Genomic DNA, 56,608 nt, shown 5'->3' with positions numbered 1-56,608 from the left:
TGCCCGTAGGAGATTGCGGCAACGATGCCGGCCAGCAGTAGAAGCAGTATCGCTGGCGTCACCCATTCCGGCGTGAGCGAGGCGAGTGTGTCCGCGCCCTGGGCCTCGATGTCGGTGTCGTCGAGCGAGGGTACGTACCAGACGACGTCGCCGGTCTGGCCGAGTAGGGCAAGCCCGAGGGCCGCATTGCCGTTTTCGGCAAGATACTCATTGCTGAACAGGCCGCTGCCCTCGATCAGCACGGTGCGGGTACCGTCACGATCGTCCACGAGTAGGCCCGCGTTGTGTTCGGCATCCGTGTAACAGCCAGTCACTCCCGCGGCAGGGGTGAAGAAACGTTCCGGGCGCACCGAGCCGACGTGTGCGAGCTCGGGCAGATCGCACGATGCGACTAGGTCGTCGGCGATCGTGGGCGCGTTCTCGCCCAGGTCGAGCAGGCGCAGCATGCGTGATGAGCTGGAGAGGATGACCGTGCGGTTCGCCGGCTCGATGAGCTGTCTCACCGCATCATCCGAGAGATTGAAGGGATCAGCCATTACCAGTGTCGTGTCGTCGCTGCTCGAGGCAATCGCCTCGGCGCGGGTGCGGACGACTGTGATCTCGACTCCCTGATCCCGCAGTATCTCCGAGAGGGCGAGCGCGCCGGAATCCTTGGCGCTGTCCGGATCGAGGGTTCCGCGCGAGTCGGGGCTGGTGACGCTCATGCTGCCGATGAAGAACGTGAACAGGATCACGGCGACGACGATCGCGATCCAGCCGAGCGCAGAGCGCAGCCGGCCCTTGGGCCGAACGGCTGTGCCGGGAAGGTCGACGGGTGCCGCGGCATCCCGTTCCGCAGTGAGACTCACGCCGGCACCGCCTCAGGCGGAGACTCTGTCTGCACGACGGCCGGATGCTCCGAGGCGAGCAGCTCATCGGTTGCGGCCAGCGCCAGATAACTCTCTTCGGATGCGGGGTGACGGAGGTACCGGACATCATCGAAGGCACCGGCTGCCGCCGTCACCGCGACATGGTGTGCATTGAAGACACGAGCGGCTTCGCGAGCGATTGCCTGGGCGGTGGCTCCGGGGGCCGGGTCGATGATGTCGCGTTCCAACAGGCCGCGAGCGAGCGCGCGAAAGCGCAACACTGTTGCCGCGTCCCAATCTCCGCCTCGGGCGCTGCGTTCAGCATCCGCGCGCAGCTGCGCAGCCGTGCGATCATCACGTTCACCGAGTAGTTCGATGCCTTGACGCTTCACGCGGCGCGACATGCGTGGTTTGCCCCAGAGGATCAGTACGGTGATGAGCGCCGCGACAATCACAACTGTGCCGATGATCAGTGCAGTATTGCCGAACTGCGAGCCGGTGTCAGTCGAGAAGAGACTGGCGATGAAGTCAGCCACATCTTCAGCCAGGTAGTCGAACCACGTCGGTTTGGCTTCGGCGTAGCGCGGATTCTGAAGCTCCTGCTCCGCCCAGCGGCGGGCTTCCTCGCCGTCTGGAACGAATGGATCGACATCGAATCGAATCATGCACTGCCTGACCCGGGAGGAGCCCACGGGCTCTCGCTGGACGGCGGAATCGGCTGTGCAGTCGGCTCGGGAGATGCCGGAGGTGCGGGAGGTGCCGGCGAAGCCGGTGGCGGAGGCGTCGCGCCACCATATGGCGGAGTCTGCTGCTGCGGATAAGGCGGGGCGGATGGATAAGGCTGCGCCGGGTAGGGCTGCTGAGCGTAGGGCTGCGGCGGGTAACCCTGCTGCGGGTACTGCGCCCAGCCGACCGGTGCCGCCGCATACGCGGGAGCCTGTTGCTGGGGCGGCGCGCTGCTCACGGCGCGGGCAGGATCGACAGCGAACGGGTCGCCCAGCTGCTCTGCAGTGGCCCCGCGGTCTCGGCGTTCCAGATAGCTGATGAGGCTGTGGTCCAGGCCCTCGTATCGCATCCGACAGTCCAGATAGATGAAGGCGGCCGCGGCGCACTGCACCACGATCGCAACCGCCTGGAGTACGTAGACCAGCAGCTGAGGAGCGATCACAGTCAGCAGATATGCGCCTATTTCTGAGGCGTCGTTGGGCCCGGTGGGGGCGATGATCGAGCCGAGCAGGGAACCAACGAGCGAGAGCGGAATGCTCACCAGGCTCACGGCAGTGTTCATGATCAGGCTGACGAGCAAGATCACCGCAAATGTGTTCCAAAACCGGCCCCGAGTCAGGCGCCACGAGCGCACAAGGGCCTCGCGGATGCTTGCGCCTTCCAGAACGAGCACAGACGGCACCAGCAGCAACTTCGTGTTCAGCCAGACACCAAGAGGAATCATGCCCAGCACGAGCAGAATCCCGATCACAACGGTCAGGCCGACGCCCTCTGCAGAGCCGCCGACGCCCGCTATGACTCCGAGGGCGATGACGCCACCGACGATGGCGATGAGCACGAGAGCGGCGAGCGCCTGCAAAAGGCTCCAACCGATGAGGCGCCAGAGCGCTGGACGCATCCGGCGCCAGAGGGTGCCCAGCGTCGGCTTCTCACCGAGCGCGGCATAGCCGATGTTCGCTGCGACGACGCCCTGCATGACAGCGGTGAATGCGACGCTGACCAGACTCATGGCGATCGCCACTATGGCGTTGATCGCGATCGATCCCCACAACACAGGGTAGAAATCCGGGCTGCTGGGGGAGAGTGACTCCAAGCGCAGGAACGTGCCGTACACGACCGCACCGACCACGGTGACGGTAATCGCCGCGACGATGAGTTGCACGACGATTGCGAAGCCGAACAGCACCTTTGGGTTGTGTCTCAGCGCCGCGAAGGGCTTTGCCAACAGGGCGCCGAATGTCAACGGGTGCAATGGAATGAGCCCCGGTTTCGGTGCTGGCGTCCAGTTCTGTGCGCTCATGACGCTCCCTCCGATGTGCAGAACCATCGTGTCATACTCGCCGCCTCCTCCGGAGAAACGTAGAGGGCGCTACCGTGATCCAAACGTTGTCATGAAGTACGCTGGGAAAAGTTGCGTCCGTTCTCGTCCGCAGGGCGGCGTACATGGGTAGAAAGATGAGGCTGGGACCAGATGACCTCACGGATCCTCGTGGTCGACGATGACACCGCGCTCGCCGAGATGATCGGGATCGTGTTGCGCACCGAGGGCTTTGAACCGGTGTTCTGCGCAGACGGCGCGAAAGCGGTCGAGCAGTGGCGCACACAGCGCCCTGACCTTGTGCTGCTCGACCTCATGCTCCCCGGCATGGACGGGATCGAGATCTGCACGCGCATCCGCGCGGAATCCGGCATTCCGATAATCATGCTCACCGCGCGCAGCGACACCGCCGATGTGGTGCGCGGGCTGGAAGTGGGGGCCGATGACTACATGGTCAAACCCTTCAACCCGAAGGAGCTCGTCGCTCGGATCCGCACGCGATTGCGCCCGCTGACGACGACGAGCAACGAGGTGCTGCGCATCGGCGATCTCGTCGTCGACGTTGATGCGCATGAGGTGCGCCGCGGCACCATGGCGATCCCGCTGACTCCGTTGGAATTCCAGCTGCTCGTCGCGTTGGCATCCAAGCCTCAGCAGGTGTTCTCACGCGAGATGCTGCTCGAGCAGGTCTGGGGCTATCACTACAAGGCAGATACTCGCCTGGTGAATGTGCACGTCCAGCGGCTGCGAGCGAAGGTCGAGCTCGACCCCGACGCGCCGAAGATCGTGATGACGGTTCGTGGCGTGGGCTACCGGGCCGGGAGCGTCGGCTAGGAGATCGAGTTGATCGCGACGATCACGTCGACGACGAACGTCGCGCTGTGGCGTGACTGGCGTGACTGGCCAGAGACGGTTGCGAACCTGTGGCGACGCTCGCTGCGCTTTCGCACGATCTCCGTCACGCTGCTGCTGACGTCATTCGCGATCTTCGTCACAAGCCTGACGATGGCGCTCGTCATCCAGAACAACCTCTTCGAGTCACGTCGAGACGACGTGCTCGCGGATGCACGCAGCGCGGTCGCCGCGGCGCAGAGAGACCTTGATTCCGTCGATGTGTCCGATGGTCCGTCGGCTCTGCGTGCGGCGTGGGGAGAGGTGCAGCAGACGATTCCCAACGCGGCAGCATCCACGCATATCGCGGTGTTCCCGATTGATGAGATTCCTGTCGGCAGCGGGGTGCGCGGCTTCACGTACGACCTCAGCGGTGACGTGCTCAGTTCAGCGCTTCGCCTGCAAGTGGTCTCCTTCGCAGACCGGCAGTCCTGGCAGTCTGTCGCTCTGCCGATGGCGGATGGCACGGTCGCGCCGGGAATCGTCGTCGGTCAGCAGCTGCTGCTGCCAGAAGTCGGTCCGTTCGAGGTCTACATCGCGTACGACCTGGCCGACTCCCAACAGACTCTCCGGTTCGTTCAGAGCACGCTGTGGGCGGCTGGGCTCATTCTCATCGCGATCGTCGCTGGAATCTCCTGGACCGTGCTGCGGCTGGTTTCCCGGCCCATCATCGAGGCATCCGAGACGAGCGCGAGACTCGCAGCCGGCGATCTCGGGGTGCGGCTGCCGGTATATGGCGAAGACGAACTGGCGACTCTGGCACGATCGTTCAACGCGATGGCAGACAGTATTGAATCGCAGATCAAGGAACTCGGTGAGCTCTCGCTCGTGCAGCAGCGCTTCGTGTCTGACGTCTCGCATGAATTGCGCACCCCGCTGACCACGATCAGGCTTGCCGCCGACATGCTCAACGACCAGCGCGACCAGTTTGACCCGACCATGAACCGGACCGCGGAGCTTCTGCACACTCAGGTGCAGCGCTTCGAGACGCTGCTTTCCGACCTGTTGGAGATCAGCAGGTATGACGCCGGATCCGTTCAGCTGGAGCTCGAAGCGACGAGTCTCGCCGAGTTGGCAGAAGACACCATCGACCAGATGCGCCCGCTCGCCGAGGAGCGCGGCTCAGAGCTGCGCCTGGTTGCGCCTGGGGGATATTCTCCCGTCGATATGGATCCACGTCGTGTGCGCCGAGTACTGCGAAATCTCATCGGCAACGCCATCGAACATGGTGAAGGACACCCGGTTGTCATCACGGTTGACAGCAATCAACATGCGGTTGCGGTCGGCGTGCGTGATTTCGGCCTCGGTATGGATCCGGGTGATGCGGAGCGCGTCTTCGACCGGTTCTGGCGCGCGGATCCTTCTCGCCAGCGAACGATCGGCGGAACAGGTCTGGGCCTGTCCATCGCGCTGGGGGACGCACGACTGCATGGCGGTACGCTCGCGGTTTGGTCGGAGCTTGCGGTTGGCACCAATTTCGTGCTGACGCTGCCACGCGCCCCTGGCGAACTGGATGGACCGTCTCCGGTCTCGGTCGAACCGCAGGAGATGCTCGCAGACGTCAGTCGTGCCACTCAGCCGATCCAACTCACCGAGCTGCGGGAACTTTACTTCACTGACTCCATCCCGACCGGTGAGGAGAAGAACTCATGATTCGCAGACGAGGCGTCATGGTTAGTCTGATTGCGGCTTTCGCCGTCGTCCTCACGGCGTGTTCGGGTCTGCCGACATCGGGTGATGTCACGCCAGGACTGACTCTGGGCGACACCGATCTGCCCCCTGACATCAGCTTGCTCGCGGCGGAGCCGCTTGTGGGGGCGAGTCCGGAGGAGATCGTCGAGGGCTTCATGGATGCCGCGCTCACACCGACCGACGGCTGGGCGACGGCGCGAAAATTCCTCAGCGCTGAACTTTCTGAAACGTGGAAGCCCAGCGTCGAGGTGACAATCGATTCCGGTGCCGCCAGCCGGGAGTTTACGGCTGATCTGGACGGTGAACCGGACTCAGCGCAGTCAGGTGTTGTGCGCGTTCTGTTGGATCAGGTTGCGCGCGTGGACGAGTCAGGTGCATACACCGAGCTCTCGGGTGAGGCTTCCGTGACATCCTTCGAGCTGGCACGAAACGATGCGGGCGAATGGCGTATTACGACGACGGCAAACGGCATCGTCTTGGATGCCGAGGCGTTCTCGCAGGTGTTCCGGCGGTACGCGTTGCAGTACTTCGACCAGAGCTGGACCCACTTGATTCCAGACATTCGGTGGTATCCGCGGCGTCCGCAGATCGCCACGACGCTCACCCAGGCGCTGCTTTCCGGTCCGCCCAGCGAATGGTTGGCATCCGCGGTACGCAGTGCGTTCCCGAGTGACGTCTCACTGGTTGGCGCTGCTGTGCCGGTGAGCCAAGACAAGGTTGCCACCGTCGAGCTGACTTCGACCGCGCTGTCGCTGGATGCCACCGAACTGTCACGCATGCGGACGCAGTTGGAGGAGACTCTGGGGCCTGCTGGTGTCAGCGAAGTGCGACTGATGGTGAACGGTCGTGACCTGAATGCGGGGAAGGCGACGATCGAAGTTCTGAGCCCTGAACCCGGGACTGTGGTGCTCACTGAAAGCGAGTTCGGTTCATACGTCGGCGACGAGATCACTCCCTACGAGGGCATCACTTCAGAGCTCGTCAGCATCGCACCATCCGTGACAGCTGTCGATGTCGCCGCGGACGGCACTCGTGCGGCTGTGCAACTGAATACCGGTGCGATATACACAATGGCGGGTGGCAGCGTAGATGAGCTTGATTCCAGGGAGGGACTCGTCGAGCCCTCGATGGACCCGTACGGATACACCTGGTCGGTGCAGTCAGGTGCTCCGCAGGGGCTGACGGCCTGGCGGGCAGATGTCACGCCATTCGCGGATTTGAACGCGTTCCCCGAAGCATCCTCGATTTCGCAGATCAGGGTTGGACCTGACGGCGTTCGTCTTGCTGCGATTGCCATGGTCGGTGGGCAGCGCTGGATCGCGCTCGCAGCGATCATCCGTGATGAGAACCAGGTTCCTGTGGAGCTCGGTCCGATGCATATGGTCGCCCAGCTTGACTCTGCAGCGCTTGGCCTGTCTTGGGTCGGTGAAGACACGCTCAGCGTGCTCCTTGATGTGGAGGGGAACCGTACGGTGCTCACTCAGGATGTCGGCGGGCCTGGCACATTCGGCGCAGCCCCGACGGGTGCCCATTCGGTCTCCGGCGGTCGCACGCTTGCTGCAGTGCGACTCCTCAGCGAAGACGGGGTGCTTTTCGCCCAGCGTGGTACGACCTGGCAGATCGGGCTGTCTGGTGTGCTGGTGCTCGGTACGCACGCCGGCCAGTAGCTCTGCTGATTTCAGTACTTCTGCACAGGCATGGTTGCCGGCGGGGTTTGTGCAGATGGTGTGTTTTCCCGGATGCCGACAACGCTCGCGAGAGCACAATCGGGTCATGCGGAACCGAAACTGGTGGACAGGACTCGCCGATGAACTCGCTGCCTTCCTCCTGTCCGGATGCTGTGCCGGTTGCGATGCGCCCGGCACACTGCTTTGTGAGCGCTGCACGCAGGAATTGATCGCCGATCCCGTGCACAGGCGGACGCCGGAGGGGATGCCAGTTGTCGCTGCGTTCACGTTCGAGTCGGTGCCAGCGCGCTGCATCCGTCGTGTGAAGGAAGACGGTGAGACGCTGCTGGCCCGCCCGTTGGGGGCTGCGCTCGCGGCTGCACTGGCCGAGATGCCTGCGGAGTTCCCTGCCTCGCTGATGGTTCCTGTGCCCACGGGACGAGCGGCTTTCCGGCGTCGCGGCTATCGCGTGCCAGAGCTACTGATGCAGTGCGCAGGGCTGCCGATCAGCCGGATTCTGGTGCAGACGCGGCGTACTGCGGATCAGCGCGACCTTGACGCCGCAGAACGTGAACGCAACGTGTCGATGAGCATGCGTGCGCGACACGCCCGGGCTTCTCAGGACGTGCTGATTATCGATGACGTGGTTACTACGGGGGCAACTCTCGACGAGGCCGCGCGCGCTCTGACAGCGGCGGGATTCCGCGTGTGCGGTGCGCTCGCGCTCGCCGCCACTCCGAAACATCAGCAACTCATTACGAACACTGTGTGAATGAGTGGTGACATCTAGGGAAACGGGGACTACCGTAGGGGGTCACAAGGCGACCACGGTCCGCCCTTGGCCGGGAGGACCGGGACAAGGAGGCAGCAATGGAAACAAGCATCGTTGGCGTCGGGGTAGGTATCACCGATCGCTTCCGAACCGTTGTCGAGGAAAAGATCGCCCGGGTTCAGCAGTTTGCGGCGAAGGCGCAACGGCTGGACGTGAAAGTCACGCATCGTGCCTATCGTGGCGGTCGTGTCCCGGATGAGACCGTTGAGCTCACACTCGTGGGAAAGGGCCCGGTGGTGCGGGCTGAGGCTGTCGACGGAGATAAGTTCGTCGCCCTCGATCTCGCGGTCGACAAGATGTCGGAGCAGTTGCGCCGCGCGAAGGAGAAGCGCGTCGACGGACGCCAGCATCCGCGTGGAGCGCACTACGAGAAGGGCAGCGGTTCTCTGGAAGGAATCGATGTGGAGCCCGCATCGGCAGACCTCCTGCACGCGGTCGCGACCGGCACCGTGCCCGTTCAACGTGAAGAGGAAGAAGCGTACTCGCCCGTCGTCATCCGCACCAAGAACTTCGATGCGGAATGGATGTCAGTGGAGGAAGCGGTCGACCGGATGGAGCTGGTCGGACACGACTTCTTCCTGTTCGTCGACGTCCGCACAGACCATCCCAGCGTCGTCTACCGTCGCAAGGGCTGGGATTACGGTGTGATCTCACTGACCGCCCAGGCTCCGCCGGAGCAGGCGCTCGCGTCCTGAGTTGAAAACGAAGTGGTCCGCTCCTCGGGGCGGGCCATTTTCGTGTCAGTCGAAGAGGCCGTCCAGGAGACTGCCGATGACAAGGCCACCCATGATGCCGGAAGCGAGGTTGCCGCCGCCGCCGCCACGTCCGCCGCCCCATCCGTCATTGTCCCAGCCCTGCTGCTGAGGGCGCGCGGAGTCGATGTCGCGCTGTGCCAGCTGTAGCGCCTCGGCCGCCAGTTGCGCGACGCGGCGAGAAGCCGCGAGAGCCTGCTCGCGTGTCTCCTCGGGTGAGACCAGCTCCGGGATGTCGATACGCAGGCGCTCCGCTTCAGCGAAGCGGGTGCGGGCATCTGCACCGATCCATCCGCGGTGCCCGGAGATGAGGCCGCGGGCGACACCGAGCTGGCGGTCTGCGTCATCGAGAGAATGCTGCACTTGAGCGATGCTCGGCAGCGGGTTCTGAGCGCGGTACTGCGCCTTCGCGATCGCCTCGTCGAGGGCCGTGTTCGCAGTGCGAAGCTGAGACAGCTCGGCGAAGGGATCGTTTCGGGAAGCGGCGGGGCTCAAGGCGCCAAGCGCCTTTTCGAGGTCCGTGATTGCGCCAGATACTGCGGGCACCTTCGGGGCGTTGCGCGCCGTGATGATGTCGCCGCGGGAATCCGCGACGACCTCTGCGAGCGTCGATTCTGCGCGGAGCGCTTCGATCTCGAAGTCCTCGACGGCGTCCAGCAGTGCGCCGGCGCGGCGGGTTGCTTCGGTCGACGTTTCCAGCGCGAGGTTGGCCTCTTCGTTCTGGCGGGCGGCGCGGCGACGTTCCGACACTTCAGCACCGTGCGTGGCGAAGGCGATGAGCTGCTCGGCTTCGTCTGCCGATGCCGAGATCTGGTGCATCGCTGAATCCGCGTAGCGCGTGGACAGACGCTCGATGGTGGTTCGAATCTGGGGGAGCCGTTCGCTGAGCGATTCGGCATCCTTGCGGACTTTTGCAATGACCTGCGGCGCCTGACGAACGCGTGAGATGGATTCGGCGAGAGTGGCCGTCTTCTCATCCAGGAGGTCTTCGGCCCACTCGCACAGCTGCACGATGCGGGCGTTGCGGGTGCGAAGTTCCTCGTCGGTGTCTGGGATCTCATCGTGATTGAGCTGATGCAGTTGGAAGGCCTCTCCCAAGTGCGTGCGGACGGCGCCCAGGGCTGTCTTCAGGTCTTTGGTGAGCGATGCGCCCAGCTCCGCTTCGGCGAAGGCAAGTTCATCGCCAGCAGTGCGGATGCGCTCGTCCGTCGCAACCAGGGCCTGTTCTGCCTTGCGTGCGAGGTCGGCATCCTGCGCCGCTCGAGCTGCTTCTTCTTCGCGCTTGCGCTTACCCCAGAATCCGGCCATGGCTTGATCCTACTTTCTACGGGCGATGTGCAGGCTGTGCGTCAGCTCCTGGCGAACTCCTGTTATCTGCCCAGAGGTCACGCGATCGCCGTACGGCGGGTGAGATCTGGGCGCCTGCTCGGCAACAGCCACGAGACCCCGGCGATGAGCAGTGGCAGTCCGATGGCCAGCAGCGCCAGCCACAGCCAGGGGGTGTCTGCCATCGTGGGCGCGCTGTCGTCGGTGAGGTTGCTCTGCATCGCAATACCGAACATGGGGATCACTCCGGCGATCGTGCCGGTCACCGAACCGATTCCTACGATGATGAGTGCCTGCCAGAATGCGATGCGACGTCGGATGCCTGGGCTTGCGCCGACCGCAGCGAGAGTCGCATCGTCCGGTCGACGCTCGACGCGTGCGAGTCCCAGGGCGACGCCGCCGGCGCCGAGCACGAGTACGCCGGCCCCAGCGAGTATCAGCCACAGGGCAGGGGCCGGTAGCGGCGGTCCGTTTTCGACTGAGTAGGTGAACCCGCCGGTTTCAGCCCACGGCTGTCCTGCTGCCAGCGCCAGACGATCCAGCGCCTGCTGTGAAGGCGGCGTTGAGTACACGCCGATGAGGCTCGCTGGAGAGGTTTCATATCCGAATTCCTCGGCGACGGCTGGGGAGAGGATTACCGGCCACGGCAGCGGATGCGGTGTGGAGATCTCCTGGGCCGGTACTCGCAGGGTGTCCAGCGGCTTCGGCAGTTCCGCTCCCTGAATCTGCTCCCAATGGTCGTTCGTCTCGGCGCGATCCCAGCGATTGAGCACGACATCGCCTCGATCGGTGAAGGACGCGCCGTCATCCAGCCACCAGGTCGTGTTGCTGAGTACGATCGCGCCACCGGCCGCGAACTCATCGCGCGTGCGTTCGCCGATCGACACTCCCAACACCGTCTCCAGATCCTCCGGCGCAATGACGACCGGAGAGTCCGTGCCGAACAGCGCCGAGCTGCGACTCGTGCAGCTACCTTCCTCTATCGTCGTGCAATCGACGTAGTCGAAGAGTTCCGGATACACGGAGTCTTCAGGCTCGTCGTCGGTTGCGCTCTGATAGCGGTCGATGCTCTCCTGAACGACGCCGATCGCGTCAGGTTCTGTCTGCTCCAATGCGGCGTTCGCCAGGTCGGGGATCATCTTCTCGCCGGCGCTGGTCCAGACGTTCACGACGACCGATCCGAGGGGAGCCCGGTACCCGTATGCGCGGCTCTGTGACGTCATGAAGACGCCGACGGAGGTCAGCGCGAACGACGCGATGAACACGCACGCGGCGATCACCGCGAAGGCGGGGACGATCCGCGCAGGATTGGCCGCGGCATCCCGTGCCGCGATGCGAGGAGCCAGTCCCATTCGGGACGCCCCGCGGGAGACGAGCGAGAGCAACCAATGCCCGGCGACGATGGCACCGATCTGGAACAGCAGGGGACCGGCCACGATCGCGATCACGCACACGGTGCGCAGTGGGTTGTTGTAATCGATGGCCCCTGCGGAGTTGAGGGCTGCGAGACCAAGACCCCCGGAGACCGTCAATGCGACCCCGACGATTCCAAGAAGCGTTCCCCAGAACGGACGATTCACGCGCACCCGCATGGGCTTTCGCGAGCCGCGCAGCGACGAGAGCACATCGCCACGTGTCGCGGCGCGCGCGGGCATAAGAGCAGATGCGGTGCCCACCGCTACGGCGAACAGCACGATCCCGGCGATGCCCCACCACGGCACGTGGATACCCCAGAAGCTGGATGCGGCGCCATCGTCGAAGATGCGTAGCACCGGGTAAGCCAGGGCGATTCCGATGCCCGCACCGAGGATGCCGCCGATGAGTCCGAGAACGCTGCCCTGCAGCAGCACGATGCGGAAGATCGATCCTCGGTCGGCGCCGACGCTGGCCGCGACTGCGAGTGAGCGCTCTTGTCTGCGGGCGCTGACGGCAAAGCCGGCTCCTGCGAGCAGGATGACGAGATATGCCGTGCAGGCGCCGATGATCAGAGTGACTGCGGCGATGGTCCACGCCGCCCCAGGGTCAACGTATTTCTGGGCACCCTCCGCGAAGACGAGGTCGTGCGCGTACGCGACCACACCCGCCTGGTTTAGCGCAGGAAGGTCCTCGGCGCCAGGCTGCCATTGCGGGGTGAACCACATTGTGTCGAGGGGTTCGTGATCATCGATCGGGATGACAGATGCCGCGATGAAGAGCGACTGCTCGGCATCCCGCGCAGTGGCCTCTTTCATCGCTCCCACGATGGTGAGCGTCGCCGCAGGCTCGGTGAGCGTTACCGTGTCGCCGATCTGCGCGTCCAGACGTTGCAGCGCACCGGGCGAGGCCGCGGCCTCCGAATCATTCCGCGGGCGCCGCCCGTCCAACAGTTCGTATCGTCCGTCCAAGGCGGGATCGACGGCGTCGCCGATGATTCCGGCAAGCAGGCCCACACCGCCTGGGGTCTCTGCCATGATCTGGGCACGAGATACTTCGAGCAGGGGCGTGTCGGGGATGAGGCCGGCGATGTCGGTGGGTGGCGGAAGCTCCGGATTCACCGGAATCCAGTCGTCGTCGCGCTCGACGTCATACCAGTTGGGATCCGAAGCCGATTGGCTACGCGTCGGGTCTTCACCTCCGACGACGAGGAACCATGCCTGCGTGCTGCCGAGCTCTGAGGTGATCAGCTGGCTCGGCGAGGCGACTCGACTGGTCATGAATGTCGCGGCACCGGCGAGCAGGGCCATGGGGATGGCGACCAGTGCGATCACGAGCACGCTCGTGGTCCATCCGCGTAGGGTTTGGCGGCTGGCGAGCCGCAGTTCGACACGTCTCCTGGGCCATGACCCGCCCCGGCGCGCTGCTGCGGCCGCTGCTCTGGGATGTTCCGCATTCTCCGGAGCGGGCCGCTCCAGGGTCGCGCTCATCGTCCGGAACCGGCCAGCAGCGATTCGGCGCCGACTGGGCGGGACTCGTCGACGAGCTTGCCGTCGCGCAGGAACACGATTCGATCAGCCCACGCGGCATGCCTGGCCTCATGGGTGACCAGGATCGCGGCGGCTCCGGCGTCCACTCTGGAGCGGAGCATCCGCAGCACGCTCTCGCCGGTTACCGAATCCAGCGCACCGGTCGGTTCGTCCGCGAGGATCAGCGAGCGTCCACCGACAACCGCCCTGGCGATCGCGACACGCTGTTGCTGGCCACCGGAGAGGTCGTCGGGGAAGGCATCCAATCGTTCGCCGAGGCCGACCGACTCGAGCGCATCCTGCCCAGCCCGACGAGCGACGCGCTGGCGGAAGCCGTCGAGCTCCAGCGGCAGCATCACGTTCTCGATAGCGGTGAGTGTGGGGATGAGATTGAAATCCTGGAAGACGAACCCCATCGATCGACGTCTCAGCTGTGCGACCTCTCTGGTGCTCATCCCGCCGACTCGGCGACCGTCGATGTAGACGCCGCCGGCCGCTGGTGCCTGCAGGCCGCCGGCGATCGACAGCAGCGTCGACTTTCCCGAGCCGGATGGGCCCATGATTGCAACGAGTTCGCGGCGATGCACAGACAGATTCACGTCCTGCAGAGCGCGCACCAGCAGGTCGCCTTCGCCATACTCCTGCGTCACGCCGTCGAGGCGCAGAACCGGTTCCTGAGCGTGCTGAAGGTCGGTCATGCTCGGCTGACCATCTCCGCGGCATCCGCCTTCGCAGGCCGCCCCCGTTTCGGACGTTCGGTCGCAAGCGCTAGCGTCATCGCGTGCTGCGGGTGCATGGCGAGGCGCTGCTCGGTGTGGTCGAGCCACCGCACTTCGGCCTCGGCGGCGAAAATCATCGAATCGACGACCAGTGACCACGCGAGTTCCTCTGGCCCGTCAGGATCGGCGCCAGCATACTTCGCGCGCTGAAGCGACTGCATCTGCTGGAGGGAGGCCATTCGTTGCGCCTGAATGACCGAGCTGACATCCACGCCGGGCAAGGTGGCGGCCACCGCAAGTTTGATCGCGAGCTCATCCCGCGTCGCCTGCCCGCGGATGACGGGGGAGGAGAGCCATTGCGCGACTTCGGCGGATCCGGCATCCGTGATCTCCCAGTACACGTGCCCCTGCTCGTCGGCCTCGCCCCGCTCGACCATGCCATCGCGTTCCAGCCGCTCGAGTGTGTTGTAGATCTGGCCGACATTCAACGGCCACGTGGATCCGGTGCGTCGGTCGAACTCGCTGCGCAGCTGGTAGCCGTAGCACGCGCCCTGATCCAGAATGGCAAGCAGACTCTGACGCACCGACATGGTGACCTCCTGGTCGATCAATAAGACAATACCGAGTATATACATACAGGGAAATGTGCGAACCCGTCTGACTCGCAGGCGACGCAAAGGTCACCGGCCGGTAACATAGCGAGGTATGCCCAGGACTGAAGCCCCAATCTGGGCGGCCGGGTTTTGACCCACAACAGGGAGAAGACATAAGTGGCGAATCCTCTTGAGAAGCTGCTGCGCGCAGGCGAAGGTCGCGTTATCCGCCGCCTGAACCAAGTAGTGAAGGCCGTCAACGCGCTCGAGGACGATTTCGAGAAGCTCACTGATGAAGAACTGGCGAACGAGACGACTGAGCTGCGCGCCCGGTTCGAAAACGGGGAGACCCTCGACCAGCTGATGCCGGAGGCATTCGCCGCAGTCCGTCAAGCTGCCAAGCGCACGCTGGGCATGCGCGCCTATGACGTGCAGCTAATGGGTGGCGTCGCCCTTCATCTCGGCAACATCGCCGAGATGAAGACGGGTGAAGGCAAGACCCTCGTCGCCACGTTCCCCGCGTATCTGAACGCGATCGCTGGCAAGGGTGTCCACGTCATCACGGTCAATGACTTCCTGGCGTCGTACCAGGCCGAGCTCATGGGCCGAATCTTCCGTGCGCTGGGAATGACGACGGGTATCATCGTGTCTGGTCAGACTCCGGCGGTGCGCCGCGAGCAGTACGCGGCCGACATCACTTACGGCACGAACAACGAGTTCGGCTTCGACTACCTGCGCGACAACATGGCGTGGCGCAAGGAAGACCTCGTTCAGCGTGACCACTTCTTCGCGGTAGTCGATGAGGTCGACTCGATCCTGATCGACGAGGCTCGCACGCCACTGATCATCTCTGGTCCGTCGTCAGGCGAAGCCAATCGATGGTTCACCGAGTTCGCGAAGATTGCACGCACCCTCGAGGCCGGCGTTGACTATGAAGTCGACGAGAAGAAGCGCACCGTGGGTGTGCTCGAGCCCGGTATCGAGAAGGTCGAAGACTATCTCGGCATCGAGAACCTCTACGAGTCGGCGAATACTCCACTCATCTCGTTCCTGAACAACTCGATCAAGGCCCTCGCGCTGTTCAAGAAGAACGCCGACTATGTCGTGATGAACGACGAGGTCATGATCGTCGACGAGCACACCGGCCGTATTCTGGTCGGACGCCGCTACAACGAAGGCATCCATCAGGCCATCGAGGCCAAGGAAGCCGTTCCGGTCAAGGCAGAGAACCAGACACTCGCCACAGTGACACTGCAGAACTATTTCCGCCTCTACGACAAGCTCGCCGGGATGACCGGTACGGCCGAGACCGAGGCCGCAGAGTTCATGTCGACCTACAAACTCGGCGTCGTGCAGATCCCCACGAACAGGCCGATGATCCGCAAGGACAACGCCGACCTCGTCTACAAGAACGAAACGGCGAAGTTCACGCAGGTTGTGGAAGACATCGTCGAACGCCACGCGGTCGGCCAGCCTGTGCTGGTCGGCACTGTGAGCGTCGAGAAGAGCGAGTACCTCTCGCGGCTCCTCGCCAAGAAGGGCATCAAGCACGAGGTCCTGAACGCGAAGAACCACGCACGTGAGGCCGAGATCGTCGCCCGCGCTGGTCGCCTCGGTGGCGTGACTGTTGCCACCAACATGGCCGGTCGAGGCACAGACATCATGCTCGGTGGAAACGCCGAGTTCCTCGCAGTGCAGGAGCTGAAAGCCAAGGGACTTGACCCGGCGGAGACGCCGGAAGAGTACGAGGCCGCCTGGGATGAGGCGTACGAATCCATGAAGGCGATCGTCGCCGAGGAGAGTACCAAGGTCACAGACGTCGGCGGTCTCTACGTGCTCGGCACCGAGCGTCACGAATCGCGTCGTATCGACAACCAGCTGCGCGGTCGCTCTGGCCGTCAGGGAGACCCCGGCGAGAGCCGCTTCTATCTGAGCCTCACCGACGATCTGATGCGTCTGTTCCAGTCGGGTGCCGCCGAAGCGATTCTTGCGCGCACCAACTTCCCGGATGACGTGCCGATCGAATCAGGTCTGGTTTCGCGCGCCATCCGCAGCGCACAGTCGCAGGTCGAGTCTCGCAACGCCGAGATGCGCAAGAACGTACTCAAGTACGACGATGTCCTCAATCGTCAGCGCGAGGCGATCTACACTGACCGCCGTCAGATTCTGCATGGCGATGATATTGCCGACCGTGTGCAGCACTTCATCGAGGATGCCATCACCGGCGTCGTCACGGATCACACCGGTGAAGGGCACAACGAAAGCTGGGACTTTGATGCCCTGTGGACTGAGCTGAAGACGCTTTACCCCGTCGGCGTGACAATCGACGAGGTTGTCGCCGAGGGAGGCGGACGCAAGGGCGGCATCACCGCCGAAGGACTCACCCGCGAACTGCTTTCGGATGCGAAGATCGCCTACGAAAAGCGTGAAGAGATGCTCGGCGAAGCGGCGACCCGCGAGCTCGAGCGGCGCGTCGTCCTGCAGGTTCTCGACCGTCGCTGGCGCGACCACCTCTACGAGATGGACTACCTCAAGGATGGCATCGGGCTTCGCGCGATGGCGCAGCGCGATCCGCTGATCGAGTATCAGCGCGAGGGCTTCGCAATGTTCCAGTCGATGATGGGGCAGATCAAGGAAGAGTCGGTCGGCTACCTCTACAACCTTGAGGTCGAGGTGCGCCGTGTCGGCGACGCGCAGACCACCGAGGTCGAGGCCAAGGGGCTTGCCACCGACGGTGGCGAGCAGCGACTTGAGTACTCCGCACCCAACGATGCCGGTGAGGTCGAGGTTCGAAATGACCGCGGTCAGGTGCAGCAGTCGGCCACCGATCGTCTTCAGCAGGCCGCCGCAGCGGCTGCAGCCACGGTCGCTGAGGGTGAAACTCCGGCGGCGCCTGAGCAGCGCGGAGCATTTGGCCAGCGCACCGACGCCGCGCCGCCCGCACAGAATAAGCCGCAGAATCGCGAGCAGCGTCGCGCTGCAGACAAAAAGAAGAAGTAGACGCGAACTGAGTTGAAAAAGCCTGCCGGCATAAGCCGGTAGGCTTTCTCAATGACCCCTACGCGCCACTTCGACCAATCGTCGAAGCTCAAGAACGTCCTGTACGAGATTCGCGGTAAAGCGCTCGTCGAGGCCGCGCGCCTGGAGGCCGAGGGTTACAACATCCTCAAGCTGCACACCGGCAACCCCGCGATTTTCGGGTTCGATGCACCGCACCAGATCGTGCACGACATGCTTGCGGCGCTGCCGACCTCGCACGGCTACAGCGACAGCCGAGGCATCATCTCCGCGCGACGGGCGGTGGTGAGTCGCTACGAGCAGATCGAAGGCTTCCCGCAGTTCGGTCCAGATGATGTCTATCTCGGCAACGGTGTCTCCGAGCTGATCACGATGACCATGCAGGCGCTCCTCGACGAAGGAGACGAGGTGCTCATCCCGGCCCCGGACTATCCGCTGTGGACAGCCATGACGAGTCTGGCCGGCGGCACCCCGGTGCACTACGTCTGTGATGAGCAGAGCGGTTGGGAGCCTGACCTGGAGGATATCCGGTCTAAGGTGACGCCGCAGACCAAGGCGATCGTCATCATCAACCCGAACAATCCGACCGGCGCGGTTTACTCGCGTGAGGTACTCGAGGGCATCGTGCAGATTGCCCGGGAACACCAGCTACTCCTGCTATCGGACGAGATCTACGATCGGATCCTGTTTGACGACGCGGTGCACATTCCCACAGCCACGCTTGCGCCCGACATGCTGTGCCTGACGTTCAATGGTCTGTCCAAGACGTATCGGGTTGCTGGATTCCGCTCCGGGTGGGTCGTTATTACAGGTCCGCAGCAGCGCGCGAAGGGTTTCCTGGAGGGAATCACGCTCCTTGCCTCGACCCGCCTCTGCCCGAACGTGCCCGGCCAGCACGCTGTGCAGGCAGCCCTCGGCGGCGTGCAGTCGATCAATGCCCTCATCGCTCCGAGCGGTCGCCTGCACGAACAACGTGACATCGCATGGCAGGCTCTGGAGTCGATTCCCGGCGTCTCATGTGTGAAGCCGCAGGGAGCGCTTTACGCCTTCCCGCGCTTGGATCCGAACGTCCACGCGATCCAAGATGACGAGAAGTTCATCTACGACCTGCTTATCTCTGAGCACATCCTTCTCGTACAGGGCACGGGTTTCAATTGGCCCACTCCGGATCATTTCCGTGTGGTGACGCTGCCAGAGCCACGCGTTCTGGGCGAAGCCATCGAGCGACTCGGGAACTTCCTCGCAAGCTATCGGCAGTGACCGTGGCACGGCGCGGTCGCGGTGGCTCCAGGCTTTCCGCGAGGCGGCGGATGGCACCAACCAGTGCTGATCGAGGGGTGACATCTGCCATCGGTCGAGCATGGAGCAGCGCGGCGTCAGCTGCACGTTGATCGAACGGCAAGAAAGTCACGTCGGTGATGCTCGCGAAGCGCTCAAGGGCGCGCCGGATCTGACCGCGCGCATCTATGCCGAGCGGCCCTGGGCGCACCTGATTGGCAACGACCGCGATCCGCGTGGTTGCACCGATGAGGCCGCGGAGCTCTGCATGATCGCGGAGGAACCGCGAGATCGACAGCGGATCGGCAGCAGTGACAGCAACGACCAGGTCTGCTTCGCGCAGGGCCGTCGACGTCGCGGCATGTCTTCTGGGACCGAGGAGATCATCCGAGATCTCCTCCTCCGCATCAAACGACGCGGAGACATCGATGATCGTCTCATCCACCCATTCTCGACAGAGTCCGATCGCCGTGCTCAGGCGAGCGGCGGAGAGCTCAGGCCAGCGAGACGGGCGGTTGAGTCCGCCAAGAACTTCGAGGCTGCCGGCGCTGGTCTCCACTTTGGTGGCGAGTCTGCTGAGCTCGGCAGCATCCAGCCCGCCCAGTTCTGCGCGTCGGCAGGCAGCCGCGATGCCAGGAGCATCGTCACCGAGCCCGAGCAACAGCGCCAACGCAGGCGCGACTGTATCGGCATCGATTAGCGCGCAACTGCGGCCGGAGCGGGTGAGTTCTACAGCCAACTGGATAGCGACGGTGGATCGTCCTGGGGCGCCATGCGGACCCCATACGGCGATGATTCGACGACGCGATGGTGGCACAGGTGGTGCAGTATCTGGCTCTTCCTCCGACAGCGCCTCGGCGATCTGCCAAGAGTCTGCGTCCTCAGGGAGGGCCTCGGGCAGTCCATACCGACTGAGCAAACGTGATTCGCCACCGCCGAGGGTCACGATCCGCACGCCTGCCCGGTCACAGGCGGCCACCAGCTCGTTTGTCAGGGCCGAACGGGTGGCAGGGAGGATGATCGCGTCTGCCCCGGACAGGAGCGCCATGTCGACGCGTGTGGGCGGCACGACGTCGACAACCAGGATTCCGTCACGTTCGAGTTCGGCGCCGAGCTCCGAGCCGCGCGGTTCATCCAGCGCGATCAGCACCGACGTCATGAGCCAGACCCAAGAGGAACAACAGACAACGCGGCCCCTCCGGTGATCGCGGCCAGTACCGCGGCGACGTCTGCGCGATCGATCACGAGCTCGACGGCTGCGTTGCGCTGCGCGAGCATGCCGTTCGCCTCTGGGACGGATGCGACCACGACGTCGGCCGCGAGAATCCTCGGGGCCTCGAAGCCATCATCCTCTACGAGGAGCGGTGAGTACCAGAGCTCGACCGGGGTTCCGACCCCGACGGTCTCGGGCAAGCCGACGCTGCTCTCGACGACGATGTTGGTAGTGCGGCTGCTGTGCGCCTCGGCAGCGGCTGCTGCTGGCAATAGTTCGCCGTCTGCCAATGTGCGCGAGGCAATCAGCCCCGCGACCAAGTCTTGTGGGGACAGGTAGCCCTCAACGATGCTGCCTAGGCTCACCTCCACCACACGGAAATCATCAGACACCAGCGCCTCGCCCTGAGTGATCGTGCGGTTCGCCTGTAGCACCGGGGTGGTTTGCCTCGCGGATGACACGATGAGCCAGACACCGACGATCGAGAGAATCACCAGAGCGATGCCGACGAGGAATCGGACGTCGCCCCAGAAGGCGCGTCGTGTGCGCGTTTGGGTCGTCATGCACTTATCGTCACAGAATCAGCAGCGTCGGGTGAGAAGTTATCCACAGGGCTTGAATGCCACTAGGGCGCAGGCCTGGGGCGCGCCAGAATGGATGCATGGACGATACGCCCGCATCTGTTCCTCGTTTCCTCGCGCCCGCGCAGGTTGCCGAGCTGCTCGGCGTTGAGGTCGATGAAGTCATCGCACTAGTCATTGCCGGTCGGCTTCGAGGTGCGCAACTTGGATCACCTGCGCGATGGCGAGTCGAAGAGCAGAGCATCTCCGACTACTTGGCAGAGCAGACGGAACAAGCGCGGCGCATGGCCTTGTGGCGCCAAGCTGATGAGGCGAGCTTCCCTGAAGTGTGGGGAACCCAGCGGCCATAGACGCTAGGAGTCATGGCGACTAGACCACCGCGCTGTCGGTGCGCGCCCAGACGAGCGCGTCGAACGGCACGATTCGAAATGTTCGCACAGCAGTGGCTCGTCTCGCCTCACCAGGATCATGCACTGCCAGATCGAGGTGGTCGCTACCGGCCCGATCGATGGTCCCGTGCAGCATCTCACCATCGCGGAGTGCCATGTGCAGGGGGATGCGACGGCGAGCGAGGTCGCGCAGGAGGAAGCCCAGTGTCATGCGCTCGCGCAGCCCGTCTGAGCGCGGCGGTGCGTCTTCCAGAGTCTCCAGGATCGCGCCGTGGTGCGTCTCAACGCTCGCCAAGGCCGCCAGCGGGACGATCATCGCGGTCGGGGCGTCCTGCGGTTGCACGGCAATCCAATCGGCGCCAACGGCGCGGAGCTGCACGGATCGACGCTCACCGTCGACCAACCGCAGCGTGAGCGGCGCCTCGCGCAACTCCAGCATGCGCAATCTCGTGCGGAGGCCGAGCTTCGCGATGCGCAGGCGCTCGGACTCGGCATCCAGCACGGCCCGCTCCGCCTCCCATTCGGCGGCGAGCTGACCTTCGAGGTCTTCGAACAGGCGATCCCAATGCACGCGACCGAGCGTAGGGGAGAAATCGCCGAGCGCGTACGAGTTATCCACATGTTGTGGTCCGAGGCCTGCGAGCGGCACGCGCCGCGTGTTCTACTGACTCGCATCAGAGACCGAGAGTGACAACGATGACGCTTCATGAGTACTTTGCCCCGCAGCCGACCGCTGCAACCGATCTGCCCAACCCCACGCAGCTGCTGCGGAGCCTGACTCAGGGAGTTCTTGAGGTTTTCGCCGGGGTGCGAGAGCTGGATCAGCTGGCGCGGTGGTTCAGCGAGGATGCGTATCGAAAGCTGGGGGCGCGGTCGAATCTCTCCGCCAGGGCGAGAAGTGCGCGAGGCACGTCGCCGGCGCGGCCAGTCTTCGAGATCCTGTCGATCCGTGAGACGACACCCGCCGATGGGGTGGTAGAAGCCGTGGTTATCGTCGCGGGGCCAGGGCGAACGAGGGCTGTCGCGATCCGTCTCGAAGGCTTGGACCATCGATGGCGAGCCACCTCTTTCGCGGTGCTCTGATCGCGGCCTGGTGCGCGGCTGCACCCGACGTGACGCGGCATTGCACGAGCGACGGCATCCGGGGTTCTAGGCTGGTCATGTGTCAACCCTCAGTGATCTCGTCCATGCCCAGGGCTGCCTGACCGACAATGATGTCGAATGGCTCCACCGTCTCGCCGGCGACGGCCAGCTGCTCGCTGACCTCGCATCTGCCGACATCGTCATGTGGGTGGCCACAAATGACGGCTCCTTCGTCGCAGTGGCGCACACACGCCCGAGCGGAGCGGCGACGCTGTTCTATCGCGACATCGTCGGCGATCGCGTCCGGCCGCAGTGGCGCACTCAAGTGCAGGGCGCCTTCGATTCGGGCGAGATCGTCGATTCTTCGTCGCCCGACTGGTTCGAGGAGATCCCGACCAGGGTGCGCTCCGTGCCGATCGTGCGCGAGCGCGGCAAAGCAGGCGAACGTGCACCTGTGATCGGCGTAGTGACGAGACACACCAACCTCGGCGAGGCGCGGGTTCCATCCCGGCAGCAGATCACCTTCGATGAATGCGCGAATGACCTGTTCCGGATGATCGCCTCAGGTGAGTTCCCTGACCTCGCTGCCCCGACATCACCACGTCGCGGTGCGCCCCGAGCCTCTGACGGCCTGATCCGCATCGATGTGGACGGCATCAGCACCTTTGCCACTCCCAACGCGCTTTCCGCGTTTAACCGGATGGGATTCGAGGACGAACTGGAGGGGGAGTCGTTGGCTGAGGTGACGACCAGGATCCTGCCAGCAAGCCGCGAGGTGGACGAATCGCTTCCAGTCGTCGTCACCGGACGTGCGCCGTGGCGCACGGATATCGAAGCGCGCGGTGTCACGGTGTCACTGCGGGCGATTCCGCTGAAGGACCACGGCAACCGTATCGGTGCGATCATTCTGTGCCGTGACGTGAGCGAACTGCGCCACCAGGAGCAAGAGCTGATCACGAAGGATGCCACGATCCGTGAGATCCACCACCGTGTCAAGAACAACCTGCAGACGGTGGCGTCGCTGCTGCGCATCCAGGCGCGGCGCACGCACTCGGATGAAGCTCGTGACGCACTCACCCAAGCGATGCGCCGCGTCGATGCCATTGCTGTCGTGCACGACACGCTGGCACAGGGGCTGACGCAGACGGTCGACTTCGACGAGGTCTTTCACCGCGTGCTCAAGCTCGTCGCCGAGGTGGCGGCTGCTCCCAACACCAGGGCGAGCACCAAGTTCACTGGACATTTCGGTGTTCTGCCGAGCGAATACGCAACGCCGCTCGCGCTCGCGCTCACCGAGGTCGTCACCAACGCCGTGGAACACGGTCTCGCGGGCAAAGAAGGCATGATCACGATCGATGCCACGCGCACCGAAGAGAATCTGCATGTCACGGTGCACGACACCGGGCACGGGCTTCCGGAAGGGCGGATCGGTCAGGGTCTCGGGACACAGATCATCCGCACTCTGATTCAGGGAGAGCTCAGCGGCACGATCGTGTGGCGCGGCAGCGAGGGCGAGGGCACAGAAGTGGTCATTGACCTTCCCATGCGCTGGCTGAAGAAGTAACGCCGCATACGTGAAAACGGCCGGCCCGCATCAGCGGGACCGGCCGTTTTCGAGTGAGGAAAGCTCAGGATGCGCGGCGGGCGCGCGCAGCGCGGCGCTTCAGCGCTCGACGTTCATCCTCAGAGAGGCCGCCCCATACACCGGAGTCCTGGCTGGTCTCCAGGGCGTACTGCAAGCAAACCTCGGTGACTGTGCAGGTGGCGCAGACAGCCTTGGCCTTTTCGATCTGGTCGACGGCCGGCCCGGTGTTCCCCACGGGGAAGAACAGCTCTGGGTCGACGGTGAGGCAGGCGGATTTATCGCGCCAGTCCATTGGGGCTCCTTGGTGTGGATTCTCGGTGAGCGTTCGCGGTGCGAATGCTCGATTCGGGCGACGGATCGGGTGTCGTCGCTCAGTTGTAGTGCGAGCAGACGCTCGCCCCACGCCGCTGTGGGAGCACATGACTGTTAACATTGTGTTACAGCTCGGGCGCGAAATCAAGGATTTTGTGCCTACAAATCAGATTTCTCAGGAGACATTGTGCGTTCACCCGGTCTAGCGGCTGCTGCAGCGGTGGTTCTCGCCCTGGAAGGCGCAGCTCTGACTGGTCTTCTGCTGATTGAATTCATCGGCTTGGGATCGGGTGATACAGCATCCCTTCCCACTGCGATCGCGCTGATCGTGCTGACGCTGATCGGGGCTGTGGCGCTGTTTGCGTTCGCAGCGGGTACGCGCCGCGGTCACATGTGGGCGCGCTCTGGCGGAGTCGTGCTGCAGGTGCTGGCGATCGCGCTGGCGCTCGCAACGCTCACTGTGCAGCCGGTGGCGTGGGCGTTTGTGCTGGGCGTCGGAATCCCCGGACTCCTTGGATTCATCCTGTTGGTCGCCAGCACTCGGAAAGAGGCAGTCCAACGGCCAGAGCCGGCCGAGGACCCCGCTGCCGAGGACCCTGCCGCAGGCTGAGGCCTCAGGCGTCGAGACCGAGCGTCTTGCGTAGCCGTGCGACGTGGCCGGTGGCCTTCACGTTGTACTGCGCGTGAACGATCACGCCGTTCTCATCGAGCACGAACGTCGAGCGGATGACTCCCTCGACAACCTTCCCGTAATTCATCTTCTCGCCCCACACGCCATATGCGGTGTGCACGGAGTGATCCGGATCGCTGAGCAGAGTGAAGGGGATCGCATCGCGTTCGCGGAACTGTGCGAGCTTCGCCGGCTCGTCGCGCGAGACGCCGACGACCCGGTAGCCGGCCCCCTGCAAGGATGCGATGTTGTCGCGGAAATCGCAGGCCTGAGTGGTGCAGCCTGGCGTCATCGCAGCGGGGTAGAAGTAGAGGATCGTCTTCTGCCCGCGCAGGTCCGAGAGGCTCACGGAGGAGCCATCCTGATCCTGCAGGGTGAAGTCGGGGGCAGCGGTACCGGGTTCCAGGCGCAGATTCGTCACGTTGTCCAGCCTATCGACCGGAAGAAGTTCCTGTGCTCGCGTCGGCCTTGTCTGCGAACGTCTGGAGCATACGTTGCAGCGAATCCAGGCGAGCCAGCTCGGCGTCGGTCAGCTCGCCGCTGGCCGCAGCCTCGATCAGAGCGCAGTCTGGGGCATCCGTCAGATGCGTGCACCCGCGGGGGCAGTTTTCGGCGATGCCGGCGAGTTCGGTGAATGACGCGATGATATTCGCTGGATCCACATGCCCGAGCCCGAACGAACGAACGCCTGGGGTGTCGATCACCCAGCCGGTGCCACCGGAGCCCTCATAGCGCAGCGAGACAGTCGAGGATGACGTGTGCCGTCCGCGCCCCGTCACCTGGTTCACATGTCCGGTCGCGCGCTGTGCGGACGGCACGAGCGCGTTCACGAGGGTGGACTTGCCGACGCCTGAGTGGCCGACGAACACCGTCGAGTGGCCGATGAGCGCGGCGCCGATCTCGTCCAGCGGCATCTGATCATTTGCGCTCGTGAATACGCGCAGGTCGAGCCCGTTGAAGTGTGACAGGAATACCGTCGGGTCTGCGAGATCAGTCTTCGTGACGACCAGTAGAGGGCGGATGCCGGCATCCAGCGCTGCGACAAGATAGCGATCGACCAGGCGGGCTCTCGGCTCCGGGTCGGCAGCGGCGACGACGATGAGCATCTGGTCGGCGTTAGCCACGATGACGCGCTCGACCTGGTCGGTGTCATCTGCGCTGCGGCGCAGCAAAGACGTGCGTTCAACGATCCCGACTATGCGCGCCAGCGTTCCCTCTGCTCCGGAGACATCGCCGACGACGCGGGCCTGATCGCCCGTCACGATCGGGGTGCGGCGAAGTTCCCGCGCGCGTGTGGTGGTGATGGTGCGTTCGTCCGCGGTGTTCTCATCGAGCATGACGCTGTAGCGGCCGCGATCGACGCCGAGAACGCGACCGATCTGTGCGTCGTCGTGCGCGGGGCGCCGCTTTGTGCGTGGACGGTTCGCCTTGGGGTTCGGGCGGGTGCGGAAGCTGTTCTCGTCGAAGCCCTCGAAGCCTTCTTCGAGGTCGTCGTCTGGGGGCAGCCAGCTCACGCGGCGGTGCCTCCTAGCATCCGTTCCCAGAGCTGGGTGAACTCTGGCAGTGTCTTCGCGGTCGTGCCGATGTCATCGATGACAACTCCGGGCACACGCAGACCGACCAGCGCACCCGTTGTGGCCATGCGGTGGTCATGGTGCGCTGACCAGTGTCCGCCGTGCAGGGGACGGGGGATGATGCGCAGACCGTCAGAGAGCTCTTCTACCTCGCCACCGAGCGCGGTGAGGTTTCCGATCAGTGCGGCGATTCGGTCTGTTTCGTGCATGCGGATATGACCAATGCCGCGGATCGTCGTTGGAGCATCAGCGAAAGCAGCGAGACCGACGATGGTTGGCGACAGTTCGCTGGCGGCAGAGAGATCGAGATCGAGACCGCGGATGCTGTCACCAGCGCGCACGGTCATCGTGCCGCTGTGGCGACCGACGTGGGCCCCCATAGCCTGCAGAATGTCCGGCAGCAGTGCGCCGGGCTGCGTGGAATGCAGCGGCCAGCCGGTGATCGACACTTCGCCACCGGTCACCATGGCAGCGGCCAGGAACGGCGCAGCATTGGAGAGATCGGGTTCGATCGCGATCTCTTTGGCACGGGGGACACCGGCCTCGACCAGCCATTCACCGGTTGCAGGCCGCTCGATGCGGATGCCGCGACGGCTGAGCGATTCGATCGTCATATCGATGTGCGGCAGGCTCGGCAGATGATCACCGGTGTGCACCAGGTGCAGGCCAACGTCGAAGCGGGGAGCTGCGAGGAGGAGGCCAGAGACGAACTGGCTGGACGCGGAAGCATCGATCTCGAGGCGACCACCGCGGATGCGACCCTGACCGCGGATCGTGAACGGCAGCGACCATGTTCCTTCGTCATCGATGTCGACGCCGAGATCACGCATCGCGGTGATCATGGCGCCCATCGGACGATGCAGAGCATTCTCGTGCGCGGTGATATGCACGTCGTGTGTGGCGAGTCCCGCCAGCGGTGCGATGAAGCGCATGACCGTGCCGGCTTGGCCGCAGTCGACCGTGGCGCCACCGCGCAGGGGAGCAGGGGTCACGATCAGGTCTGGACCGAACTCGCCGAGGCCTTCGACCTCTTCGATGCCGACGCCGAGGGCGCGTAGAGCCTCGATCATCCGAAGCGAATCGTCCGAGCGCAACGGGGCGGTCAGACGGCCGGGGCCGTCGGCAATCGCCGCGATGATCAGCTCGCGATTGGTGAGTGACTTCGACCCCGGAATGGTCAGCGTCGAGTTCACAGCGTTAGATGCTTCGGGCGCGACATAGGCGCCCCGGGCGGGGGATGGGGAATACCGTGTGTCACTCATCGGTTCCACCTTAGTGAATGGTCCCGAAAGCACCGAGAAGGAGTGGCATTGGTCGCGACGCTTGAAAGAGGGGTGGAAGACATCTCCGGCCTAGACTGGCTTGTGATGGATGACACGACACCCGCAGTCACGCCCCGCGATACTCAGCGCGAGTTCGAGGAACAGGCGATCCCCTTCATGGACCAGCTGTACGCAGCGGCGATGCGCATGACGCGCAACCCTGCCGATGCGGCAGACCTGGTGCAAGAGACCTTCGTCAAGGCTTTCGCGTCCTGGGCGTCGTTCACTCAGGGCACGAACCTGAAGGCCTGGCTTTACCGAATTCTCACGAACACGTACATCAACATCTACCGCAAGAAGCAGCGTGAGCCCTTCCAGGGCACGATTGATGAACTTGAAGACTGGCAGATGGGCGGGGCAGAGTCGACCACCGCTTCGCACAGCCGTTCTGCCGAGGCAGAGGCGATCGACCGTATGCCTGCTTCTGTTGTGAAAGACGCGCTACAAGAGGTCCCCGAAGACTTCCGTTTGGCGGTGTACCTGGCCGATGTTGAAGGATTCGCATACCAGGAGATCGCTGACATCATGAAGACCCCCATCGGCACCGTGATGAGTCGTCTGCACCGTGGCAGACGGATGTTGCGTGAGCTTTTGGCTGACTATGCCGCTGAGCGAGGAATCGCCACGGCCGCTACAAGGAGCAAGAAATGAGTGATTGCGGCTGCAGCAAAGCCCGTCAGGATCTGGAAGAGTACCTCCGCAACGAGGTCTGCCGCACTGAGCATGCCGAGATTCGCGAGCACATTGAGAACTGCCCGTCCTGCCAGGGCGAGGCTCTCGTCGCCAGCACCCTGACAGAGGTCGTAGCTCGCGCCTGCAAGGAGACCGCTCCGGAGGAACTGCGTGACCTCGTGCTCGCGAAGCTGCGCGCCGCCCAGGTGGCCGCGCACTGAACTCGCACGCTTCGGCGCCCGGGCATGCCCTTAGGCTGGAGTGATGACCGACGCACGAGATGTTCCCGTCGACCCCACGTCCTTCGAGCGGCTCGCGGGTCAGCAACTGACCTATCGACTGATCGACACGTCATCGGACGCGGACACCGAGGCTTTCGTCCGCGCTGACGCACGCGGATTCCTGGACGTCGACCCCGCAGCCGACGTGGTGGCGGCTGACGGTGCGGCGATCGCAGATCGTCGCAATATCGGAGTGTTCGAGGCGAGCGCTCCGGTCGGCACCTGGCCGGTCGCCACGGTGAACTCGTGGGTCACCCCGCTGACCGTCCCCGGCGGCGAGATCGGCATGTGGGCGATCAGTTCCGTCACCGTATCCGGTACGCACCGCCGCCGCGGGATTGCGCGAGCTCTCCTCGAAGGAGAGCTGCGTGCCGCGGCATCCGCTGGCGTGGCGATCGCCGGACTCACTGTTTCCGAGGCGACGATTTACAGCCGTTATGGCTTCGCCCCAGCGATTCCGGTCGCAAAGATCACGGTTGATACTCGCCGTGCGGGCTGGGTCGGCGGCGCGCCTGTAGGTCGCCTGGAATACATCGATAAGAACGCGTTGAAGGCCAATTTCGCGGCGTTGCATGAGGTCGAGCGCACGCAGCGTTCCGGCCAGATCGCCGGATGGGATCGCCGGTGGGACCGCGTTGCAGGGCTCGCACCGGGACATGCCGCGCCGGCCGCTGTGCGCGGAGTGCGCTACCTCGATGAGCAAGGCGCGGTTCGCGGCGTCATGTCCTACAAGCTCGCCGAGATTCCGGGCACTTTTCGCTCAGAGATGACCATCTACCAGATGTCGACGGTGACTCCGGAAGCGCTTCGCGCTCTCTGGGGCTTCGCGCTCCAGCATGACCTGGTCGACCGAGTGAGCGTCGATCTGCGTCCGATTGATGACCCGCTGCCTTGGCTTGTGAACGATCACCGCGGCGTCGAGGTCACCGTGCACGATCACGGCTGGCTGCGCATCCTCGATGTCGCTGCTGCCCTCACCGCGCGTACTTACCGCGCTCCGCTCGACGTCGTCCTGCGAGTCGATGATCCGCTCGGCTTCGCCGCCGGGTACTGGCGGATGACGGTCGTAGATGGGCGCGCCGCTGTTGCCGCGGCTGACGCCGACACCGCAGACGCGACACTTGACATCGGTGCGCTCTCGGCACTGTATGCCGGGGGAGTGAGCGCTGTGCAGTTGCGAGCCGCGGGGCGACTGGATGCGCCGGCTGAGGTTGCGGCATCCCTCGACGATGCGTTCCGCACCACCGAAGCACCGGTACTCGGCATCTGGTACTAGGCGGGTACGCGCAGTCGAAGTGCCTGCGGCAACAGATCGACGGTGATCGGCAGCGCGCCCATCGGGTCGCCGTCGGCGTAACCGGTGAGCCCGTCGGATTCGAGTCGGATGTTGCGCACCCGGTGCGTCACAACCTCGGGCTCGTGCACGTGCGTGCCGCGGAACGCCTTGGCGAGCACGCGGATCAGCCGCAGTCGCGATGCGGGCCGCACGAAGGTGAGATCGAGCAGTCCATCAGATGGATCAGCATCCGGTGAAATCGGTACACCGCCGCCGTAAGTCGTGGTGTTCGCGACAGCGGTCAGCAGCAGCGGTCCGTCGTACGAGCCGGGCCGACCCTGGGCATCGGTCCACGAGAGCCGATACTCGATCGATCTGAGGAGGGCGAACTCGATCGCGATGGCGATGTTGTAACGCGCACGGCCCTGTGGCCAGCGCATCCGGTTGGCGCGTTCGTTGACCTTGGAGTCGAAGCCGCTGGCGAAGATCGTGGCGAACAGCTCCGCAGTGCCATCAGCACGGGTGGCACGCGCGATATCGATTGTCTTGAGACCGCCGTCGAAGACGAGATCGGCAGCGGCGAGAGGGTCGCGGGGGAGTCCGAGCGACGTCGCGAAGTCGTTCCCGGTTCCCACCGGGATCAGAGTGACAGGGATTTCGGAGCCGTGCAGCGCTTCAACGGCCAGGCGCATCGTTCCATCACCACCCACCACGACGATGGCATCGGGACGCGCAACGCGTGCGTCGTCGAGCGCACGACGGGTGTCGTCGAACGAGCGACCGCCGTCGACTGTTACCGATGCACCGCGCTCGCGCAGCCGCTCGATTGCTCGAACGGCCGCGCGTCCCGCCGTGCCGCCACGTGCCGTCGGGTTGACAACGACCGTGACGTGCGACGCAGGGATGGTCAGCCCAGTGTGAGAGCGCGCTTGATCAGGTCAGCCTGTTCAGCGGCGTGCACCTTCGACGAACCTGTCGCAGGCGAGGCGGATGCTGCACGTGAGATCACGCGGAAGCCGCGCTCGCGCACCTTCGCGAACTCGAGAGCGAGGAACGGCCATGCGCCCTGGTTCTCTGGCTCGTCCTGCACCCACACCAGCTCGGCGTCGGGGTATGACGCAGTGATCGTTTTGAGCGCATCGATCGGTGTCGGGTACAGCTGCTCCAGCCGTACCAGGGCGATCGCCGGGTTCGGGTTCTTATCGAGTTCGCTGCGCAGGTCCCAATGGATCTTTCCGGAATGCACCAACACGCGCTTGACGGCATCGCGGTTCAGGCCACGGTCGTCGTCCAGCACCGGCTCGAAGCGACCGCTCGTGAAGTCCTCAACCTTGCTGGTCGCACCACGCAGACGCAGCATGGCCTTCGGAGTGAAGACGATGAGCGGCTTGCGGGGACGTGCGTATGCCTGGCGACGTAGCAGGTGGAAGTGCGAGGCCGGTGTCGACGGCCGAGCAACAATCATGTTCTCCTGAGCGCACAGCTGCAGGAAACGCTCGATGCGCGCCGAGGAGTGGTCTGGTCCTTGACCTTCGTAACCGTGCGGCAGCAGGAGCGTGACGCCGGACTGCTGACCCCACTTCTGTTCAGCGGACGAGATGTACTCGTCGATGACGGCCTGGGCGGTATTGGCGAAATCGCCGAACTGGGCTTCCCAGAGCACGAGTGCTTCTGGAGCCTCCACCGAGTAGCCGTACTCATATGCCATCGTGGCGTACTCGCTGAGCAATGAGTCGTAGACGAAGAATCGGCCCTGCTTCTCGGACAGGTTGGCCAGCGGCAACCATTCCTGACCGTTCGCACGGTCGTGCATGACCGCGTGACGCTGCACGAAGGTGCCTCGGCGCGAGTCTTGACCGGCGAGGCGCACCGAGGTGCCCTCAGCGAGCAACGAGCCGAAGGCGAGAAGCTCGCCGAAGCCCCAGTCGATGTTGCCGCTGCGCGTCATCTCAACGCGCTTATCGAGCAACTGCTGGATCTTCGGGTGCACGGTGAAGCCCTCAGGCTTGTTCGCGAACGCTTCACCGATGAGGCTGACGACCTCAGCCGAGATGCCGGTGACCTCTGGCGCGCCGACGATCTCGTCCACGGGGACGAGGTCGGGAGCGATCGGAGTGGCGCCGGTTTCGGCGGCGTGCGTCTCGGCGAACGCGACCTCGAGACGACCCTGGAAGTCGTCCTTGGCCTGCTCGTACTCTTCTTCGGTGATGTCGCCTCGTCCGACGAGAGCCTCGGTGTACAGCTTGCGGACCGAGCGCTTCGCCTGAATGAGGTCTGTCATGAGTGGCTGCGTCATCGAGGGGTCGTCGCCCTCGTTGTGCCCACGGCGGCGGTAGCAGACGAGATCGATCACGACATCGCTGTGGAAGCGTTCACGGTACTCGAAGGCAAGCTGGGCGACGCGGATGACTGACTCGGGGTCGTCACCGTTCACGTGGAAGATCGGTGCCTGGATGGTCTTGGCGGCGTCGGTCGAGTAAACCGAGGTGCGCGCGTCCGTCGGTGTCGTCGTGAATCCGACCTGGTTGTTGACGACCACGTGGATCGTGCCACCGACCCGATAACCGCGCAGTTGCGACATCTGTAAGGTCTCGACGACTACGCCTTGACCTGCGAAAGCAGCATCACCATGCACGAGGATCGGCAGCCACGAGAACGTGCCGATTGGCTTGCGATCCTGCTTGGCACGGACGATGCCCTCGAGCACGCCATCGACGGTCTCAAGATGCGAGGGGTTCGCCGCGAGATAGATCGGCAACTCGGACTTGTCGTCGGAGACGAAGGTTCCCTCGGTGCCGAGGTGGTACTTCACATCTCCTGAGCCGCGCTGGTTGCCCGTCGCCTGAATGCCTTCGAACTCGCGGAACACGTGGCCGTAAGTCTTGCCGGCGATGTTGGTCAGCACGTTCAGTCGACCACGGTGGGCCATGCCGATGGCTGCGCCTTCGAGCCCGGAAGCGGCCGCGCCCTGCAGGATCTCATCCAGCAGTGGAATCAGAGACTCGCCACCTTCGAGCGAGAAGCGCTTCTGGCCAACGAACTTCGTCTGGAGGAAGGTTTCGAATGCTTCTGCCTCGTTGAGCTTGCGGAGGACCCGCAGCTGCTCGTCGTGCCCGGGCTTCTGATACTTGACTTCGAGCTTCTCCTGGAACCAGCGACGTTGCTCCGGGTCTTGGATGTGCATGTACTCGATGCCGAGCGTGCGGCAATACGAGTCGCGGAGCACGCCGAGGATGTCGCGCAGCTTCATGACGCGCTTGCCGCCGAAACCGCCAGTGACGAAGGCACGGTCGAGATCCCAGAATGTGAGGCCGTGGCTTTCGATCTCGAGGTCGGGGTGCGAGCGCTGCACGTACTCGAGCGGGTCGATGTCGGCCATGAGGTGACCGCGCACACGGTAGGAGTTGATGAGCTCCTGCACACGGGACTGCTTGTCGACGCGCTCTGCGAGGTCGACGGCGATGTCGGAATTCCAGCGGATCGGCGCATACGGGATGCGCAGGGCCGCGAAGATGTCGTCGTAGAAGCCGCGCTGACCGATAAGGGTCTCGTGGACCTTCTTCAAGAACTCACCAGAACCCGCACCCTGGATGACACGGTGGTCGTAGGTGCTCGTCAGAGTGATTGTTTTGCCGATGCCGAGTTCGGCCAGCGTCTTGTCGCTGGATCCCATGAACTCGGCCGGGTAGTCGAGGGCGCCGGCGCCGATGATGCAGCCCTGGCCCTTCATAAGACGCGGCACAGAGTGGACTGTGCCGATGCCGCCGGGGTTGGTCAGCGAGACCGTGGTACCGGCGAAGTCGCCAGCTGTGAGCTTGTTGCCGCGGGCTCGGGTGACGAGGTCTTCGTAGGCGGCGAGGTACTCCGTGAACGTCAGGGTGTCTGCGCGCTTGATGCTCGGCACCATGAGGGCACGGGTGCCGTCGGGCTTGGGCAGGTCAATGGCGATGCCGAGGTTGACATGCGCAGGGGCGACGACCGACGGCTTGCCCTCAATCTCGGCGTAGAAGACGTTCTGGCTCGGGAATTCCTTGAGCGTCTGGATCAGAGCCCAACCGATGAGGTGGGTGAAGCTGATCTTGCCGCCGCGCGAGCGCGACATGTGGTTGTTGATGACGATGCGATTGTCGATCATCAGCTTCGCGGGAATGGTGCGCACACTGGTCGCCGTGGGCACCGTCAGCGACTGGTCCATGTTCGCGGCGAGAGTCTTGGTCATGCCGCGCAGCGGAGTGACCTTGTCCTCATTTGCGGATTCCGCGGCGGCCTTCGCTTCTGGCTTTGGCGCCTGGGCCGGGATCGGCGCGGGGGCGGCAGGCTTGGCGGTGGTGCGAGCCACTGGCTGTGAGCCGATCACAGGGATCGGTGCGGTCACAGGGTGTTCAGCGGCGGCCGCAGAGGCTGCGGAACTGGTTGCCTTGGGAGATGCGGGGGTCGCCTCCGGCTTGTAGGTCTCCAGGATCGGCCACCACTCCTTGTCAACGGAGTTGCGATCAATTTTGAACTGTTCGTAGAGTTCGTCGACGAGCCACGAATTGGCTCCGAAATCCCCGTCGTCCGATCCCCCGACGCCGGCCACCTGGTTCGCCACGCGCTATCGCCCTCTTTCATCGCTGAAGCTTTGGTTCGTGCACGACACCGGAGTCGCCGGATTCGTGCACCGTATGTCCTAGCCTAACGTGTTCCTACACGTGAATACGCGCGTAGCCACGCCCGTTTTGCTCCGCGGAAAGCTACCGTGGAGACATGAAGTTCGTCAGCGAGCAACCCGCCGTAGATCTCACCTATTCGGACGTCTTTCTTGTGCCACGACGTTCAGACATCACGAGCAGGCTTGAAGTGGACCTTGCGCCCAGGGATGGCACACCCGCGACGATTCCACTCGTGGCGTCGAACATGAACTCGGTCACCGGCCCCCGGCTCGCCGCTGTGCTGGCAAGGAGAGGTGGTCTCGGCATCCTTCCGCAGGACATGCCGCTGCAGGATCTGGATGCCGCGATTCGCGAGGTCAAGGCACAGCCGGTCGCATGGGACAGCCCTCTCGTGCTGCCTCCGTCCACTTCGGTGGCCGATGCTCTGCGTCTGTTGCCACCGACCGAAGGACACGGTGTCGTCGTCGCTGAGGGCGCTAACGCCGATCAGAGATCGAAGATCGACGCATCCGCGGTGCGTGGAATACTGCCGGCCACTCGCCTCGGCGTGGCGCTTCCTGACGCGCAGTTGGGCGACCTGGTGCACTCCGGAACGCCCGCTCTGGATGCCGAGGACATCAGGGACGGACGCGCGGCCTTCGACGTCATCACCGAGACCGGAGCCGAGTTGGTCATGGTCGTCGATCATGGACATCTGGTCGGAACGCTCAGCGCGCGCAGCGCCCTGCGCTCGACTTTGTACGCTCCGGCGCTCGATGCCGACGGGCGCCTCGCAGTAGGCGCGGCCGTGGGCATCAATGGCGACGTCGCAGCCAAGGCGAAGGCCCTCGCCGCCGCGGGAGTCGATGTGCTCGTAATCGATACCGCACACGGACATCAGGACGGGATGCTGCGCGCCATCGCTACCGTGGCTGCTCTGAATCTCGGCATCCCGCTGGTGGCGGGCAACATCGTGACATCAGACGGTGTGAACGATCTCGTCGACGCGGGGGCATCGATCCTTAAAGTCGGCGTCGGGCCCGGCGCGATGTGCACCACGCGCATGATGACCGCTGTTGGTCGGCCGCAGTTCTCCGCAGTGCTGGAAACGGCTGAGGCGGCGCACTCGCTCGGCGCGCATGTGTGGGCCGACGGGGGAGTGCGCTACCCACGCGATGTGGCGCTCGCGCTCGCGGCCGGTGCGGCATCTGTCATGATCGGCTCCTGGTTCGCCGGCACGATCGAGGCGCCAGGACAGCTGCAGACCGACACCGACGGACGAATCTACAAAGAATCCTGGGGCATGGCCTCGACCAAAGCCGTGCACGCCCGGTTCGGACGGCTCGACGCCTACGATCGTGCACGAAAGGAGCTTTTCGCCGAAGGAATCTCCTCGTCGAAGATTTACCTGGACCCGCTGCGCCCAGGGCTGGAAGACCTGCTGGACATGATCACCTCTGGCGTGCGCTCGTCGTTCACATACGCCGGAGCCGCGTCGGTGCCGGAATTCCACGACCGTGCACTGGTCGGTCGCCAGTCTGCCGCCGGGTACGAAGAAGGAAAGGCGTTGCCGGTCAGCTGGTAGCGCACAACATCCACATCAACAGCGATCAGATAGAACTGGTTCTGTAGAATTGATGCACCATGGACGACCCTCCCAGTAGAAGTACACAGCCCCACTGCCTGCCGCCGACCTCTGAGGAGGGGAGCGACTGATGGATTACGTCATGTTGGGCGTGGGGCTCCTGCTCACGGTAGGGACGGGATTGTTTGTCGCGAGTGAGTTCGCGCTTGTCAATCTCGACCGTGCTGAACTCGAAGCGCGTCAAGCCCGCGGAGAGTCCCGCCTGGCGCTCACGATCAGCGCACTGAAGCACACGTCGACCCATCTCTCATCTGCGCAGCTCGGTATTACGCTGACGACGCTGCTCACGGGTTACACGATGGAACCAGCACTGTCGAATCTGCTCGGACCGGTTCTGACCTCGTGGGGAATCGCCGAGTCCGTGGTTCGCCCCATTTCGACCGTCGTCGCCATGGTCGTCGCGACCGTGTTGTCGATGATTCTCGGCGAACTTGTGCCGAAGAACTTCGCCCTCGCATTGCCGCGCCAGACCGCCAAACTGGTGCTCCCATTCCAGACCGGATTCACGGCCGTCTTCAAACCTGTGATCGTCGTGCTCAACGGAAGCGCGAATGGCGTACTGCGCTCGATGGGCATCGAGCCCAAGGAAGAGCTCTCTGGTGCTCGAACGGCGGAAGAACTCTCGTCTCTCGTGCGCCGTTCGGCCAGCGCCGGCTTCCTGGAAGCAGACACCGCTAGCCTGCTCGACCGCAGCCTCACATTCGCCCGTCTGTCCGCCGACGACGTCATGACCCCGCGCCCCAGCATGCACGCGATCTTCGCCGGGGACTCTGCGGAAGATGTCATCCAGCTTGCCCGGCGCACAGGACACAGTCGATTCCCGGTCTACGACGACGATCTCGACGACATCACCGGTGTCGTACACCTGAAGGCGGCCGTTTCGGTGCCGCGCGAGCGCCGCGCCGAAGTTCCCGTCGGCGCGCTCGCCACTGAGCCGCTGCGTGTTCCGGAGACGTTGCACCTCGATGTACTGATCTCGGAGCTGCGTGCGAAGGGCTACCAGCTGGCGATCGTGGTCGACGAGTACGGCGGGACCGCCGGGATTGTGACACTCGAAGACCTGGTCGAGGAGATCGTCGGTGAGGTCTCCGATGAACACGATCGCAGCCGCGCCGGCGTGGTTCGCGGCCTCGATTCGATCACTTTCCCGGGTGAGCTGCGCCCTGACGAACTGCGCAGCCGAAGTGGAGTCCAAGTTCCTGAGGGAGATGTGTACGACACCGTGGGTGGCTACATGATGAGTGTGCTCGAGCGCGTGCCCGCCATTGGTGATGAGGTGGCTCTCGACTCTGGCGTGCTGCAGGTGATCCGCATGGACGGGCGCAGAATCGACCGCGTCCGTTACACGCCAGAGCCGGTCAACGCTGCGATCGAGGAGGTGACCCGATGAACGATTGGGCTGGAATCGTCTGGTTGGTCGTGCTTCTCGTCGCGAACGCCTTCTTCGTCGGAGCCGAGTTCGCAGTGATCTCCGCTCGACGCTCGCAGATCGAACCACGTGCCGAGGAGGGCTCGCGCGCCGCCAAAACGGCACTGTACGCAATGGAGCACGCGACGCTCATGCTCGCGACTTCGCAGCTTGGGATTACGATCTGCTCGCTGCTGATCCTGAACGTCTCCGAACCGGCGATCCACCATCTCCTTGGCGTGCCGATGCATGCCCTCGGATGGTCGGACACCGTGGTGGACGTCGTCGGATTCACGGTCGCTCTCCTGCTGGTCTCCTATCTGCACGTGGTGTTCGGTGAGATGGTGCCAAAGAACCTCGCGTTCTCGGTACCGGAGCGAGCAGTGCTCATCCTCGCCCCGCCGCTGGTGTGGGTGTCAAAGGTGTTCATGCCGGTGATCTGGGTGCTCAATGCGGCCGCTAACGGCGTACTGCGGTTGTTCCGCGTCGAGCCCAAGAACGAAGCAGCATCCACGTTCACGATCGACGAGGTGGCGACGATCGTTGACCAGTCGCGCCGTGAGGGGCTGCTCTCGGATACTTCCGGCGCCGTGGCGAAGGCTGTGGAATTCACCGACAAGAAAGCACGCGATGTCGCCGTGGCTCTGAGCGATCTGGTGACGTTGCCGCAGACCACCACGCCGGATGACATTGAGCGTGCGGTCGCCCGTTACGGCTTCTCCCGCTACGTGATCGTCGACGAGGAGAACGTGCCGGTCGGTTATGTGCATCTGAAGGACATCCTGCGCGCTTCGGAGGGTGCGGATGCGGCGACTATGACGGTGGAGCCCATCCCGCAGAAGCGCGTCCACCACATGGTGCCTGTGCAGGAAGACACCGACCTCGAGGATGCCCTCGCGGTCATGCGCCGTGCCGGACGTCACCTGGCGAAGGTGCGAAATGCGCAGGGCGAGACGACAGCGGTGCTGTTCCTGGAAGACATCCTGGAAGAGCTCGTCGGCGAGGTTCAGGATGCGACGCGGAGGGTCCACGGCCGCTGACGCGCTCATCCCGCCCGGTCGTCCGGTGTGGTGAAGGTGTGTCAGCGCCAGCGGGCGCGCGTGTACTGCGGAGGCCAGGTGATATCGGCACCGAGTTCATGCGCGGCCCGCAGGCCGAAGTGCGGGTCGCGCAACCACTCGCGTGCGGCGAATATCGCATCCGCCGCGCCATCAGCGAGCACCTGCTCGGCCTGCTCGGCTGCAGTGATGAGCCCCACCGCCGTCACGGGGATCCGTCCGATCTGACGCACGGTCTCGGCGAGCGGCACCTGGTAGCCAGGGTGCACGTCGATCTTCTGGTGTGCGACGAGCCCGCCGCTGGAGACATCGATGAGGTCAGCCCCGTGTTCGATGGCCCAGCCACTCACAATTGCCGCCGCTTCGGGAGTGAAGCCGCCCTCGGCGTGGTCAGTTGCTGAGATACGCACGAACAGCGGCACGCCACCGCCCGCAACCTCGCGCACGGCATCCACGATGCGCAGCAGGAGGCGTGCACGGTTCTCAAGCGATCCGCCGTATGAGTCCTCGCGCAGATTCGAAAGTGGCGAGAGGAACTGATGCAGCAGATATCCGTGCGCACCGTGGATCTCCAGCACGTCGAAGCCCGCCTCCAGGGCGCGGTGCGCGGCGTCACGGAAACTGTTGACGAGGTGCTCGATGCCCGCATCATCCAGCGCGACGGGCTCGTCGAACCCCTCGAAAGCGATCGCTGACGGCGCGACCGTCTGCCAGCCACCATCGGCGACAGATACCGACCCGCGCTCATCTGCCCATGGCCACCATGTCGATGCTTTGCGTCCGGCATGTGCGAGCTGGATGCCGGCACGCCCGCCGCGTTCGTGGATGGCTCGTACGATCGGCGCCCAGGCATCACGCTGTTCGTCGTTCCACAGTCCGGCATCGCGCGGAGAGATGCGTCCTTCGGGGGTGACGCCGGTCGCCTCGGCGACGATGAGCCCTGCGCCGCCATCGGCGAATTGCGTGAGATGCGTGTGGTGCCATTCCTGCACCACCCCGTCGACGGCGCTGTACATGCACATCGGGGAAACCCAGAGGCGGTTCGAGAACGTGACGGAGCGGAGGCCGAGCGGGGAGAAGAGAAGACTCACTCGTTGACCGTATCGCGCTCAGACGGCAGCGGCGCGCTAGCGTGGAACCATGGTCGACGTCCGTGAATGGTCCCGTGCAGACACCAGACCCCTGTTGCGGGTGCCGGGTGCAACGGATGACAAGTACTCACGCGGTGTCGTTGCGCTGCGCACAGGATCGAACGAGTATCCAGGAGCCGCGGTACTGGGTGTCGAGGCGGCTTGGCGTACTGGTGCAGGTTTCGTCCGATTCGTCGGTGAAGGACGGGCAGCGGACGCTGTCATCGCCCGCCGACCGGAAACGGTGGCTGCGGCAGATGCTGGTCCGACCCGGGTGGATTGCTGGGTCATCGGCTCCGGTACCTCTGCCGTGGAGCGCACACCAGACGAAGAGGCGGCGCTGCGCAGTATCCTCTCCGGGACCGCCCCCGTCGTTGTCGACGCCGGGGCACTCGATCTCGTGCCGGAGACGAGGGCGCCCGTGATGATTACCCCACACGCGGGGGAATTCGCGCGACTGCGCGCTCAGATTCGGCTGAGAGAGTCTGGCGACCGCGTCGCGGATGCCGTTCAGACTGCACACGCCCTTGGCTGCACGGTGCTGTTGAAGGGGGCTACGACGCTGGTCGCGGCATCAGATGGAACGGTCATCTCAGTTTCATCCGCGCCAAGTTGGCTTGCGACGGCCGGAGCAGGCGACGTGCTCGCCGGAATTCTCGGTGCGTTGGTTGCCGCGAACCCGACAGCCCCAGTTGCCGAGGTCGCGGCGGCCGGCGCCTGGTTGCATGGATACGCGGCGCGTCTGGCATCCGGCAGTATCGAGTGGGGCGTCGGGCATCCGATCGTGGCGCTCGACGTCGCGGAGGCTCTTCCCGCCGCGATCGGAGATCTGCTGTCGTGAAGTTTCGGACAATCGGTCTGTGGGGCGCATTCCTCGCAGTGCATATACTCATCGCCTGGCAGGGCTGGGTGTATCCGAGTCAGCCGATGGGCGATGTCGTCCTCGTCTACGAACCCTGGTCAGCTGCTGCCCTCAGTGGCGGCTCCATCGTCGGGATCACGGAGCCGTGGGTGTACCCCCAGCTGGCTCTGCTTCCGATGCTGCTTACTCAACTGCTCGCTTGGCCGTTGACGGGCCTGGTCGGCGTGCCCGGCGCATACCTGATCGGGTGGGCAGTGCTGATCACCGCTCTGGATGCTGTCGCCTTCGGTGTACTCGTCGGTCGCACTGGCTCGTCGTCGCGCCGTTCTGCCGGATGGTTCTGGGCCGCAGCGCTTCTATTGCTCGGGCCGATCGCCATGTACCGCATCGACGCGGTCACGGTGCCGCTGGCTGTCATCGGCGGGTTCTGGCTCGTCAAGCGTCCTGGCGTCGCGACGGTGCTGCTGACGATCGCAGCCTGGATCAAAATCTGGCCGGGTGCCCTGGTGCTCGCAGCTGTCGTGGCAGCGAAGAGTCGGATGCGGGTATTGCTCACGGCCGTTGCCGTCTCTGCAGTGACCGTGGCAGCGCTGTTCCTCCTCGGCGCTGATCGGCATTTGTTCGGATTCCTCACCGAACAGACCGGACGCGGGCTGCAGGTCGAGGCAGTCGCGGCGACGCCGTTCATGTGGATGGCGCATTTCGGCGCAGCATCCGTCGACTACAGCTTCGACATCCTGACCTTCCAGATCGGCGCGCCTGGCGTTGATGTGCTCGCCGCATTCCTGACCCCACTGATGATGCTGGTGACGCTCGCAGTGGTCGCGCTCGGCGCCGTCAAGGCCATGCGGGGAGCATCCTTCCCGCGGCTGTTCCCACCGCTCGCCCTCGCGATCGTGGCGACGCTGATCGTCACCAACAAGGTGGGATCGCCGCAGTTCCAGACCTGGTTGATCGCTCCCGTAATCCTCTGGATCATCTTCGACCGCACCCGATCGGGCGTGCCCGCCGGTGTCGTGCTTGCGCTGTGCGCACTGACCTGCCTGATCTACCCGCTGACCTACGACGCGCTGCTGCGGACGGACCTGCTGCCACTGTTGCTGCTGACCGTGCGCAACCTCCTGCTCGTCGGGCTGCTCGTCATCGCCGCGCGCGCCCTGGTGCGCGTACCCATCAGCCGCATATCCACCAGACGCTGAACGCCCCAGGCATCGAACCGAAAGGAAACATTATGCTCATCGCATTCTCCGTAGCACCATCCGGCACCGGTCGCGAGGACGGATCCGTCCATGACGCCGTCGCGGCCGCAGTCAATGTCGTCCGCGACTCCGGTCTGCCGCACCGCACGACCAGCATGTTCACCGAGATCGAGGGCCCGGACTGGGACACGGTGATGGATGTCGTCAAGCGGGCCACCGAAGCGGTGATGCCATTCGGCTCCCGTGTGTCGCTCGTCCTCAAGGCAGATATTCGTCCCGGATACTCCGATGAACTCGACGGGAAGCTTGACCGGCTGGAAGCCGCGATCGAGGATGCCGCCGATCAGTGAGATCTGGCCCTGACATCTGACCAGTAGCATTGACGGGTGAACCACTCCTCGACACTCTCGAGGGGTGCGGCGATGACGGCGCTCCTCTCTCTCGCCATCGGCTCCTTCGGCATCGGAATGACCGAGTTCGTCGTCATGGGGCTCCTGCCAGACATCGCCCAGGATCTGCTCCCAGATGTGTGGGCGGCGTCGCACGAAGAAGCGATCGCGCAGACCGGCATCCTCATCTCGCTGTATGCGCTCGGTGTGGTCATCGGTGCGCCGACAATCGCTGGCTTCGTCGCGCGCTTCCCGCGCCACCATGTGATGCTCGGGCTCGCACTGGCACTGACCCTGTTCAACGCACTGACGATCGTGCTGCCAACGTTCGAGCTGGTCGGGATGTCGCGCTTTCTCGCGGGCCTGCCGCATGGCGCGTACTTCGGGATCGGCGCGCTCGTCGCGGCAGATGTGCTGGGCCCAGGCAAGCGCGCCAAAGGCGTTGCCTTCATTCTCACCGGCCTCACCATCGCGAACGTCGTCGGTGTGCCGCTCGGCACGTACCTCGGGCAGCAATGGGGCTGGCGGACGGCGTTCCTGATCGTCACCGTCGTCTTCGCTGTGGCGACCGTGTGCATCGCCAGGTTCGTGCCGAAGCACCCGGGGGAGCCTGGTCGCACCATGCGGTCAGAGCTCGGCGTGTTCCGAGTCGGTCAGGTGTGGCTCACGCTCGGGATCGGAGCGATCGGTTTTGGCGGCTTCTTCGCCGTCTACAGCTATGTCGCGCCACTGGTGACAGAGGTCGCCGGTTCGCCCGAATGGGCAGTTCCGATCGTGCTCGTGCTTGTCGGTCTCGGCATGACCGTCGGCAACCTGCTCGGTGGGTACATGGCAGATCGGGACCTCCGTCGTACGCTTCTGATCGGTATGGGCGCGCTTGCGCTGGTTCTCGTTCTGTTGGCGCTGCTGTCGTTCCAGATCATCCTGCTGGCATTCTTCGCATTCGCGGTGGGGCTGGTGTCCTCTGTGCTGAGCCCTGCGATCCAGACGAGGCTCATGGATGTTGCGGGGGACAATCAGTCGATCGCCGCCGCGATGAATCATTCCGCGCTCAACATCGGCAACAGCCTCGGTGCCTTCCTCGGCGGAATGGTGATCGCTGTCGGGTGGGGCTTCACCGCGCCCGCGTGGGTCGGAGCAGCACTCGCACTGGTAGGCCTCGCAATAACTGTGGTCGCGGTCCGCGTCGAGCGGGTCGCCGTCGCGGCCTGATCAGTGCAGAGCTCTAAAGTGAGGGCATGGATGCGACGATGCACGTTGCCGGAACGGCAGTACTGCTGCGTGATCGCGCAGATGGACCCGAAGTTCTGTTGACACGACGTCCGGACCGCGGATCCTTCGCCGCGGCGTGGGTGTTTCCCGGTGGCATGGTCGAATCCCCGGATGCGGTCCACGGTGAATCCGAGCAGCAGACCGCGGCGCGTGCTGCCATCCGCGAGTGCGAAGAAGAGGTGGGGCTTCGGCCGGTGGAACTGGTCACCCTGTCGTGTTGGGTGCCACCAGTGGAAGCACCGAAACGCGTGCGTACTTGGTTCTTTCTCTCGACTGCGCCAGAGGGCGAGCTGACGCTGTCGCCTGACGAAGTGGAAGAGTCGCGCTGGCTGGCGCCCGCAGCGGCGCTCAGGCTTCATGCGCTGGGCGATCTGCGCCTGTTTCCGCCGACCTGGGTGACGTTGAACGCGCTGCAGGCGGTGCACAGCATCGAAGCGGCGTTCGCCGCCGCATCCGCTCCTGAGTTCTACGCCACGCACATTCTTGGCGACGGAATCTTCGTCTGGGGTGGGGACGCCGAGCATCCAGAAGGCGGCGAGGGGCGGCACAGGTTGGAAACCGCTAACCGCCCGTGGCGATATCTGCGCGACTGATTCAGCTGTCGAGCAGGCGACGCAGATGCGCGCCGACCTCTTCGGTCTCGATCAGGAAGCCGTCGTGGCCGAAATCACTGGTGAGGACCACAGCCTCGTTGCCATCAAGGGTGTTCGGGATGCTTCGCGCGATGCGATGCTGTCCGTCGACGGGGAACAGCCGGTCGGTGTCGATACCGAGCACGAGCGTTGTGGCGGTGACGCCATGGAGCGCTTCTTCCACACCGCCACGGTCGCGGCCGACGTCGTGCGAGCTCATGGCCTCGACGACTGTGATGTAGCTGTTCGCATCGAAGCGGCGGGTGAACTTGTTGCCGTGGAAGTCGAGATAGCTCTCCACTGCGAAGCGACCACCGTGGCCGAGAGGCGAGACGCCTGATTGCCAGGAGCGTTGGAAGCGCTGGTTCAGCTCGATCGGGCTGCGGTAGTTCAACAGCGCCATTCGGCGTGCGAGGGCAAGCCCGCGGTGCGGCCCGTCGCCGTCATCGAGGTCGTAGTACTCGCCACCCTGGAACCGTGAGTCCATGCGAATTGCTTCGAGCTGCACCGAGTTCAGTGCGATCTGGTCGGCGGTACTGGTCGGGGGAGAAGAGAGGATCGCGAGTCGTTCGACGCGCTCCGGGTGCGTGGCCGCCCATTCGAGCGCGTGCATGCCGCCCATAGATCCACCGATAACGCTGGCCCAGCGGTCGATGCCCAGCTCATCTGCGAGCAGCACCTGGGCGGCGACCTGGTCGCGGATCGTCAAGTAGGGGAAGCGGGAGGCCCACTCGTAGCCGTCCGGCGCGACGCTGGCGGGGCCGGTGGAGCCCTGGCATCCGCCCAGCATGTTCGGCGCGATCACGCACCAGCGATCTGTGTCCAGCGGAGCGCCGGGACCGACGATGTCTTCCCACCATCCTGCGGTGGGATGCCCGGACCCTGCGCCGCCGCGCAGATGGCTGTCTCCTGTGAGCGCGTGCAGCACGAGGATCGCGTTGTCGCGAGCGGCGTTTAGCTCGCCCCACGATTCGTACGCGACGCGGATGCTGGGCAGCTCCTGCTCGCTCTCGGTGCGGAACGGGCCAAAGGCGGCGAACTTCCGGTCGCCGACCGGGTCGCCGTCACGCCATGCGCCCGTGACCGGAGGGCGTGCTCGGAGGAGGCGCGCATCCGCTGCCGTCACTCGCGCCGATGGCACGGTGTCTTCAGAGGTGCTCTGCCAGTCCATACATCCATTCTCGCCTGGTTCTGCGCATGCGCGGCGAACGTTACGGCGGGGCTGGAGTGGGTGCCCAACGCGGGGATACGGAAATTCCCTCCGACAGCGAGGCTGGGGAGGGAATTTCCGTATCCGACGGGCTGAGAACTAGGCGCGAGCGGCCTCTGAGACGCGACGTGCCGCGGCCAGGGCCTGCTCCAGATCGGCCTTCAGGTCTTCGATGTTCTCGAGTCCCACAGACAGACGCACGAGACCAGGCGTGACGCCTGAGGTGAGCTGCTGCTCTGGCGTCAGCTGCGAGTGCGTCGTGGATGCCGGGTGGATGACGAGCGAGCGCACATCACCGATGTTCGCCAGGTGGCTGAACAGCGACAGGCTGTTGACGAACTCGCGACCGGCCCCGACGCCGCCCTTGAGTTCGAACGAGAGGACAGCGCCGACGCCCTTCGGCGCGTACTCGTTCGCCTTGGCGTACCAGGGGGATGAAGGGAGCCCTGAGTAGTTCACGGTCGCGACGTCGGCGTGGTTGTCGAGCCACTCAGCGATCTCCTGCGCGTTCTGCACGTGGCGCTCGATGCGCAACGACAGCGTCTCGATGCCCTGGATGAGGTTCCAGGCGCTCTGCGGTGCGATGGCCGAGCCGAGGTCACGAAGCAGCTGAACGCGGGCCTTGATGATGTAGGCGAGCGAGTCGCCGACCGCCGTGGTGTAGACCGCGCCGTGGTACGACGGGTCAGGCTCTGTGAGGCCGGGGAACTTCGCAGCGTTCTTGGTCCACTCGAACTTCCCGCCGTCGATGATCGCACCGCCGATGGTGGTGCCATGGCCGCCGAGGAACTTGGTGACCGAGTGCACGATGATGTCGGCGCCATGCTCGAACGGACGGATCAGGTACGGCGTGGCGATCGTGTTGTCGACGATCAGCGGGACGCCTTCGGCGTGCGCGACGTCGGCGACGCTGCGGATGTCGAGCACGTTGATCTTCGGGTTGCCGATGGTCTCGGCGAAGAAGAGCTTGGTGTTCGGGCGCACAGCGGCTCGCCACTCTTCGATGTTGTCCTGGTTCTCGACGAAAGTGACCTCGATGCCGAGCTTGGCGAGCGTGTACTTGAAGAGGTTGTACGTGCCGCCGTAGATCGAGCTGGACGAGACGATGTGGTCCCCGGCCTGCGCGATGTTCAGCACGGCGAACGTCGATGCTGCCTGTCCGCTGGAGAGCACCAATGCTCCTGTGCCGCCTTCGAGCGCGGCAAGGCGCTGCTCGAGGACGTCCTGCGTCGGGTTCTGAATGCGTGTGTAGATGTTTCCGAACTCGGCGAGCGCGAACAGGTTCGCGGCGTGGTCTGCGTTGTCGAACACGTACGACGTGGTCTGGTAAATCGGTGTGGCGCGCGCCTTGGTGACCGGGTCGGGTGCGGCACCCGAGTGAATCTGCTTGGTCTCGAAACGCCAGGTCTCAGCTGCGGACATGTTGTTCTCCCTGGATCGGATTGAGGTCAGTACGGCGGATGCCGCTTATGTGAGGGTACGTAGAAGCCACGATGTCAACAACGCGCCGGACATGTTACGTAACATCAGCAGACCCGGAAAAGTCGTACGGTTGAGGCATGGTGATCAGGCGTGCAGTCGTGACAGGTGCGAGTTCCGGGATCGGGGAGGCCACAGTTCGTGATCTTCGCTCGCGCGGGTGGGATGTGGTCGGCGTCGCCAGACGCGCAGATCGACTTCAGAAGCTAGTCGATGAGACCGGCGCATCGGCCATCGCATGCGATCTCACCGACGCGGATGCCGTCGCTTCTCTCATCAAGGAACTTGAGGCCGCAGGCCCGGTGCACGCACTCGTGCAGGTGGCTGGTGGCGCTCGCGGCACTGACCGAGTTGAAGACGGCAGCGTCGACGACTGGCAGTGGATGTTCGACGTGAACGTGCTGGCCACGCAGCGTCTCGTGGCTGCTCTGCTGCCGCTGCTGCGCCGTGCCGCGGCATCCGATGGCCATGGTGACCTGGTGTTCGTGACTTCCACGGCCGCATACACCGCCTACCCCGGTGGCAGCGGCTACAACGCGACAAAGGCTGCGCAATCGATGATCGTCAAGGTGCTGCGTCAGGAGCTCAACGGAGAGCCGCTGCGTGTGGTCGAAGTCGCTCCTGGCATGGTGCACACCGAGGAGTTCACCCTCAACCGTCTGCGCGGCGATCAGCTCGGGGCCGAAGCTGTGTACGCGGGTGTCGATGAGCCGCTCACGGCTCACGACGTCGCCGACGTCATCGGCTACGCGCTCGATGCGCCGGGTCATGTGAACCTCGACCTGATCACGATGCGTCCGGTCGCTCAGTCGGCACAGCACCTTCTCGCGCGCGGCGAGCTGCGGGTGCGCATCGAGTCCGAGGACTGATTCTCGGTGCTGAGCCGGCCACTGGCCCAGCTGGCGGCGGAAGGACTGATCGACCGCGGGTGGGCTGATGCGCTTGCACCTGTTGCCGACCTGATCCGTGAGCTTGGTGAACGCCTTCGCCTGGAGAAGGACGAAGGTCGAGAGTATCTGCCGTCAGAAGATCGGGTGCTGCGCGTCTTCCAGCAGCCCTTCGCAGACGTGCGCGTGCTGATCGTGGGGCAGGATCCTTATCCGACCCCCGGACATCCGATCGGGTTGTCCTTCGCAGTGGATCGCCACGTGCGGCCGTTGCCGAGGAGCCTGACGAACATCTACGCCGAGCGCGAGAGCGATATTGGTATTCCACCCGCACCACACGGTGATCTGACGACGTGGAGCGACCAGGGAGTGCTGCTGCTGAACCGGGTGCTCACGGTGCGCCAGGGGGAGGCAGGATCCCACCGCGGCTGGGGTTGGGAGCAGGTGACCGAGCTCGCGATTCGCGCGCTCCTGGCGCGCGAGCATCCACTTGTCGCGATTCTCTGGGGGAAGGATGCCGGGAGTCTGCGGCCGATGCTCGATGAGACTCCGATCATCGAATCTGCCCATCCTTCGCCACTGTCTGCGCGGCGCGGATTCTTTGGCTCGCGGCCGTTCTCCAGAGCGAACGAAATCCTCATTCAGCAGGGAGCGAACCCGATTGACTGGCACGTCGGTGGCGACGATGCACGCTCGGCGCCCGCTCCGGCACTATTCTGACTTTCATGCAGTTCGAACCCGGCGACCGACGTCGACGGCTACCGCGTCATCTAAGGGCACCTGAACCTGCGCCGGACACCTTCTCGTTCGTGATCAGGCCGGCCCGAATCGGTGATCTGCCGGACATCCGTGAAATATACAACCACTACGTCGCGAACTCCGTCGTGACCTTTGACGAGAAGCGCAGCACACATCGATACTGGCGCGAGAAGTTCGCCATGCTGACCAAACTCAAACTTCCTTTCCTCGTCGCCGTAGGCCCGTCGAATCAGGTCATCGGATATGCGCTGGTGCAGCCGTGGGCGAGCAAGACGGCATACCGATACACCGTCGAGGATTCGATCTATCTCGGGCCGGGCGCCGGCGGAAAGGGTCTCGGCTCCTCGCTGCTGCAGGCGTTGATCGAGGCGTGCGAACAGATCCGCCTGCGCGAGATCGTGGCAGTCATCAGTGACAGCGGCGCCGAAGCATCGATTCACCTGCACACGAAGCTCGGCTTCGTCGAGGTCGGGCGCATGGGCAGAGTCGGCTTCAAGTTCGGACGCTCGCTGGGAACGATCTACCTGCAGAAGTCACTCAAACCGAAGCGTCGCCGCCTCGCGCAGCGTGAGGGATGACCGGTATCGCCGCCAGCAGTCGCTTGGTGTAGTCCTGCTGTGGGTGCAGCAGGACGTCCTTGGTCGTACCGCGCTCCACGATATGACCGTCTTTCATCACTGCGACCGTTTCGCACAGATTCTGCACCATGCCGATGTCGTGGGAGACGATGATCAGCGTCAGATCCTCCGTCGTCAGAAGCCGTGCGAACAGTTCCAGTACCTGAGCGCGCACCGTGACATCCAGCGCTGACATCGGTTCGTCGCCGATCAGGATGCGCGGCCTGTGTGCGATCGCACGTGCGATCGCGACGCGCTGCCGCTGGCCGCCGGAGAATTCGTGCGGATAGCGGTCGGCCATTTCCGGTTCCAGCCCAACTTGGGTGAGAACCTCGTGCACCCGTGCGCGACGATCGCCTTCGATGCCGAGTGCCCACAGCGGCTCGGCGATGATCTGACCGGCGCTCATCCGAGGGTCGAGCGAGGCATAGGGGTCTTGGAAGACCAGTCCGGTCTGACGGCGCAGCCAATGCAGCGAACGGGCAGAGGCCGTGGCATCCACCGCCTTGCCATCGATCGAGACCGAGCCTGCCGTCGGGCGGTCCAGTCCCAGCAGCAGACGGACCAATGTGGATTTTCCCGAGCCTGACTCGCCGATGAGACCGATGGACTCGCCGGCCTCGATGCTCAGGTCTGTCGGATGCAGAGCCGTCTGAACCTCGGCGCGGTCGAACATCGTGCGCTTCGACACGGCAAAATCGCGGCGCAGGCCACGCGTTTCGATGAGGCTCATGAGTCACCGCCATCCGGACGCCACAACGTCGCCGTGGCATCGCGCAGCAGACCCTGCGTAATCGGAGAGACCGGAGCGGTGAGCAGCGTCGAGACCGGAGCCGCTTCAATCACCCGGCCATGTTCGAGCACGACGCCGTGTGTGGCAACTTGGGCGAGCACGGCCAGGTCGTGTGTGATGAACATCAGCGACATGCCGTTTTCTTCGACAAGCGACAGCAGTAGACGCAGGATCTCGGCCTGGATCGTGACATCCAGTGCGGTGGTGGGTTCATCGGCGATGAGCAGCCGGGGACGGCAGGCGAGAGCCATTGCGATCGCGACGCGCTGACGCTGCCCGCCGGAGAGCTGATGTGGATATTTCTGGACGATCGACTCCGGATCGGGCAAGTGCACGCGCGCCGCCTCTTCGATCGCCCGTTCGCGCGCCTCGCGTTTGCTTACGCCGGTGTGGATGCGCACAGACTCGGCGATCTGCCTGCCCACGGTGCGGATCGGATTCAGCGCTGTGCGCGGCTCCTGGAACACGATGCCGATGTCGTCGCCCCGGAAGCGTGCCAGCTGCTTGTCTGGCATCCCGATCAGCTCGGTGTCATTCCAGAGGACGCTTCCGCTGGATGTGGCACCGTCGGGGAGAAGACCAAGGATGGCGAGCGCGGTAATTGACTTGCCAGATCCGGATTCGCCGATGAGACCGAGGCGCGCGCCGTCTGGCACCTCGAAGGAGATGCCGTCGATCACGCGGCGTCCGTCAATGTCGACGACGAGGTCTTGCACGACGAGGCTCATGCGATGACCGCCGGAGTGTGAGTTTCCGCTGCGCGATGCTGCAGAGTCGGGTCGGTGGCTTCGCGCAGCGCGTCACCGAGCAGGTTCAATGCCAGCACGGTGATCGTGATGGCAAGTCCTGGCCAGATGACCGAGAGTGGGTGGATGCTGATGTACCGCTGCAGGTCTGCCAGCAGGATGCCCCATGAAGGCTCCACGATCGAGGCGCCGAAGCCCAGGTAGGACAGACCGGCCTCGGCGAGCACGGCGACTGCCATCGACCACGACAGCTGCACGATGAAGACCGGCGCGACGTTCGGCAGCAGATGACGCACGAGGTTCTGCGAGGTGGTGAGGCCTGAGGCCCGCCCGGCGAGCACGAAGTCGCTCTGCTGTACGCGGCGCAGCTCTGGGCGGGTGACACGGGCGATGTTCACACCAAACCCGATGCCGACCGCCCAGATCACGACCCAAAGCGATCCGCCCCAGACCGAGGAGATCATCATCGCGATGATCAGTACGGGGAAGGCGATCAGGATGTCGACGAGGACAGCGATGGTCTCCCGCATCCAGCGGAAGGTGAGAGCACCGAGCGCGGCGAGGGCGATGCCGACGACTGTGGCGATGATGCCGGCGCCGAGGCTGACGAAGACCGTAGTGCGCGCTCCGGCCATGATGAGGCTGAGGATGTCTCGGCCTGTGTTGTCGGTGCCCAACAGATGCGGCCATCCTGGCGCAGCCCAGCGGGCGCGGATATTGGTCTCAAGCGGGTTGAATGGCGTCCAGAACACTGAGACGAGCGCGACAAGCGCGATCACGGCGACAGCAATCAAACCGAATCGTCCGGTCGCGCTGTGCCACAGCGCGCGCAGCCAGCGGGGCATCAGGCGGCCTCTCTCTGTCGAGGGTCGACGAAATGGTGGACGAGATCGACGATGAAACCGATGATGAGCACAAGCCCAGTGAGTACGAGCAGCTCGCTTTGCACCTTGATCAGGTCGCGCGTGCCGACGTCGGCGACCAGCATCCGCCCGATGCCGGGAAGAGTGAAGAGCTGCTCGATCACGACTGAGCCGACGATGATGCCTGCCACCTGAAGCCCCAGCACCGTCACGATCGACAGACCCACGGCAGGGATGCCGTGTTGGATGAGCGCCCGATTGCGGGTCAGCCCTTTTGCGGCCGCAGTGCGGACGAAATCCTGGCCGCGGGCCTGCAGGGTCGCGCTGCGAACGAAACGCAGCAGCATTGCGCCCTCGACGATACCGATGGTCAGGGCGGGGAGCAGCAACGACTGGAACGCTTGCCACGGCTGGTCCCAACCGCCACGGGGGAAACCCTGTGCAGGCAGCCAGCCGAGCCAGATCGCAAACACCACGATGAGCATCATGCCCGCCCAGATGACGGGGACGGCGGCCAGTGCCTGTGCGGTGACGCTGAGGGCAGTGCCACTCGCGCGCCCGCGCAGCAGGGCAGAGAGAATTCCGAACGGGATGGCTATCAGTAGCGCGATCACAAGGGCCATGATTCCGAGCGGAACTGTCACCTGTGCTTTCTCGGCCAGTTCTTCACCGACGGACGCACCGCTGAGCTGAGACGTGCCGAGATCTCCGGTGAGCACTCCGCCGATCCAGTCGCCGTACTGCGCCATCAGCGGACGATTCAGGCCAAGCGACTCGCGCAGTGCGTCCACCGTCGCCGGCGTCGCCTGCGTGCCGGCGATCAGCTGCGCGACGTCTCCGGGGAAGACCCGCAACGTCAGGAAGATGAGCACGCTCGACACGAGGAGCCCTGCGATCAGCAGGACTCCTCGTGTGAGCGTGTAGCGAAGCACCCGGAATTACTCTGCGGCGACGGTGACACCCGCGAGGTTGATTCGCGAGTTGATCGAGTCTTCGGGGAACCCGGCGACGATCGGGCGCACGGCGGTGATGGTCTCACCCGTGTACAGCCAATCGGCGGCATGATCCTCGGAGACGAGACGCGCGGCCTCGGCGAGAAGTGCGGCGGAGGCGTCTTCATCGATTTCGGCGAGTGCCTCAGCGTACAGTCGCTGCACTTCGGGGTTGTCGTAGTTGAAGTAGTAGTCAGGGTTTGCGAAGTTACCGAAGTCACGAGGCTCGACGTGGAGCACGAAGCTGAGTTCGTAGTCCTTGTTCGTGTAGACGTCCTCGAGCCATGTCGCGAACTCGACCGAGTTGACTTCAAGCGTGACGCCGACCTTTGCGAAGTCGGAGATCAACACGGTGGGCACGGTGGTCCCATAGAAGGACGGAATGGTGAGCGTCAGCTCCAGGTCCTCCTGCCCGGCATCGGCGAGCAGTTCCTTCGCGCGCTCCGGGTCGTAGGGGGCAACATCTGACAGGTCTTCGTACCCGGGGTCGAGTTCGGGGATCGGACCATACTGTGCCTGGCCGGAACCAACCGCCTCGATGAGTGCTTCGTGATCGATTGCGAGTCGCAGCGCCTCACGCACGCGCACGTCGTCAAGCGGCGCCTTCGCGTTGTTGAATGCAAGAGTTGCCTTGTCGGTGGTGCGGCCCTGGGTCAGCAGGAAATCTCCCGAGTCTTCAAGCTCGGGGGCGAGGTTGGGGTCGACTGCGGTGAGAACATCGAGGCTGCCGTCGAGGGCGGCATTGACACCAGCGGTGAAGTCGGGGATGTATTCGAAGACCACCTCGGCGACACTGGCCGGCTCGCCCCAGTAGGCATCGTGGCGCGCGAAGGTGATTGCACTTCCCTTACTCCACTTTTCCAAAGTGAACGGGCCGGTGCCGTTCTCTGCGGTTTGCAGGTCGGTGGTGTCACCGGTCTGGAAGACGAGCCCAGCAGGACCGGTGAGCGCGAACAGGAAGTTCTGGTTCGGCGCGGTCAGTGTGATGACCACTGATGTCGCATCCGGCGCCGCAATCGAGGCGATACTCGCGAAATCAGAGAAGCCCTGCAGTGTCTCGTCCGTGCGGACGGCTTCATAGGATGCCACGACATCCGCTGAGGTGAGTGCCGTGCCGCTGTGGAACGTGATGCCCTCGTTGAGCGTGAACGTGTAGGTGAGGCCGTCATCGGAGACTTCATACTCGGAGGCCAGGCTCGGCTCGATGGTGTTGTCCTGCGTGCGCGTCACCAGGCCCTCGTAGATGTTGTCGATCAGGATCTGTTCGATCGCTGCGCCGCTGGTGTGACGGATATCGAGGTTCGTCGGTTCGAGAACGAGACCGACGGTGAGCGTCGCGTCGGGATCGGGCTCGCCTGTGGAGGTCTCCACCGGCTCCGGCGTGGAACCCGCGCAGGCCGTCAGGATGAGGACGGTCGCGGCGAGGGCGGAGATGACGGCAAGGCGTCTGGGACGTCGGAACATGAAGTGCGGGATCCTCTCGGGTGGCAGCTGCTGTGTTGCCGGTTCGGGTAGAGCCTAGGGAAGGGCGGACTGTGTACTCAGAACAGTGGAATGCGGCGTCACATTCCTCGGGCGGGCGCCTTCACCGAAGCGCGGATGAGATCGGCGAGCTCTTTGGGCGCTGTCTCCTGCACATTGTGGGTAGCGACGACGTTGATCACTTGCGCGGTCGGCACGAGGCGCTGCAGTTCGACACCATCGGCTTCGCTGACGAAACCTGAGGTGGCCCGCACGAGCGTGATGGGTGCTTTTGCCCCGGCAAGGTCATCCCAGCCGGTGGTGGCGAGGATCGGCGGCGTCGCGTTGTCGGTAGCGGGCGCGGCCAGTGCACGGGATGCGAGGTGAGCGAAGTGATGCTTCCACTCGATGCGACCGTCCGGACGTACGCGGGTGTTGAGGAAGACTCCCCGCTCGGTGTCGGGGCGCGAACCGCCGAAGCCGAGTGAGATCGCGCGATCGACCAGTTCGTCGCGGGTGGCGAAATCGGTGGGGCCCTCGTAGAACTTGCGGAGGACCGCTGGGCCGCCGGAGGTGTCGATACCCGGCGTGATGTCGACGGTGATTAGCTCACGCACCAAGTCAGGACGAGTGGATGCCACGGCGGCCGCGGTCAGCCCACCGAGAGACTGGCCAACCAGCACCTGCGGCTCTGAGGTCCACTGCTCAAGCGCGATGACGACATCGGCGGCGAGAGTGCGGGCGGAATAGTCCACGTCATCGCGCCAGCTTGAATCTCCGTGGCCAGCGAGATCGATCGCGAGAGTCGGTTCGCGCAGCAGGAGTGCAGTTGTGTCCCACGTGTGAGCATTGAGGCCAGCGCCGTGCAGCAGCGTGACGGTCGGAGCATCTTCTCCGTAGCGGAGCGCACTCAGCACGCGGCCGTCTGGAAGTGTCAGAGTGAGGCGCGTGACAGTAACCACCTCCACTCCGAGCGCCCGTGCCTGGTGCGGAAGGTAGCTGAACTCATCGATTTCTGTCGCCACGGCAATATTCTGACCCTCAAACCCCGGCGCAGGAAATGCAAGAGCAAGGTGACAAGTGAAAGTTCGCAATTGCTATGCAAATATATGAACATGCTCGGTTTTCGCTTGACATATTGAATCTCGCTCGAGGGTGAGTCTGTCAGCGTGCCGTCCTATCATTGAGACATGAGCGAGACGCGGGTGCACCTGTCCAAGACCGAGCCGACGGCCTACCAGGCCTTGGATGCGTTCTCGCGGACTGTGGGGCAGATCTGTGCGGAGAACGGGATTGATGACCGGCTGAAGGAGCTCGTCATGATCCACAGTTCGCAGCTCAATGGGTGCGCCTATTGCACGCGCGTGCACGTCGATCGCGCTGCCGCGGCAGGCATCGACGCAGACACCCTCACGCAGATCCCCACCTGGCGAGAGAGTGGAGTCTTCTCTGATCGTGAGTGCGCTGCCCTGGAGCTCGCTGAAGCGTTCACCTTCATTCACGAGGATGGCATCCCTGACGAGGTGTACGACAGGGTCGGCAGTGTCTTTACTGAGAAGGAGTACGCAGCGCTGAGCTGGGCGTGCATTTCGATCAACGCCTTCAATCGCGTTGTCATCGCCGGCCGTTACCCGGTTCCGGCGCGCGGTGCGCAGGTGACCGCGTGACCGTCATCCAGGTCGATGGTGTCTTCAACTTCCGCGATGTCGGCGGGATGCCGACTCAGCATGGGCGGATTCGCGAGGGCAAGCTTCTGAGATCGGGAAATCTCGTCGCAGCGACAGATGCGGGCGTTGCTGAGTTGGAGCGACGCGTCACTCACGTTGTCGATTTGCGCGATGGACAGGAGGTGGCTGCGGCGCCCTCAGCGACGAAGGCCATCGCGACGACCCACCTGCCGCTTTTTCTCGGATCGGTTGCGTCGTTTTTCGACGACGACCTCAGCCTCGATCAGATGTATCGCCAACTGCTCGAGGAGAGCGGCGAACGACTTGTGGATGCGATCCGCGTGATCGCACGTGGTGAGTCGACGCTCGTGCACTGCACGGTTGGCAAGGATCGCACGGGTGTCACTGTCGCGCTCGCCCTCGCTGCGGTCGGCGCAGATCGAGGAGCGATCATCGCTGACTACGCGCTCACGGCGTCGCAGTTGCCCCAGGAACGAAATCGCAAGATCGTGACGTTCCTGCAGACGCAGCATCCCGAGGCCAAGCACGCGGTGGCTCTGGCCACGTTGTCGCCTGCCGAAGTCATGCGGAGCCTGCTGGACGAGGTGGATGCACGTTGGGGTTCGGCAGCTGAGTACCTCGTCGCGAATGGGCTCACGGATGCCGAACTCGCAGATCTGCGAACCGCACTTGTAGAAGACTGAAAGCGACCAAGGTTAGGCAACCCTTCGCCGGTGCTATGCTTGGGGATCATGACGACCTCCACCTTCGTTCGCAGCGGACGCGCCCAGCGCCGAGCCGCACGTCTGAGCGCGCATCACCTGGTGACCGCCGACGAGAACTCTCTGGTCGAACTCGAGGTCTTCCTGGCCACGCTCCCGATGTGCGCCTCTGGCCGCGTCTTCATCGAGGTTCCCGAGGTGAGCGACATCAGCGTTGTCGATGTTCCGGCTCGGATGACGGTCACCTGGCTCGCACGCTCATCGCGTTCCGGCGCCCCGGGCACCGGGCGCTCGTGTGCACCTGGTGCGGCTCTGGCTCGAGCCACCTGCGCATGGGCAGATGAGATGCTGTGCGACGATGCGACGCCCACGCGGGTGACACTTTTCGGGGGATACCTGGGTACCGCCGACATCGTCGAGCACCTCACTGACTCACTCGAGGTGCCGGTCTCCATGATCCAGACGCCCGAGCGCTTCGGTCTGCTGTCTGCTGACCACTGAGCGCCTGCCGCTGAGTGCCGACTGGTAGTCACTCCGCGCCGACTGCTGAACAACGTCAGCGACGCACGTAGTTCCCGTCTTCCAGCCCCGCTTCGATCTCAAAGCGGTTGCGCAGCGGGTTGCGG

At 64.2% G+C, this 56,608-nt stretch carries 54 protein-coding genes (2 of these 54 only partly in view); 28 read left to right on the top strand and 26 right to left on the bottom strand.

Annotated features, from left to right (window positions below):
- The 3 genes in view from AC1C2O_RS05365 to AC1C2O_RS05355 are tightly spaced (each overlapping or abutting the next) and all read right to left on the bottom strand, a layout consistent with a single transcriptional unit that may run on beyond the window.
- A protein-coding gene (locus AC1C2O_RS05365; RefSeq protein ID WP_495429410.1) for a DUF4350 domain-containing protein crosses the window boundary here: on the bottom strand, positions 1-848 show its 5' portion. It extends 361 nt beyond the left edge of the window; only the first 848 of its 1,209 coding nucleotides appear in the window; the start codon lies at positions 846-848; its stop codon lies off the left edge, out of view.
- Positions 845-1,513 (bottom strand): DUF4129 domain-containing protein, encoded by a 669-nt coding sequence (locus tag AC1C2O_RS05360; RefSeq protein WP_495429409.1) that lies wholly within the window; start codon positions 1,511-1,513, stop codon positions 845-847. Before AC1C2O_RS05360 ends, AC1C2O_RS05365 begins: the two co-directional genes overlap by 4 nt.
- A complete protein-coding gene (locus AC1C2O_RS05355; protein WP_495429408.1) occupies positions 1,510-2,874 on the bottom strand; it encodes a DUF7847 domain-containing protein in 1,365 nt (454 codons plus the stop codon). Before AC1C2O_RS05355 ends, AC1C2O_RS05360 begins: the two co-directional genes overlap by 4 nt.
- A gap of 171 nt (positions 2,875-3,045) precedes the next feature.
- Here AC1C2O_RS05355 and mtrA point away from each other — a divergent pair, with 171 nt between their 5' ends.
- The 5 genes from mtrA (at position 3,046) to hpf (ending at position 8,669) form a co-directional block, all read left to right on the top strand.
- A complete protein-coding gene (mtrA, locus tag AC1C2O_RS05350; RefSeq protein ID WP_495429407.1) occupies positions 3,046-3,726 on the top strand; it encodes an MtrAB system response regulator MtrA in 681 nt (226 codons plus the stop codon).
- 9 nt (positions 3,727-3,735) lie between these two features.
- On the top strand, positions 3,736-5,436 hold the full coding sequence (gene mtrB, locus AC1C2O_RS05345; protein WP_495429406.1) for an MtrAB system histidine kinase MtrB: 1,701 nt from the start codon (positions 3,736-3,738) through the stop codon (positions 5,434-5,436).
- A 17-nt stretch (positions 5,437-5,453) separates the two neighbouring features.
- Entirely contained in the window at positions 5,454-7,142 is a 1,689-nt protein-coding gene (locus AC1C2O_RS05340; RefSeq protein WP_495429405.1) for an LpqB family beta-propeller domain-containing protein, read from the top strand.
- Positions 7,143-7,248: 106 nt separating this feature from the next.
- On the top strand, positions 7,249-7,914 hold the full coding sequence (locus AC1C2O_RS05335; protein ID WP_495429404.1) for a ComF family protein: 666 nt from the start codon (positions 7,249-7,251) through the stop codon (positions 7,912-7,914).
- A gap of 98 nt (positions 7,915-8,012) precedes the next feature.
- Positions 8,013-8,669: a ribosome hibernation-promoting factor, HPF/YfiA family gene (hpf, locus tag AC1C2O_RS05330; RefSeq protein ID WP_495429403.1), complete on the top strand. Its 657-nt coding sequence runs from the start codon at positions 8,013-8,015 to the stop codon at positions 8,667-8,669.
- 45 nt (positions 8,670-8,714) lie between these two features.
- Here the strand turns inward: hpf and AC1C2O_RS05325 are convergent, their stop codons facing one another.
- The 4 genes from AC1C2O_RS05325 to AC1C2O_RS05310 all read right to left on the bottom strand — a co-directional run bounded on the left by AC1C2O_RS05325 (position 8,715) and on the right by AC1C2O_RS05310 (position 14,303).
- On the bottom strand, positions 8,715-10,034 hold the full coding sequence (locus AC1C2O_RS05325; RefSeq protein ID WP_495429402.1) for a coiled-coil domain-containing protein: 1,320 nt from the start codon (positions 10,032-10,034) through the stop codon (positions 8,715-8,717).
- A 77-nt stretch (positions 10,035-10,111) separates the two neighbouring features.
- Positions 10,112-12,805 (bottom strand): FtsX-like permease family protein, encoded by a 2,694-nt coding sequence (locus AC1C2O_RS05320; RefSeq protein WP_495429401.1) that lies wholly within the window; start codon positions 12,803-12,805, stop codon positions 10,112-10,114.
- Positions 12,806-12,951: 146 nt separating this feature from the next.
- Positions 12,952-13,692, bottom strand: coding sequence for an ABC transporter ATP-binding protein (locus AC1C2O_RS05315; protein WP_495429400.1), 741 nt, complete (start codon positions 13,690-13,692; stop codon positions 12,952-12,954).
- Positions 13,689-14,303 carry a PadR family transcriptional regulator gene (locus AC1C2O_RS05310; protein ID WP_495429399.1) on the bottom strand — a complete coding sequence of 205 codons (615 nt, stop codon included), beginning with the start codon at positions 14,301-14,303 and terminating at the stop codon, positions 13,689-13,691. Before AC1C2O_RS05310 ends, AC1C2O_RS05315 begins: the two co-directional genes overlap by 4 nt.
- A gap of 180 nt (positions 14,304-14,483) precedes the next feature.
- Between AC1C2O_RS05310 and secA the strand changes: the two genes are divergently transcribed.
- Both secA and AC1C2O_RS05300 read left to right on the top strand, forming a co-directional pair.
- Positions 14,484-17,306, top strand: coding sequence for a preprotein translocase subunit SecA (secA, locus tag AC1C2O_RS05305; RefSeq protein WP_495429398.1), 2,823 nt, complete (start codon positions 14,484-14,486; stop codon positions 17,304-17,306).
- A gap of 51 nt (positions 17,307-17,357) precedes the next feature.
- Entirely contained in the window at positions 17,358-18,584 is a 1,227-nt protein-coding gene (locus AC1C2O_RS05300; protein ID WP_495429397.1) for a pyridoxal phosphate-dependent aminotransferase, read from the top strand.
- On the opposite strand, the gene AC1C2O_RS05295 is transcribed toward AC1C2O_RS05300, so the two are convergent.
- Positions 18,475-19,761: a CpaE/TadZ family protein gene (locus AC1C2O_RS05295; protein ID WP_495429396.1), complete on the bottom strand. Its 1,287-nt coding sequence runs from the start codon at positions 19,759-19,761 to the stop codon at positions 18,475-18,477. The genes AC1C2O_RS05300 and AC1C2O_RS05295 overlap by 110 nt on opposite strands.
- Positions 19,758-20,378, bottom strand: coding sequence for an SAF domain-containing protein (locus AC1C2O_RS05290; RefSeq protein ID WP_495429395.1), 621 nt, complete (start codon positions 20,376-20,378; stop codon positions 19,758-19,760). The genes AC1C2O_RS05295 and AC1C2O_RS05290 overlap by 4 nt, the downstream gene beginning before the upstream one ends.
- A gap of 98 nt (positions 20,379-20,476) precedes the next feature.
- Between AC1C2O_RS05290 and AC1C2O_RS05285 the strand changes: the two genes are divergently transcribed.
- The gene (locus AC1C2O_RS05285) at positions 20,477-20,746 is read left to right on the top strand and encodes a helix-turn-helix domain-containing protein (protein WP_495429394.1); all 270 of its coding nucleotides are present in this window, start codon (positions 20,477-20,479) and stop codon (positions 20,744-20,746) included.
- Between the two features lie 19 nt (positions 20,747-20,765).
- Here AC1C2O_RS05285 and AC1C2O_RS05280 read toward each other — a convergent pair whose 3' ends face one another.
- Complete coding sequence (locus AC1C2O_RS05280) at positions 20,766-21,404, bottom strand: hypothetical protein (protein WP_495429393.1); 639 nt, start codon at positions 21,402-21,404, stop codon at positions 20,766-20,768.
- A 77-nt stretch (positions 21,405-21,481) separates the two neighbouring features.
- Here AC1C2O_RS05280 and AC1C2O_RS05275 point away from each other — a divergent pair, with 77 nt between their 5' ends.
- Positions 21,482-21,868, top strand: coding sequence for an Rv3235 family protein (locus tag AC1C2O_RS05275; protein ID WP_495429392.1), 387 nt, complete (start codon positions 21,482-21,484; stop codon positions 21,866-21,868).
- A 79-nt stretch (positions 21,869-21,947) separates the two neighbouring features.
- Positions 21,948-23,432: a sensor histidine kinase gene (locus AC1C2O_RS05270; protein WP_495429391.1), complete on the top strand. Its 1,485-nt coding sequence runs from the start codon at positions 21,948-21,950 to the stop codon at positions 23,430-23,432.
- Positions 23,433-23,496: 64 nt separating this feature from the next.
- Here AC1C2O_RS05270 and AC1C2O_RS05265 read toward each other — a convergent pair whose 3' ends face one another.
- Positions 23,497-23,745, bottom strand: a complete 249-nt coding sequence (locus AC1C2O_RS05265) for a WhiB family transcriptional regulator (RefSeq protein WP_438253564.1) — start codon at positions 23,743-23,745, stop codon at positions 23,497-23,499.
- A gap of 207 nt (positions 23,746-23,952) precedes the next feature.
- Here AC1C2O_RS05265 and AC1C2O_RS05260 point away from each other — a divergent pair, with 207 nt between their 5' ends.
- On the top strand, positions 23,953-24,375 hold the full coding sequence (locus AC1C2O_RS05260) for a hypothetical protein (RefSeq protein WP_495429390.1): 423 nt from the start codon (positions 23,953-23,955) through the stop codon (positions 24,373-24,375).
- Between the two features lie 4 nt (positions 24,376-24,379).
- On the opposite strand, the gene bcp is transcribed toward AC1C2O_RS05260, so the two are convergent.
- The 3 genes from bcp to aroA are packed head-to-tail and all read right to left on the bottom strand — an operon-like array spanning position 24,380 to position 27,271.
- Positions 24,380-24,856 carry a thioredoxin-dependent thiol peroxidase gene (gene bcp, locus AC1C2O_RS05255; RefSeq protein ID WP_495429389.1) on the bottom strand — a complete coding sequence of 159 codons (477 nt, stop codon included), beginning with the start codon at positions 24,854-24,856 and terminating at the stop codon, positions 24,380-24,382.
- Positions 24,857-24,866: 10 nt separating this feature from the next.
- A complete protein-coding gene (rsgA, locus tag AC1C2O_RS05250) occupies positions 24,867-25,949 on the bottom strand; it encodes a ribosome small subunit-dependent GTPase A (protein WP_495429388.1) in 1,083 nt (360 codons plus the stop codon).
- Entirely contained in the window at positions 25,946-27,271 is a 1,326-nt protein-coding gene (aroA, locus tag AC1C2O_RS05245) for a 3-phosphoshikimate 1-carboxyvinyltransferase (RefSeq protein ID WP_495429387.1), read from the bottom strand. Before aroA ends, rsgA begins: the two co-directional genes overlap by 4 nt.
- Before the next feature lie 105 nt (positions 27,272-27,376).
- On the opposite strand from aroA, the gene AC1C2O_RS05240 reads away from it, so the two are divergent.
- The 3 genes from AC1C2O_RS05240 to AC1C2O_RS05230 are packed head-to-tail and all read left to right on the top strand — an operon-like array spanning position 27,377 to position 29,560.
- Entirely contained in the window at positions 27,377-27,982 is a 606-nt protein-coding gene (locus tag AC1C2O_RS05240) for a sigma-70 family RNA polymerase sigma factor (RefSeq protein ID WP_495429386.1), read from the top strand.
- The gene (locus AC1C2O_RS05235; RefSeq protein WP_495429385.1) at positions 27,979-28,224 is read left to right on the top strand and encodes a zf-HC2 domain-containing protein; all 246 of its coding nucleotides are present in this window, start codon (positions 27,979-27,981) and stop codon (positions 28,222-28,224) included. Before AC1C2O_RS05240 ends, AC1C2O_RS05235 begins: the two co-directional genes overlap by 4 nt.
- A 43-nt stretch (positions 28,225-28,267) precedes the next feature.
- On the top strand, positions 28,268-29,560 hold the full coding sequence (locus AC1C2O_RS05230; RefSeq protein WP_495429384.1) for a GNAT family N-acetyltransferase: 1,293 nt from the start codon (positions 28,268-28,270) through the stop codon (positions 29,558-29,560).
- Here AC1C2O_RS05230 and AC1C2O_RS05225 read toward each other — a convergent pair.
- Positions 29,557-30,465 carry a diacylglycerol kinase gene (locus AC1C2O_RS05225; RefSeq protein ID WP_495431677.1) on the bottom strand — a complete coding sequence of 303 codons (909 nt, stop codon included), beginning with the start codon at positions 30,463-30,465 and terminating at the stop codon, positions 29,557-29,559. The genes AC1C2O_RS05230 and AC1C2O_RS05225 overlap by 4 nt on opposite strands.
- A 2-nt stretch (positions 30,466-30,467) precedes the next feature.
- The gene (locus AC1C2O_RS05220) at positions 30,468-34,151 is read right to left on the bottom strand and encodes a multifunctional oxoglutarate decarboxylase/oxoglutarate dehydrogenase thiamine pyrophosphate-binding subunit/dihydrolipoyllysine-residue succinyltransferase subunit (protein ID WP_495429383.1); all 3,684 of its coding nucleotides are present in this window, start codon (positions 34,149-34,151) and stop codon (positions 30,468-30,470) included.
- A gap of 155 nt (positions 34,152-34,306) precedes the next feature.
- On the opposite strand from AC1C2O_RS05220, the gene guaB1 reads away from it, so the two are divergent.
- The 3 genes from guaB1 (at position 34,307) to AC1C2O_RS05205 (ending at position 38,284) form a co-directional block, all read left to right on the top strand.
- Positions 34,307-35,776 carry a GMP reductase gene (gene guaB1 / locus AC1C2O_RS05215; protein ID WP_495429382.1) on the top strand — a complete coding sequence of 490 codons (1,470 nt, stop codon included), beginning with the start codon at positions 34,307-34,309 and terminating at the stop codon, positions 35,774-35,776.
- A 130-nt stretch (positions 35,777-35,906) separates the two neighbouring features.
- Complete coding sequence (locus AC1C2O_RS05210) at positions 35,907-37,226, top strand: hemolysin family protein (RefSeq protein WP_495429381.1); 1,320 nt, start codon at positions 35,907-35,909, stop codon at positions 37,224-37,226.
- A complete protein-coding gene (locus AC1C2O_RS05205; RefSeq protein ID WP_495429380.1) occupies positions 37,223-38,284 on the top strand; it encodes a hemolysin family protein in 1,062 nt (353 codons plus the stop codon). The genes AC1C2O_RS05210 and AC1C2O_RS05205 overlap by 4 nt, the downstream gene beginning before the upstream one ends.
- 41 nt (positions 38,285-38,325) lie before the next feature.
- Here the strand turns inward: AC1C2O_RS05205 and AC1C2O_RS05200 are convergent, their stop codons facing one another.
- Complete coding sequence (locus AC1C2O_RS05200) at positions 38,326-39,393, bottom strand: NADH:flavin oxidoreductase/NADH oxidase (protein WP_495429379.1); 1,068 nt, start codon at positions 39,391-39,393, stop codon at positions 38,326-38,328.
- 49 nt (positions 39,394-39,442) lie between these two features.
- Here AC1C2O_RS05200 and AC1C2O_RS05195 point away from each other — a divergent pair, with 49 nt between their 5' ends.
- The 5 genes from AC1C2O_RS05195 to AC1C2O_RS05175 all read left to right on the top strand — a co-directional run bounded on the left by AC1C2O_RS05195 (position 39,443) and on the right by AC1C2O_RS05175 (position 43,747).
- Positions 39,443-40,273, top strand: a complete 831-nt coding sequence (locus AC1C2O_RS05195; protein ID WP_495429378.1) for an NAD(P)H-hydrate dehydratase — start codon at positions 39,443-39,445, stop codon at positions 40,271-40,273.
- Positions 40,270-41,493, top strand: a complete 1,224-nt coding sequence (locus AC1C2O_RS05190; protein WP_495429377.1) for a hypothetical protein — start codon at positions 40,270-40,272, stop codon at positions 41,491-41,493. The genes AC1C2O_RS05195 and AC1C2O_RS05190 overlap by 4 nt, the downstream gene beginning before the upstream one ends.
- A 32-nt stretch (positions 41,494-41,525) precedes the next feature.
- Positions 41,526-41,843, top strand: a complete 318-nt coding sequence (locus AC1C2O_RS05185) for a thiamine-binding protein (RefSeq protein WP_495429376.1) — start codon at positions 41,526-41,528, stop codon at positions 41,841-41,843.
- Positions 41,844-41,915: 72 nt separating this feature from the next.
- The gene (locus AC1C2O_RS05180; protein ID WP_495431676.1) at positions 41,916-43,094 is read left to right on the top strand and encodes an MFS transporter; all 1,179 of its coding nucleotides are present in this window, start codon (positions 41,916-41,918) and stop codon (positions 43,092-43,094) included.
- A 26-nt stretch (positions 43,095-43,120) separates the two neighbouring features.
- Positions 43,121-43,747 carry an NUDIX hydrolase gene (locus AC1C2O_RS05175; RefSeq protein ID WP_495429375.1) on the top strand — a complete coding sequence of 209 codons (627 nt, stop codon included), beginning with the start codon at positions 43,121-43,123 and terminating at the stop codon, positions 43,745-43,747.
- Between the two features lies 1 nt (position 43,748).
- Here AC1C2O_RS05175 and metX read toward each other — a convergent pair whose 3' ends face one another.
- Positions 43,749-44,957 (bottom strand): homoserine O-acetyltransferase MetX, encoded by a 1,209-nt coding sequence (gene metX / locus AC1C2O_RS05170; RefSeq protein ID WP_495429374.1) that lies wholly within the window; start codon positions 44,955-44,957, stop codon positions 43,749-43,751.
- 138 nt (positions 44,958-45,095) lie between these two features.
- Positions 45,096-46,418 (bottom strand): bifunctional o-acetylhomoserine/o-acetylserine sulfhydrylase, encoded by a 1,323-nt coding sequence (locus AC1C2O_RS05165; RefSeq protein WP_495429373.1) that lies wholly within the window; start codon positions 46,416-46,418, stop codon positions 45,096-45,098.
- 137 nt (positions 46,419-46,555) lie between these two features.
- On the opposite strand from AC1C2O_RS05165, the gene AC1C2O_RS05160 reads away from it, so the two are divergent.
- Genes AC1C2O_RS05160 through AC1C2O_RS05150 form a run of 3 tightly spaced genes read left to right on the top strand, consistent with a single transcriptional unit; the run spans position 46,556 to position 48,699 of the window.
- The gene (locus tag AC1C2O_RS05160) at positions 46,556-47,344 is read left to right on the top strand and encodes an SDR family oxidoreductase (RefSeq protein WP_495429372.1); all 789 of its coding nucleotides are present in this window, start codon (positions 46,556-46,558) and stop codon (positions 47,342-47,344) included.
- A 9-nt stretch (positions 47,345-47,353) separates the two neighbouring features.
- On the top strand, positions 47,354-48,082 hold the full coding sequence (locus AC1C2O_RS05155; protein WP_495431675.1) for a uracil-DNA glycosylase: 729 nt from the start codon (positions 47,354-47,356) through the stop codon (positions 48,080-48,082).
- A gap of 5 nt (positions 48,083-48,087) precedes the next feature.
- Entirely contained in the window at positions 48,088-48,699 is a 612-nt protein-coding gene (locus AC1C2O_RS05150; RefSeq protein WP_495429371.1) for a GNAT family N-acetyltransferase, read from the top strand.
- Here the strand turns inward: AC1C2O_RS05150 and AC1C2O_RS05145 are convergent.
- The 6 genes from AC1C2O_RS05145 to AC1C2O_RS05120 form a co-directional block, all read right to left on the bottom strand.
- The gene (locus AC1C2O_RS05145; protein ID WP_495429370.1) at positions 48,659-49,471 is read right to left on the bottom strand and encodes an ABC transporter ATP-binding protein; all 813 of its coding nucleotides are present in this window, start codon (positions 49,469-49,471) and stop codon (positions 48,659-48,661) included. The genes AC1C2O_RS05150 and AC1C2O_RS05145 overlap by 41 nt on opposite strands.
- Positions 49,468-50,259 carry an ABC transporter ATP-binding protein gene (locus tag AC1C2O_RS05140; RefSeq protein ID WP_495429369.1) on the bottom strand — a complete coding sequence of 264 codons (792 nt, stop codon included), beginning with the start codon at positions 50,257-50,259 and terminating at the stop codon, positions 49,468-49,470. The genes AC1C2O_RS05145 and AC1C2O_RS05140 overlap by 4 nt, the downstream gene beginning before the upstream one ends.
- Positions 50,256-51,122 carry an ABC transporter permease gene (locus tag AC1C2O_RS05135; protein ID WP_495429368.1) on the bottom strand — a complete coding sequence of 289 codons (867 nt, stop codon included), beginning with the start codon at positions 51,120-51,122 and terminating at the stop codon, positions 50,256-50,258. Before AC1C2O_RS05135 ends, AC1C2O_RS05140 begins: the two co-directional genes overlap by 4 nt.
- Positions 51,122-52,072: an ABC transporter permease gene (locus AC1C2O_RS05130; protein WP_495429367.1), complete on the bottom strand. Its 951-nt coding sequence runs from the start codon at positions 52,070-52,072 to the stop codon at positions 51,122-51,124. The genes AC1C2O_RS05135 and AC1C2O_RS05130 overlap by 1 nt, the downstream gene beginning before the upstream one ends.
- Positions 52,073-52,078: 6 nt before the next feature.
- Complete coding sequence (locus AC1C2O_RS05125) at positions 52,079-53,596, bottom strand: ABC transporter substrate-binding protein (protein WP_495429366.1); 1,518 nt, start codon at positions 53,594-53,596, stop codon at positions 52,079-52,081.
- Positions 53,597-53,694: 98 nt separating this feature from the next.
- Positions 53,695-54,624 (bottom strand): alpha/beta fold hydrolase, encoded by a 930-nt coding sequence (locus AC1C2O_RS05120; RefSeq protein WP_495431674.1) that lies wholly within the window; start codon positions 54,622-54,624, stop codon positions 53,695-53,697.
- A 159-nt stretch (positions 54,625-54,783) separates the two neighbouring features.
- Here AC1C2O_RS05120 and AC1C2O_RS05115 point away from each other — a divergent pair, with 159 nt between their 5' ends.
- From AC1C2O_RS05115 to AC1C2O_RS05105, 3 genes are read left to right on the top strand one after another with little or no spacing between them, the layout of a single operon-like run.
- Positions 54,784-55,260 carry a carboxymuconolactone decarboxylase family protein gene (locus AC1C2O_RS05115; protein WP_495429365.1) on the top strand — a complete coding sequence of 159 codons (477 nt, stop codon included), beginning with the start codon at positions 54,784-54,786 and terminating at the stop codon, positions 55,258-55,260.
- Positions 55,257-55,964, top strand: coding sequence for a tyrosine-protein phosphatase (locus AC1C2O_RS05110; RefSeq protein WP_495429364.1), 708 nt, complete (start codon positions 55,257-55,259; stop codon positions 55,962-55,964). Before AC1C2O_RS05115 ends, AC1C2O_RS05110 begins: the two co-directional genes overlap by 4 nt.
- A gap of 48 nt (positions 55,965-56,012) precedes the next feature.
- A complete protein-coding gene (locus AC1C2O_RS05105) occupies positions 56,013-56,483 on the top strand; it encodes an SIP domain-containing protein (protein WP_495429363.1) in 471 nt (156 codons plus the stop codon).
- Positions 56,484-56,538: 55 nt separating this feature from the next.
- Here the strand turns inward: AC1C2O_RS05105 and AC1C2O_RS05100 are convergent, their stop codons facing one another.
- Positions 56,539-56,608, bottom strand: partial view of a Fe-S oxidoreductase gene (locus tag AC1C2O_RS05100; RefSeq protein ID WP_495429362.1) — the end only. Its footprint extends 362 nt past the window's final position; only the last 70 of its 432 coding nucleotides appear in the window; the start codon falls outside the window, past its right edge; it ends in the stop codon at positions 56,539-56,541.

The organism is Microbacterium sp. Y355 (assembly GCF_059445345.1).
The sequence above is the reverse complement of the archived record's forward strand: the minus strand, read 5'-3'. Positions and strand labels throughout refer to the sequence as shown.

Coding starts and splice junctions, on each gene's coding strand:
- AC1C2O_RS05360 (WP_495429409.1), bottom strand. CDS start 1,513: ATGATTCGATTCGATGTCGATCCATTCGTTCCAGACGGCGAGGAAGCC.
- AC1C2O_RS05355 (WP_495429408.1), bottom strand. CDS start 2,874: ATGAGCGCACAGAACTGGACGCCAGCACCGAAACCGGGGCTCATTCCA.
- mtrA (WP_495429407.1), top strand. CDS start 3,046: ATGACCTCACGGATCCTCGTGGTCGACGATGACACCGCGCTCGCCGAG.
- AC1C2O_RS05340 (WP_495429405.1), top strand. CDS start 5,454: ATGGTTAGTCTGATTGCGGCTTTCGCCGTCGTCCTCACGGCGTGTTCG.
- AC1C2O_RS05335 (WP_495429404.1), top strand. CDS start 7,249: ATGCGGAACCGAAACTGGTGGACAGGACTCGCCGATGAACTCGCTGCC.
- hpf (WP_495429403.1), top strand. CDS start 8,013: ATGGAAACAAGCATCGTTGGCGTCGGGGTAGGTATCACCGATCGCTTC.
- AC1C2O_RS05325 (WP_495429402.1), bottom strand. CDS start 10,034: ATGGCCGGATTCTGGGGTAAGCGCAAGCGCGAAGAAGAAGCAGCTCGA.
- AC1C2O_RS05315 (WP_495429400.1), bottom strand. CDS start 13,692: ATGACCGACCTTCAGCACGCTCAGGAACCGGTTCTGCGCCTCGACGGC.
- AC1C2O_RS05310 (WP_495429399.1), bottom strand. CDS start 14,303: ATGTCGGTGCGTCAGAGTCTGCTTGCCATTCTGGATCAGGGCGCGTGC.
- AC1C2O_RS05300 (WP_495429397.1), top strand. CDS start 17,358: ATGACCCCTACGCGCCACTTCGACCAATCGTCGAAGCTCAAGAACGTC.
- AC1C2O_RS05295 (WP_495429396.1), bottom strand. CDS start 19,761: ATGACGTCGGTGCTGATCGCGCTGGATGAACCGCGCGGCTCGGAGCTC.
- AC1C2O_RS05290 (WP_495429395.1), bottom strand. CDS start 20,378: ATGACGACCCAAACGCGCACACGACGCGCCTTCTGGGGCGACGTCCGA.
- AC1C2O_RS05285 (WP_495429394.1), top strand. CDS start 20,477: ATGGACGATACGCCCGCATCTGTTCCTCGTTTCCTCGCGCCCGCGCAG.
- AC1C2O_RS05275 (WP_495429392.1), top strand. CDS start 21,482: ATGACGCTTCATGAGTACTTTGCCCCGCAGCCGACCGCTGCAACCGAT.
- AC1C2O_RS05265 (WP_438253564.1), bottom strand. CDS start 23,745: ATGGACTGGCGCGATAAATCCGCCTGCCTCACCGTCGACCCAGAGCTG.
- aroA (WP_495429387.1), bottom strand. CDS start 27,271: ATGAGTGACACACGGTATTCCCCATCCCCCGCCCGGGGCGCCTATGTC.
- AC1C2O_RS05240 (WP_495429386.1), top strand. CDS start 27,377: ATGGATGACACGACACCCGCAGTCACGCCCCGCGATACTCAGCGCGAG.
- AC1C2O_RS05235 (WP_495429385.1), top strand. CDS start 27,979: ATGAGTGATTGCGGCTGCAGCAAAGCCCGTCAGGATCTGGAAGAGTAC.
- AC1C2O_RS05230 (WP_495429384.1), top strand. CDS start 28,268: ATGACCGACGCACGAGATGTTCCCGTCGACCCCACGTCCTTCGAGCGG.
- guaB1 (WP_495429382.1), top strand. CDS start 34,307: ATGAAGTTCGTCAGCGAGCAACCCGCCGTAGATCTCACCTATTCGGAC.
- AC1C2O_RS05210 (WP_495429381.1), top strand. CDS start 35,907: ATGGATTACGTCATGTTGGGCGTGGGGCTCCTGCTCACGGTAGGGACG.
- AC1C2O_RS05205 (WP_495429380.1), top strand. CDS start 37,223: ATGAACGATTGGGCTGGAATCGTCTGGTTGGTCGTGCTTCTCGTCGCG.
- AC1C2O_RS05195 (WP_495429378.1), top strand. CDS start 39,443: ATGGTCGACGTCCGTGAATGGTCCCGTGCAGACACCAGACCCCTGTTG.
- AC1C2O_RS05185 (WP_495429376.1), top strand. CDS start 41,526: ATGCTCATCGCATTCTCCGTAGCACCATCCGGCACCGGTCGCGAGGAC.
- AC1C2O_RS05180 (WP_495431676.1), top strand. CDS start 41,916: ATGACGGCGCTCCTCTCTCTCGCCATCGGCTCCTTCGGCATCGGAATG.
- AC1C2O_RS05175 (WP_495429375.1), top strand. CDS start 43,121: ATGGATGCGACGATGCACGTTGCCGGAACGGCAGTACTGCTGCGTGAT.
- metX (WP_495429374.1), bottom strand. CDS start 44,957: ATGGACTGGCAGAGCACCTCTGAAGACACCGTGCCATCGGCGCGAGTG.
- AC1C2O_RS05165 (WP_495429373.1), bottom strand. CDS start 46,418: ATGTCCGCAGCTGAGACCTGGCGTTTCGAGACCAAGCAGATTCACTCG.
- AC1C2O_RS05160 (WP_495429372.1), top strand. CDS start 46,556: ATGGTGATCAGGCGTGCAGTCGTGACAGGTGCGAGTTCCGGGATCGGG.
- AC1C2O_RS05150 (WP_495429371.1), top strand. CDS start 48,088: ATGCAGTTCGAACCCGGCGACCGACGTCGACGGCTACCGCGTCATCTA.
- AC1C2O_RS05145 (WP_495429370.1), bottom strand. CDS start 49,471: ATGAGCCTCATCGAAACGCGTGGCCTGCGCCGCGATTTTGCCGTGTCG.
- AC1C2O_RS05140 (WP_495429369.1), bottom strand. CDS start 50,259: ATGAGCCTCGTCGTGCAAGACCTCGTCGTCGACATTGACGGACGCCGC.
- AC1C2O_RS05135 (WP_495429368.1), bottom strand. CDS start 51,122: ATGCCCCGCTGGCTGCGCGCGCTGTGGCACAGCGCGACCGGACGATTC.
- AC1C2O_RS05125 (WP_495429366.1), bottom strand. CDS start 53,596: ATGTTCCGACGTCCCAGACGCCTTGCCGTCATCTCCGCCCTCGCCGCG.
- AC1C2O_RS05115 (WP_495429365.1), top strand. CDS start 54,784: ATGAGCGAGACGCGGGTGCACCTGTCCAAGACCGAGCCGACGGCCTAC.
- AC1C2O_RS05105 (WP_495429363.1), top strand. CDS start 56,013: ATGACGACCTCCACCTTCGTTCGCAGCGGACGCGCCCAGCGCCGAGCC.